Origin of the sequence: Paraburkholderia sp. BCC1884 (genome assembly GCF_900996225.1) — a bacterium.
Taxonomy (GTDB): domain Bacteria; phylum Pseudomonadota; class Gammaproteobacteria; order Burkholderiales; family Burkholderiaceae; genus Paraburkholderia.
In genome coordinates this window covers 228,088-285,758 of the sequence record NZ_CAAJGL010000145.1, presented here as the reverse complement: position 1 = coordinate 285,758, position 57,671 = coordinate 228,088, and the positions used below count along the sequence as shown (strand labels likewise).

46 protein-coding genes (2 of these 46 only partly in view) are annotated in these 57,671 nt (G+C 61.6%); 30 read left to right on the top strand and 16 right to left on the bottom strand.

Annotated features, from left to right (window positions below; all coding sequences use genetic code 11):
• The 3 genes from FQ705_RS32235 to FQ705_RS32225 form a co-directional block, all read right to left on the bottom strand.
• Positions 1 to 953, bottom strand: partial view of an MmgE/PrpD family protein gene (locus FQ705_RS32235; protein WP_186308096.1) — the 5' portion only. The gene continues 454 nt to the left of window position 1, outside the view; only the first 953 of its 1,407 coding nucleotides appear in the window; the start codon lies at positions 951 to 953; its stop codon lies off the left edge, out of view.
• Positions 954 to 1,067: 114 nt separating this feature from the next.
• A complete protein-coding gene (locus tag FQ705_RS32230) occupies positions 1,068 to 2,228 on the bottom strand; it encodes an acyl-CoA dehydrogenase family protein (protein ID WP_144148794.1) in 1,161 nt (386 codons plus the stop codon).
• Between the two features lie 29 nt (positions 2,229 to 2,257).
• Positions 2,258 to 3,472, bottom strand: a complete 1,215-nt coding sequence (locus FQ705_RS32225; protein WP_260854684.1) for a CaiB/BaiF CoA transferase family protein — start codon at positions 3,470 to 3,472, stop codon at positions 2,258 to 2,260.
• Positions 3,473 to 4,001: 529 nt separating this feature from the next.
• Here FQ705_RS32225 and FQ705_RS32220 point away from each other — a divergent pair.
• The 3 genes from FQ705_RS32220 to FQ705_RS32210 all read left to right on the top strand — a co-directional run bounded on the left by FQ705_RS32220 (position 4,002) and on the right by FQ705_RS32210 (position 6,692).
• Positions 4,002 to 4,784 carry a class II aldolase/adducin family protein gene (locus FQ705_RS32220; RefSeq protein ID WP_144148793.1) on the top strand — a complete coding sequence of 261 codons (783 nt, stop codon included), beginning with the start codon at positions 4,002 to 4,004 and terminating at the stop codon, positions 4,782 to 4,784.
• 126 nt (positions 4,785 to 4,910) lie between these two features.
• The gene (locus tag FQ705_RS32215; RefSeq protein WP_144148791.1) at positions 4,911 to 5,711 is read left to right on the top strand and encodes an enoyl-CoA hydratase/isomerase family protein; all 801 of its coding nucleotides are present in this window, start codon (positions 4,911 to 4,913) and stop codon (positions 5,709 to 5,711) included.
• Between the two features lie 54 nt (positions 5,712 to 5,765).
• Positions 5,766 to 6,692 (top strand): hydroxymethylglutaryl-CoA lyase, encoded by a 927-nt coding sequence (locus tag FQ705_RS32210; protein WP_144148789.1) that lies wholly within the window; start codon positions 5,766 to 5,768, stop codon positions 6,690 to 6,692.
• Positions 6,693 to 6,772: 80 nt separating this feature from the next.
• Here FQ705_RS32210 and FQ705_RS32205 read toward each other — a convergent pair whose 3' ends face one another.
• From FQ705_RS32205 to FQ705_RS32175, 7 genes are all read right to left on the bottom strand, one after another.
• A complete protein-coding gene (locus FQ705_RS32205; RefSeq protein WP_144148787.1) occupies positions 6,773 to 7,645 on the bottom strand; it encodes an amidohydrolase family protein in 873 nt (290 codons plus the stop codon).
• 102 nt (positions 7,646 to 7,747) lie between these two features.
• The gene (locus FQ705_RS32200; protein WP_144148785.1) at positions 7,748 to 9,184 is read right to left on the bottom strand and encodes an MFS transporter; all 1,437 of its coding nucleotides are present in this window, start codon (positions 9,182 to 9,184) and stop codon (positions 7,748 to 7,750) included.
• 146 nt (positions 9,185 to 9,330) lie between these two features.
• A complete protein-coding gene (ilvB, locus tag FQ705_RS32195; RefSeq protein WP_144148783.1) occupies positions 9,331 to 11,157 on the bottom strand; it encodes a biosynthetic-type acetolactate synthase large subunit in 1,827 nt (608 codons plus the stop codon).
• Between the two features lie 146 nt (positions 11,158 to 11,303).
• Positions 11,304 to 14,843 (bottom strand): indolepyruvate ferredoxin oxidoreductase family protein, encoded by a 3,540-nt coding sequence (locus FQ705_RS32190; RefSeq protein WP_260854683.1) that lies wholly within the window; start codon positions 14,841 to 14,843, stop codon positions 11,304 to 11,306.
• Positions 14,844 to 15,075: 232 nt separating this feature from the next.
• Positions 15,076 to 16,044 (bottom strand): LysR family transcriptional regulator, encoded by a 969-nt coding sequence (locus tag FQ705_RS32185; RefSeq protein ID WP_144148779.1) that lies wholly within the window; start codon positions 16,042 to 16,044, stop codon positions 15,076 to 15,078.
• Between the two features lie 292 nt (positions 16,045 to 16,336).
• The gene (locus FQ705_RS32180; protein WP_144148777.1) at positions 16,337 to 17,479 is read right to left on the bottom strand and encodes an enoyl-CoA hydratase/isomerase family protein; all 1,143 of its coding nucleotides are present in this window, start codon (positions 17,477 to 17,479) and stop codon (positions 16,337 to 16,339) included.
• Complete coding sequence (locus FQ705_RS32175) at positions 17,476 to 18,273, bottom strand: enoyl-CoA hydratase (protein WP_144148775.1); 798 nt, start codon at positions 18,271 to 18,273, stop codon at positions 17,476 to 17,478. Before FQ705_RS32175 ends, FQ705_RS32180 begins: the two co-directional genes overlap by 4 nt.
• Positions 18,274 to 19,446: 1,173 nt before the next feature.
• Between FQ705_RS32175 and FQ705_RS32170 the strand changes: the two genes are divergently transcribed.
• The 4 genes from FQ705_RS32170 (at position 19,447) to FQ705_RS32155 (ending at position 24,752) form a co-directional block, all read left to right on the top strand.
• On the top strand, positions 19,447 to 20,790 hold the full coding sequence (locus tag FQ705_RS32170) for an MFS transporter (protein ID WP_144148773.1): 1,344 nt from the start codon (positions 19,447 to 19,449) through the stop codon (positions 20,788 to 20,790).
• A 121-nt stretch (positions 20,791 to 20,911) separates the two neighbouring features.
• Complete coding sequence (locus tag FQ705_RS32165) at positions 20,912 to 22,033, top strand: alcohol dehydrogenase catalytic domain-containing protein (protein WP_144148771.1); 1,122 nt, start codon at positions 20,912 to 20,914, stop codon at positions 22,031 to 22,033.
• A gap of 1,269 nt (positions 22,034 to 23,302) precedes the next feature.
• Positions 23,303 to 23,605 (top strand): ArsR/SmtB family transcription factor, encoded by a 303-nt coding sequence (locus FQ705_RS32160; protein WP_144148769.1) that lies wholly within the window; start codon positions 23,303 to 23,305, stop codon positions 23,603 to 23,605.
• 85 nt (positions 23,606 to 23,690) lie between these two features.
• Positions 23,691 to 24,752 carry an alkene reductase gene (locus tag FQ705_RS32155; RefSeq protein WP_144148767.1) on the top strand — a complete coding sequence of 354 codons (1,062 nt, stop codon included), beginning with the start codon at positions 23,691 to 23,693 and terminating at the stop codon, positions 24,750 to 24,752.
• A gap of 82 nt (positions 24,753 to 24,834) precedes the next feature.
• Here the strand turns inward: FQ705_RS32155 and FQ705_RS32150 are convergent, their stop codons facing one another.
• A complete protein-coding gene (locus FQ705_RS32150; protein ID WP_144148765.1) occupies positions 24,835 to 25,362 on the bottom strand; it encodes a GNAT family N-acetyltransferase in 528 nt (175 codons plus the stop codon).
• 115 nt (positions 25,363 to 25,477) lie between these two features.
• On the opposite strand from FQ705_RS32150, the gene FQ705_RS32145 reads away from it, so the two are divergent.
• Positions 25,478 to 26,125 (top strand): VTT domain-containing protein, encoded by a 648-nt coding sequence (locus tag FQ705_RS32145; RefSeq protein ID WP_144148763.1) that lies wholly within the window; start codon positions 25,478 to 25,480, stop codon positions 26,123 to 26,125.
• Between the two features lie 22 nt (positions 26,126 to 26,147).
• On the opposite strand, the gene FQ705_RS32140 is transcribed toward FQ705_RS32145, so the two are convergent.
• A complete protein-coding gene (locus FQ705_RS32140; protein WP_144148761.1) occupies positions 26,148 to 26,609 on the bottom strand; it encodes a VOC family protein in 462 nt (153 codons plus the stop codon).
• Positions 26,610 to 26,820: 211 nt separating this feature from the next.
• Between FQ705_RS32140 and FQ705_RS32135 the strand changes: the two genes are divergently transcribed.
• From FQ705_RS32135 to FQ705_RS32125, 3 genes are read left to right on the top strand one after another with little or no spacing between them, the layout of a single operon-like run.
• Positions 26,821 to 27,273, top strand: a complete 453-nt coding sequence (locus tag FQ705_RS32135) for a MarR family winged helix-turn-helix transcriptional regulator (protein ID WP_144148759.1) — start codon at positions 26,821 to 26,823, stop codon at positions 27,271 to 27,273.
• A gap of 24 nt (positions 27,274 to 27,297) precedes the next feature.
• Entirely contained in the window at positions 27,298 to 27,861 is a 564-nt protein-coding gene (locus tag FQ705_RS32130; protein WP_144148757.1) for an isochorismatase family protein, read from the top strand.
• A 52-nt stretch (positions 27,862 to 27,913) separates the two neighbouring features.
• Positions 27,914 to 29,254, top strand: coding sequence for an MFS transporter (locus FQ705_RS32125; RefSeq protein ID WP_144148755.1), 1,341 nt, complete (start codon positions 27,914 to 27,916; stop codon positions 29,252 to 29,254).
• A gap of 38 nt (positions 29,255 to 29,292) precedes the next feature.
• Here the strand turns inward: FQ705_RS32125 and FQ705_RS32120 are convergent, their stop codons facing one another.
• Complete coding sequence (locus FQ705_RS32120; protein WP_144148753.1) at positions 29,293 to 30,816, bottom strand: CoA-acylating methylmalonate-semialdehyde dehydrogenase; 1,524 nt, start codon at positions 30,814 to 30,816, stop codon at positions 29,293 to 29,295.
• 450 nt (positions 30,817 to 31,266) lie between these two features.
• Here FQ705_RS32120 and FQ705_RS32115 point away from each other — a divergent pair, with 450 nt between their 5' ends.
• Together FQ705_RS32115 and FQ705_RS32110 are read left to right on the top strand one after the other, a co-directional pair.
• Positions 31,267 to 32,568: a collagen-like triple helix repeat-containing protein gene (locus tag FQ705_RS32115; protein WP_144148751.1), complete on the top strand. Its 1,302-nt coding sequence runs from the start codon at positions 31,267 to 31,269 to the stop codon at positions 32,566 to 32,568.
• A gap of 243 nt (positions 32,569 to 32,811) precedes the next feature.
• Entirely contained in the window at positions 32,812 to 34,221 is a 1,410-nt protein-coding gene (locus tag FQ705_RS32110; protein WP_144148749.1) for an MFS transporter, read from the top strand.
• Positions 34,222 to 34,224: 3 nt separating this feature from the next.
• Here FQ705_RS32110 and FQ705_RS32105 read toward each other — a convergent pair whose 3' ends face one another.
• Positions 34,225 to 35,283: a hypothetical protein gene (locus FQ705_RS32105; RefSeq protein ID WP_144148747.1), complete on the bottom strand. Its 1,059-nt coding sequence runs from the start codon at positions 35,281 to 35,283 to the stop codon at positions 34,225 to 34,227.
• Between the two features lie 211 nt (positions 35,284 to 35,494).
• Between FQ705_RS32105 and FQ705_RS32100 the strand changes: the two genes are divergently transcribed.
• The 3 genes from FQ705_RS32100 (at position 35,495) to FQ705_RS32090 (ending at position 38,321) form a co-directional block, all read left to right on the top strand.
• The gene (locus FQ705_RS32100) at positions 35,495 to 36,400 is read left to right on the top strand and encodes a LysR family transcriptional regulator (RefSeq protein ID WP_144148745.1); all 906 of its coding nucleotides are present in this window, start codon (positions 35,495 to 35,497) and stop codon (positions 36,398 to 36,400) included.
• A gap of 102 nt (positions 36,401 to 36,502) precedes the next feature.
• Positions 36,503 to 37,180, top strand: a complete 678-nt coding sequence (locus FQ705_RS32095; RefSeq protein ID WP_144148743.1) for an HAD family hydrolase — start codon at positions 36,503 to 36,505, stop codon at positions 37,178 to 37,180.
• 4 nt (positions 37,181 to 37,184) lie between these two features.
• On the top strand, positions 37,185 to 38,321 hold the full coding sequence (locus FQ705_RS32090; RefSeq protein WP_144148741.1) for a DSD1 family PLP-dependent enzyme: 1,137 nt from the start codon (positions 37,185 to 37,187) through the stop codon (positions 38,319 to 38,321).
• 52 nt (positions 38,322 to 38,373) lie between these two features.
• Here the strand turns inward: FQ705_RS32090 and hpaR are convergent, their stop codons facing one another.
• On the bottom strand, positions 38,374 to 38,787 hold the full coding sequence (gene hpaR / locus FQ705_RS32085; protein WP_144148739.1) for a homoprotocatechuate degradation operon regulator HpaR: 414 nt from the start codon (positions 38,785 to 38,787) through the stop codon (positions 38,374 to 38,376).
• Between the two features lie 181 nt (positions 38,788 to 38,968).
• Between hpaR and FQ705_RS32080 the strand changes: the two genes are divergently transcribed.
• The 7 genes from FQ705_RS32080 to hpaI are packed head-to-tail and all read left to right on the top strand — an operon-like array spanning position 38,969 to position 44,978.
• Positions 38,969 to 39,754, top strand: coding sequence for a fumarylacetoacetate hydrolase family protein (locus tag FQ705_RS32080; RefSeq protein WP_144148737.1), 786 nt, complete (start codon positions 38,969 to 38,971; stop codon positions 39,752 to 39,754).
• Entirely contained in the window at positions 39,751 to 40,509 is a 759-nt protein-coding gene (locus tag FQ705_RS32075) for a fumarylacetoacetate hydrolase family protein (RefSeq protein ID WP_144148735.1), read from the top strand. The genes FQ705_RS32080 and FQ705_RS32075 overlap by 4 nt, the downstream gene beginning before the upstream one ends.
• A 27-nt stretch (positions 40,510 to 40,536) precedes the next feature.
• Entirely contained in the window at positions 40,537 to 41,994 is a 1,458-nt protein-coding gene (hpaE, locus tag FQ705_RS32070; RefSeq protein ID WP_144148733.1) for a 5-carboxymethyl-2-hydroxymuconate semialdehyde dehydrogenase, read from the top strand.
• Positions 41,995 to 42,041: 47 nt separating this feature from the next.
• Positions 42,042 to 42,905 (top strand): 3,4-dihydroxyphenylacetate 2,3-dioxygenase, encoded by an 864-nt coding sequence (gene hpaD / locus FQ705_RS32065; protein WP_144148731.1) that lies wholly within the window; start codon positions 42,042 to 42,044, stop codon positions 42,903 to 42,905.
• Positions 42,906 to 42,921: 16 nt separating this feature from the next.
• Complete coding sequence (locus FQ705_RS32060) at positions 42,922 to 43,323, top strand: 5-carboxymethyl-2-hydroxymuconate Delta-isomerase (RefSeq protein WP_144148729.1); 402 nt, start codon at positions 42,922 to 42,924, stop codon at positions 43,321 to 43,323.
• 20 nt (positions 43,324 to 43,343) lie between these two features.
• On the top strand, positions 43,344 to 44,147 hold the full coding sequence (gene hpaH / locus FQ705_RS32055; protein WP_144148727.1) for a 2-oxo-hept-4-ene-1,7-dioate hydratase: 804 nt from the start codon (positions 43,344 to 43,346) through the stop codon (positions 44,145 to 44,147).
• A gap of 18 nt (positions 44,148 to 44,165) precedes the next feature.
• On the top strand, positions 44,166 to 44,978 hold the full coding sequence (hpaI, locus tag FQ705_RS32050; protein ID WP_144148725.1) for a 4-hydroxy-2-oxoheptanedioate aldolase: 813 nt from the start codon (positions 44,166 to 44,168) through the stop codon (positions 44,976 to 44,978).
• Between the two features lie 41 nt (positions 44,979 to 45,019).
• On the opposite strand, the gene FQ705_RS32045 is transcribed toward hpaI, so the two are convergent.
• Positions 45,020 to 47,353, bottom strand: a complete 2,334-nt coding sequence (locus FQ705_RS32045; protein WP_144148723.1) for a bifunctional diguanylate cyclase/phosphodiesterase — start codon at positions 47,351 to 47,353, stop codon at positions 45,020 to 45,022.
• Positions 47,354 to 47,987: 634 nt separating this feature from the next.
• On the opposite strand from FQ705_RS32045, the gene bcsD reads away from it, so the two are divergent.
• The 7 genes from bcsD to FQ705_RS32010 form a co-directional block, all read left to right on the top strand.
• Entirely contained in the window at positions 47,988 to 48,443 is a 456-nt protein-coding gene (gene bcsD / locus FQ705_RS32040) for a cellulose biosynthesis protein BcsD (protein WP_144148721.1), read from the top strand.
• Between the two features lie 192 nt (positions 48,444 to 48,635).
• On the top strand, positions 48,636 to 49,547 hold the full coding sequence (gene bcsP, locus FQ705_RS32035; RefSeq protein ID WP_144148719.1) for a cellulose biosynthesis protein BcsP: 912 nt from the start codon (positions 48,636 to 48,638) through the stop codon (positions 49,545 to 49,547).
• Positions 49,544 to 50,332 (top strand): cellulose biosynthesis protein BcsQ, encoded by a 789-nt coding sequence (gene bcsQ, locus FQ705_RS32030; RefSeq protein WP_144148717.1) that lies wholly within the window; start codon positions 49,544 to 49,546, stop codon positions 50,330 to 50,332. The genes bcsP and bcsQ overlap by 4 nt, the downstream gene beginning before the upstream one ends.
• Positions 50,329 to 52,533, top strand: coding sequence for a UDP-forming cellulose synthase catalytic subunit (gene bcsA, locus FQ705_RS32025; protein WP_144148715.1), 2,205 nt, complete (start codon positions 50,329 to 50,331; stop codon positions 52,531 to 52,533). The genes bcsQ and bcsA overlap by 4 nt, the downstream gene beginning before the upstream one ends.
• Positions 52,534 to 52,536: 3 nt before the next feature.
• Positions 52,537 to 55,125 carry a cellulose biosynthesis cyclic di-GMP-binding regulatory protein BcsB gene (gene bcsB, locus FQ705_RS32020; protein WP_144148713.1) on the top strand — a complete coding sequence of 863 codons (2,589 nt, stop codon included), beginning with the start codon at positions 52,537 to 52,539 and terminating at the stop codon, positions 55,123 to 55,125.
• 10 nt (positions 55,126 to 55,135) lie between these two features.
• Positions 55,136 to 56,335, top strand: a complete 1,200-nt coding sequence (bcsZ, locus tag FQ705_RS32015; protein ID WP_144148711.1) for a cellulose synthase complex periplasmic endoglucanase BcsZ — start codon at positions 55,136 to 55,138, stop codon at positions 56,333 to 56,335.
• Positions 56,326 to 57,671 carry the start of a cellulose synthase subunit BcsC-related outer membrane protein gene (locus FQ705_RS32010; protein WP_144148709.1) on the top strand. It continues 3,367 nt past the right edge of the window, so 1,346 of the gene's 4,713 nt are visible here — the first part of the coding sequence; the start codon lies at positions 56,326 to 56,328; its stop codon lies beyond the right edge, outside the window. The genes bcsZ and FQ705_RS32010 overlap by 10 nt, the downstream gene beginning before the upstream one ends.

Here is a 57,671-nt window from a genome sequence, read left to right as displayed (position 1 = left end):
ATCAACGGCTGAGTAGCGCCTCGCGCCATGCGCACCTCCGCGATCTCCAGATCTTTCAGACTGATGCCAGCGGCACGGGAAATGCGCAACGTACCTTCAATCATCTTGTGCAACATATAGCAGCACGGGTATCGCTTGCATTCGAAACCGGGTTCCTCAATCACGAATGGTTGGCCCAGCACGAACTCAGGCGCGGAGATCCGATCCGTCTCGCCACCCGTGAAGGCGCGCAGATAACCTCCTGTCTCGAATGCTTCCAGATCTCCTTCCACACCGGCCATCGCCATGCGCACCGCGCGCAAACCGTTCGACGCACCCAGGCCGACATGTAAAGGTTTGACCATGCTGCCGAAATTCTTGCGTAACCCGCTGGCCATGCTTGCCGCAATCGACAGTGCGTGCCCGGTCACGACAGCATCGAGTTCAAGCAGGCGTGCGAGCGCCGCCGCCGAACCAATGACGCCCAGGGTACCCGTCGCATGAAAGCCGAGTGCGTAGTGCCTGCCGCCCATCACCTGGCCCAGCCGAATCATGACCTCGGTGCCGATCGCGTGCGCTGCGATCAATTGTGATCCGCTGATCGCTCGCTGCGTGACGCCGCCCAGTATTGCAGCGATCAACGCGCTGTCCACGGGTGCGCTCGGATGGCAGATGGACAACATGCTGACGTCGTCGTAATCCAGCATGTGCGAGGCCATGCCGAACAACAATGCAGCATCGTTTGGCGCATGGCGGCGACCGCTCCACGGCGAAGTGACCCCCGCGCGGTCTGCCGATACCTCGTCGAGCGATTTCCCGAGGCTGCGCACGCCGGGATCCAAACCGCCAGCAAGGGTCACGCCGACCGTGTCCAGCAATGCGCGCAGCGTGAGCGTCCGCACCTTCGACGTCATGACATCACCGCTGTCGCGACGAATAAAGGCGACCACTTCCTCGGAAAAAGACTTAGCCATATGCACTCTCTCGAACATTCAATGCAGTATCCGGCCAGCACCACTCACGGCGTGCACGGACCGAATCAGTAGTTGGCGTGATTCAGCGCCAGGCCCTGGCGGTTTGCGAACGCATCAATAGGACCGGGGCATACCCAGTTGATGCTGCGCCACCTGAGCCAGAACGAGGTTGTTGGAAATCGGCGCGATACGAAATAGTCGTGCCTCTTTCCACTTACGCTCTACGTTGTATTCACAGGCCACGCCATTGCCGCCGAACGTGAGCATGGCGGCCTCGGCGGCTTCCCATGATGCTTCCGTGCACAGATACTTGGCCATGTTCGACTCCGGACCACACGGCTTTTGTGCATCGAATAGCGCGGCTGCCTTGTTTCGCATCAACTCCGCGGCCTGCAGGTTCATATGCGCGCGCGCGATCGGGAACTGCACGCCCTGGTTGGCCCCGATTGGACGGTCGAACACGACGCGCTCTCCGGCATAGCGTGAGGCATGCTCAACGAACCATTTTCCGTCGCCAAGCGATTCGCTGCTGACAAGCAAGCGTTCCGAATTCAGCGAATCGAGCAGATACGAGAAGCCCTTCCCTTCTTCGCCGATGCGATCGTCATCCGTCACTTCGAGATTGTCGATAAAGACCTGATTGGTGTGGTGGTTCAGCATCGTCTTGATCGGTGTCGAACTGAGCGAAGCGCCTGCTTTTTCGATGTCGACCAGAAACAGCGTGAGACCGTCGGTCTTGCGCTTGCACTCCTCGTAAGGCGTGGTGCGCGCAATCAACAGGTACATATGCGACTGTTTGTACCGGGAGGTCCAGACCTTCTGACCGTTGATCACATACCCGCCATTCACGCGCCGCGCGAATGTCTTGATCCGCAAAGTGTTCGAACCGGCATCAGGCTCCGTGACACCAAATGCCTGCAATCGCAGACTTCCATCCGCAATCCTCGGTAGATATTTGCGTTTTTGCGCTTCGCTGCCGTGATTCAGGAGCGCGGCCATCGTGTACATCTGTGCGTGACACGATGCGCCATTCGCTCCGGAGCGATTTACCTCTTCCAGGATGACGCAACCATCGATAAGCGGCAGACCTGAGCCGCCATATTCTTCCGGAATAAGTGCTGCCAACCAACCAGCTTCGGTCATCGCCGCCACGAATTCTTCGGGGTACTTTTCTTCTGCTTCACAGCGCTGCCAGTAGTCATTGGAATAATTGGCGCACAGTTCTCCGACAGCACGTCGGATTTCCTCACTTGTATCAGAGTAATCAAAATTCATGAATCAGTTCTCCTGGCAAAAATAGGCTTTTATCCGATGCAGCGCTTTTCTCTGAGTTGAGCGATTTGTTCCGCTGACATACCGAGACTGGTAAGCAGGTCGTGGGTATGTTGTCCGAGGGTTGGCGGCGCAACGTGATCGGCCTGACGCCGACCATCGAGCGTGAACGGCACGCCAATCACCCGATGGTCGTCGTCCGGTCGAAGCGGAAGTGGCTGCACGATGCCGGTCGCCGCCACCTGCTCGCTGTCCAGCATCTGTTTTACATCGTTCATCACGCTGCACGGAGCGCCCAGCGCCTGCAACCTGCGCTGTACTTCGATAGCGGGAAGTGCTGAGGTAGCCTCTTCAAGCACACGGTGCAATTCGTTGCGATTTGCAACGCGCTGCGAATTGGTCGAAAAGCGTTCGTCGGTACACAGATAATCAAGGCCCAGACCTCTGCACACCAGAGAAAATAGCCGGTCGTTGGCGGCAGCTATAAATACCCAACCGTCCTCGGTCGCAAACAATTCATACGGCGCCGCCATTGCCATCCCGGAACCGAGTTTCTTAGGCTGCTTTCCGGTTGCACGTTGACCCGCCGCGACTATCGTCATCCAGGCGACGCCGGTTTCCAGCAAGCTGGTTCCCACTTCGACACCGCGGCCAGTGCGCTCGATTTCTCGCAGCGCTGCGAGGATACCCATCGCGGCCCACATGCCGGAGCCCATGTCGATCAGGGAAACACTGACTCGCACGGGCGCGTCGCCTTCGTTGCCGGTCACGCTCATGATGCCGGTATAGGCCTGCATCAATGGGTCATAACCAGGGTAACCACGCATGGGTCCAGTTTGACCAAACGCACTAATGCCGCAATAGATGAGCTTCGGATTCAGTTCACGCAATTGTTGAAATCCAAGGCCGCGCGCTTCGAGGCTTCCCGGTTTCATCGAATGGATGAAGATATCAGCGGTGGTTGCCAGGCGGGCGACGATTTCCTGACCTTCGGGAGCATCGAGATCGATGCACATACTCTTCTTGTTGCGATTCAGCGCCAGGAAGGTCGATGATTGACCGTCCCACGCGGGTGGCAACCACGCGCGCGTGTCGTCCCCGGTCCCGGGCCGCTCGATCTTTATCACTTCCGCACCCATGTCGCCCAGAATCTGCGTGCAATACGGTCCGGCGACGTTCTGCGTGAGATCGATCACACGCAATCCGCGCAGAACCTGTGCCATGTCAGCGGGAGGGGTTGTCATCATCACTTCGGCTCCATTTCATTCCAATGAGTAGGTTCAATGGTCAAGAGTTCGGTTCGTTGCGAAAACGATCCGCAGCACGCGAGGCCTCTTCAAACATGGATGCCTGTGGCACGCGCAATGTACGTGGGTTCCGCTCCAGTCGAAACCAATGAGGGTTCCTGAATCGCTCTCACAGTCCATCGCATTTCGCTACGAACTGCGCGTTTTCACGCATCACGATTGATAGTCGATCACAACTGGACAGCGCTCTGAAATGTCTTGTATGCTTGTTCGGACATGTGATCCAGTTTGACACCGGTGCAGAAAAAAAACAACCGGGACGACGCCCGAGACCGTACCTTGAGTTGTATCTGCGACGACGCGTGCGGGCAACGGCACAACAAAGATTGGACGTGGCAGCGATGGACATCAGGGAAAACGCCTACAGAACAACGTGTCGTCAGTGTTCGAAAAATCGGACTGAATCGAGGTCCATATCGCGTGACGCCAGTATTTCTTTCAAAAAATTCTATGAGACAGTCGGCAAATCATGATTCTTCAAAACGCATCTGAACGTCAGGCTCCATCCCTACGCGAGCGCTACAGCGACGCGGAGTGGTCAACCCGGGTCGATCTGGCTGCGTGCTATCGCCTGATGGCCGCTTACGGCATGACAGACATCATTTACAACCATGTCACAGCACGCATTCCAGGCACCGAAGACTTACTGATCAACGCATACGGTCTGATGTACGAAGAGATTACCGCCAGTAGCCTCATCCGCATCGATATCGACGGAAACGTACTCGATGGAGGCGATAGTGGGCTTGGTATCAATCACGCCGGTTATGTCATCCACAGCGCAGTACACGCCGCGAGACAGGATGTTCAATGCGCGATTCACACGCATACCCGCGCCGGCATGGCGGTCTCTATGCTCGAGTGCGGCCTGCTGCCACTGACGCAAACCGCGATGCGCTTTTTTCACATCGGCTATCACGACTACGAAGGTCCGGCGCTGGAACTCGAGGAGCGGCCTCGACTGGTCAACAATCTCGGAACCAACGACGCATTGGTCCTTCGAAATCATGGTCTGCTCGCCGTCGGCGCCAGTATTGCGCAGGCCTTCAATACGATGCTGTGGCTCGAAAACGCCTGCAAAGCGCAAGTCGACGCCATGGCATGCAACACCCCGCTCCACCATGTTTCCGAAACGATCTGCGAAAAGGCGTTTCAACTGTACCAACCTCGCGTACGTCGTCCTTTCGGCGAAATGGAGTGGCCGGCCATGCTGCGTATGCTCGACCGTCGGGATCAGTCCTACAAGAACTGAGCTCTTCTCGCATTCATGCAGATGGTTATGACTGAAAGAGACCGTTGGTCGAGATCGGTCACGACACCAGCAATGAAGCCTCGTCGGCCTACATCTGAGTAGCCGGCATATTGGACGTGAGGTTATATGGACTTAGAGACATTACGCGTCGCAGTCGCGCCTGGAACCGAGCCTGAGGACGGCATCACGGTACTGAGCCTGAACCGCCCTTCGGTCATGAACGCGATGAATACCCAGATGTTCCTTGATTTGCGCGTTGCGCTCGATACGCTTGCTCACGCCAGCGATCTGAGAGTGCTCCTTATCACCGGCGAGGGCTCGCGAGCCTTTTGTGCCGGTGGCGATCTGAAAGAACGCAACGGCATGAGCGACGATACATGGCGCAGACAACACCAGTTGATCGAGGAAGCGTTTCTGGCAATGAAGGACTTTCCGCTGCCGGTTATCGCGGCTGTCGAAGGACATGCGCACGGCGGAGGTCTGGAACTCGCGATGATGGCCGACTTCATGGTGGTCTCGGAAAGCGCGGTCCTCTCTCTTGCCGAGGTGAAGCGCGGAATCATGCCAGGCGGTGGAGGCGTTCAGAATCTCGTGCGAGCAGCCGGGATGCGCAGAGCCAAGCAGCTTTTATTTACCGGCGACGCTTTTAGCGGCGCACAGGCGGTCGAATGGGGCGTCGCCAATGAGTTGACGCCGCAAGGCGAGGCATTGTCCGCGGCCGTGTCGATTGCCAGGCGAATCGTTGCCGCGGCCCCGATGTCTGTGCGTTACGTCAAGCTGAGCGCCAGTCGGGGGGGCGAAGTCGACTTTCATACCGGGTACGCGATGGACATCGCGGCGTACAACGCGCTGGTGTCGACCCAGGACCGACTCGAAGGCGTTGCAGCGTTCAATGAACGCCGGTCGCCACGCTGGCGCAACGGCTGACGGTTCACTTATGGCAATGATGTTGCACGGCGGTCTCTTATCAAGGAAGCTTAAATGTTGCCAACGCATGTCAAGGTCGTCGAAGTAGGTCCCCGCGATGGTTTGCAGAACGAGGCGGCTTTAGTCCCCGCCCACATCAAGATAGATCTGGTGAACCGTCTCAGCGCGGCCGGCTTTGCGAACATCGAGGTGACATCATTCGTGTCGCCCAAATGGGTACCCCAGATGGCGGATAACGCCGCTGTCCTTGCGGGTATCGACCGCCGGCCGGGCACCTCTTTCTCGGCACTGACACCCAATGTGAAGGGGCTTGAAAATGCCCTGAAGTGCTCGGTAGACGAGGTGGTGATCTTCGGCTCCGCGAGCGAGACATTCTCACAGCGCAACATTGCCTGCTCGATTGCTGAAAGCATCGAGCGGTTTCGTCCCCTGGTGCAATGCGCCAAGGAGGCCAACTTGCGGGTGCGGGGCGGCATCTCGATGGTGTTTGGCTGCCCGTTTGAGGGCGATGTACCTTTGCGCGCCGTGATCGACGTTGTCGAACGTATGGCAGCGCTTGGCTGCGATGAAATCGATCTGGCCGATACGATCGGCGTAGCGACTGCTGGCCACGTCGAAGAAACAATCCACGCCGTTTCAGAAGTGTTCCCGAAGGAACGCCTTGCGGGTCATTTCCATGACACTTACGGCCAGGCGTTAGCCAATGTCCTCGCCAGTCTGCAGGCCGGCATCTCCATCTTTCACAGCGCAGTAGCAGGCCTGGGAGGTTGTCCCTACGCCAAAGGCGCGACCGGAAACGTGGCAACCGAGGATCTTCTTTACCTGCTGCATGGCTTGGGCATTCGAACCGGTGTCGATCTCGAACAGGTGGTCGAGGCCGGCGAATTCATCTCGGCGCATCTGGGACGACGCCCCGTATCCCGCGTGAATAACGCGCTGACGGCGAAGCGCCTCGCTTCGGCGGAAAGGGCGACCTGCTGACGTCGGTACCGGGACGAAGACGGCCCAATATGTGCCGGACTCCCCCCGTTCAGCCACGCAGCAAGATGCCCCGACACTGATTACGCGCCGGGTTGTTGGCTGAAGTAAAGTTTTTCAGGGTTATCAACCAGGATCTTTTTTAGCGTTTCCTCATTGCCGCACCACTCAGCCAGGTCGTTGAGCAATTGACCATCATCTGGCGGCTCCGCCTGATAGCTGAGGTGAGGCCAATCGCTTCCCCACACTAACCGATCCGCGTTTGCATCGATCAAAGCGGATGCGCGTCGTCCATCGGCTGCTCTGAATGCGCTAGCAATCTTTACCCAGACCCGGCCGGTGTCGAGCAGGTCCAGGACTGCCCGGAACCCGGGTGTATCGATACCGATGCTGGTGTCGACGTGAGCCATATGGTCAAACACGACATCGACGGGCAATTTGCGCAGGCGTTGACTTAACTGGGGAACTGTCTCGGCGTCCAGGAAGAGTTGAATATGCCATCCAAACGGCTTGATCCGGGCGGCCAGATCTTCCATGTCGTCGAGGCTGGCTCCGCCGGCCACCACGCTTTGGAGCCGAACGCCGCGAACTCCCCGACGATGCAGGGATGCAAGCTCGTCGTCCGGGGTGGATGGATCGACGACGGCAACCGCACGGGCGCCTGGACCGAGCGCCTCGACCGCAGCAAGCGTGCAGCTATTGTCTTTCGCGTAAGAGCTCGGTTGAACGACTATAGTGCGTTGCAAGCCAAGTGCCGCCTGCGTCTTCCGGTACGCCTGCGGCAGTGACTCTAACGGGCTCAGCGACCGGGTCTCTCTGAGCGGAAACTGCTGTAGCGGCCCTATGATGTGCATGTGAGCATCACAGGCTCCTTCGGGTACGACAAAGCCAGGCGCGCTAACGGCTGATCGAAACCCCAGGTTATTGGTACGGATAGATCCTGGTGCAGCTGTCATGCTGAACTCCTTGCTCGACTGGTGCGTTCTGGTTCTTCAGGGAGACAGGCAGTCTGCCGTGGGAAAGATGATTTCGATAGATTCATTGGGCACGAAGCATCGCTAGCGAGAGATATCCTCGAGGGCCATTCCGTTGGTACGTGGCCCCATGAGGCCTATTACCAGTATCACGACACACATGGCGCTTGCGATAAACGCGAATACACCGGGCACACCAAACTCGCGCAGTGCCAGCGCAATGAGAAAAGCCGTCAGAATCGCGGAGAACCGGCTCCATGAATAGACGAAGCCGACTGCCTGCGCCCGGATGCCGGTCGGAAAAAGCTCCGCCTGATAAGCGTGAAAGCTGTACGACATGATGTTGTTCGCCAGTGTCAGACAGACACCAAGGCCAATCAGCATCGGGCCATTGGTCGTCTGGCCGAACATCAGGCCGCTGACCACGATCGCCGCTGCCATCACGACGATCATCGTTTTGCGCTCGAAACGGTCTGCGATAACAAAACCGATCAACGGTCCGATTGGCGCGGCGATGGCAATCAGACTCGAAAACGCAAGGCTCGTCGTTACCGTGACGCCCTGTTTGACCAGCAAGGTCGGCACCCAATTCGCAAAGCCGTAGAATCCGACGGTCTGGAAGAAATTGAATATCGAAAGCATCACAGTCCGCGATGCGTATGGCTGGACCCACATATCGCGAAAACGGCCCCGGCCGACGACTGCGGCGGGCGGCCCAGGAGGCGGAAGCGGATGTCCCAGGTCTTTCTCGACTCGAGCTTCCAGGTCGAGAGTAATGCGGTGCGCTTCCGCGAGACGGCCTTGCTGAGCGAGCCAGCGCGGACTTTCAGGGACCTTGCGCCGGATCCACCACACGAACAAGGCGCCATGCGCACCGATCAACACCACCCAGCGCCAGCCATCCAGTCCAAAGAAAGAGTGAGGAACCAGCAGATAGGAGAGGAATGCCGCGACCGGCACCGACGCGAACCCGATCGCCTGTTCACATGCAAAGGCGCGTCCTCTCACATGTTTCGGTGCAAGCTCTGAAATATAGGTGCCGATCGTCACCAACTCGACGCCGATACCCAGTCCCACAATGAAACGCCAAAAATTCAAGCCAACAGCGGTCGTCTGGAACGCCATGACCACGTTGGCGGCGGTATACCAAAGTAACGAATAGGTGAAGATCGCACGTCGACCGAAGCGATCGGCCAGAAAGCCGCACGCAATCGTGCCGATAAACAGGCCCGAAAAAAGCGCGGCTATAAAGCTCGCAATTCCGGTAGCTCCGAAAAGCCCTTTGGTCGTCGCGGTCAGCATTCCGCTTCTGATCAGGCCGGGCGCAATGTACCCCGTATAGAGCAGGTCATAGAGCTCGAAAAAGAAGCCGAAGCTCAGCAGTATTATCAGGATCCATATAGTGCGCGTCGCTGGCAATCTATCCAGTCTCGCCGAGATTGCGCCGGCGTCGAGTAACACGTCTGACGCGACGTTTTCTCCGGGATGCTCGCGACCGTCTATCGCCGGGATCGAAGCCATTGAACTGTCTCCTCCGCCATCGGCTTGAGTCGTGGCGTTTTATCGTTGAATTACAGAGAGATCGCTGTTTCCGGCCTCTCCACACAACTACGGGCGTCGTAAAACTTTATCCCACACTTGTTCGTACACCCATACTTGTTAACCCCTTATTTCGTGAGGTCGAAAAGCCGTTGGCTATCGTCGAACCATTCCGTTTCCGAGAGCATGATTTGATGATGACCATGGTCGGCGGGAATCATTGGAAAGCAGTTAGATTGCGGCGCAACTGTCACGTCGATAAGAACCGGCCGAGGACTTTTCAAATGTGTTTCGAGCGCCGCGTCAAGTTCGTCCGCGGAATTGACGCGGATCCCGTCCCATCCAAAAGCCCGTGCAAGGGCGACAAAATCGGGCAGCGCTTCGTTATAGCTATGGCTGTAGCGCGAGTTGTAACCGAGCTGCTGCCACTGCCGCACCATCCCCATATAGCCGTTGTTCGCAATGACGAGCTTGACCGCCGTGCCGTGCTGCACAGCCGTGGACAATTCCTGAATATTCATCAGAACAGACGCATCTCCTGAAATGCACACAACGAGGCTATCCGGGTTGCCTATCTGCGCGCCGATGGCCGCTGGAAGGCCGTATCCCATGGTTCCCGCTCCACCGGAAGTTAAAAACCGTCGGGGTTCTTCCAACCCGATGTATTGCGCGGCCCACATCTGATGTTGTCCTACGTCGGTCGTGACAATCGCGTCATACCGGCGCAAATGTTCATTCAGACGCGTCATGAGGAGTTGCGGCAGAAGCACGTCCGAGCGGTGCTCGAAAGCCAGACAATCCTGGTGCCGCCACCCGGCAATCCGCGCCCACCAGGGTGTCAGTCGATCCTTCACTACCGGACCGCCTGCACGCAACTCCTCCAGCAACTGTTCGATCACGATGCGGCAATCTCCAACGATGGGAACATCCGCTTTCACGACCTTGTTGATCGATGTCGGATCTATATCGATGTGGATCTTTCTGGAATCAGGGCTGAAGGAGTCGACCCGCCCCGTCACCCGATCGTCAAATCTCGCCCCGACGCAGACGATCAGGTCAGCACTGTGCATTGCCAGATTTGCTTCCACTGTTCCGTGCATCCCGAGCATGCCGAGGAAATGCGAATCCGAGGCTGGAAAGGCGCCAAGCCCCATGAGTGTCAGCGTGCAAGGGGCATCCAGAAGCCGGACGAGCTCAGTGAAAACCTCGGATGCCTCCGGCCCCGATGCGATCAAACCGCCGCCCCCGTATAACACCGGCCGCCTCGCCTGCCTGATCAGCGCGGCCGCTTCGGCCACTGTTCGTTTAGGCACGCGGGACCGCTGGTTGAGCGCATGCAGGTCGTGCCGCGGGGAACTCGCAGCGTCGCTGCGGCAATTGACCGGAGCCGCCTGAATGTCCTTTGGAAAATCAATGAGCACGGGACCCGCGCGGCCGCCCATTGCTATCGATACCGCCTTACGCACGACGCTCGCGACGTCGTCGAAGGTCGTGATCTGATGGCTCCATTTGGTGACGGGCCGGGAAATCCCAAGCGCGTCACACTCCTGGAAAGCGTCTGTCCCGATCGACCGCGTGGCGACCTGACCGCTGATGCAAAGGACGGGAATGGAGTCGCATGTTGCATCGAGCAGTCCGGAAATCGTGTTGGCCACGCCCGGACCGGAAGTGACGACGACAACGCCCAGCCGCCCGGTCGAGCGGGCGTAGCCTTCCGCAGCGTGCACCGCTGCCTGTTCATGCCGTACAAGTATGTGGCGTAGGCGTTGGTCGGCGTGCAACGCATCGTAAAGAGGAAGAACGGCGCCGCCAGGGTAGCCAAATACCGTGTCAACGCCCGCATCAACCAGGGCTTCGATGAGAGCAGCGGCGCCGCTGCGGCTGACATGACCACTGTCTGTGCTGATCGCAGCATCCGCGAGAGCAACTGCCGGGCGCAGGAGAGTTTGTTCCATAGGGCAATAAGCGTTGACCCACACCGGGTCGAGTAAACGAGCATCTTGAATCGACAGACTTGCCTAGCCGTCGTAACGTCTTCAGCTCAGCCCGGACGCCCGAAAGGAAGGTCGAAAGAGATAGCGCACCGGGCCGACAATTCGTCTTATTCCGCCGGTGCCAAGTCCGGCGCGTGCAGCGTCGCCCCGTGTTTCCTCAACGAAGCCAGCTTCACGTGACCGAACCCGCGGATCTTCTCCGGAACCGATGCAGTGGCAACAACCCCTGCCAGCGAATCCTGACTGAGCGTCGGCAATGCCGCTTCGATGGCGTGCCGGTATTCGTCTATCAGATCACGTTCCATACGACGCTCCGCGGTATAGCCGAACGGGTCGGCGGCCGTACCGCGCAGGAATCTGCATGCCGCGACCAGACGGAGCGCGTGCCACATCCACGGCCCATACTCCCGTTTGACGAGTTGCCCGTTTGCGTCCTTCCGGGACAACAGCGGCGCAGCAAGATTGAACCGGAGCGACACTTTCCCTTCGAACTGCTGCTCGAGGTTCGCTTTGAAGCGGCCGTCCGTAAACAGCCGCGCTACCTCGTACTCATCCTTGTAGGCCATCAACTTGTAGTAATACCGGCTCACCGCCGACGTGAGTTTTGTCCCCTTCCCGAGCTGCGACTCGGCTTGCCGCACCTGGTTGACGAGATCGAGGTATCTGTCGGCATACTTCCGGTTCTGATACCGCTCGAGATCGTCGGCAAACTCCTTGATCTGGGAATCGAGCGATGAAGTCAGTTTCATCAGGATCGGCTGAACCGGAGTCGCTAGCCGTTCAACCGAACGCAGATCGATGCCGGCTTTCCTACCCCAGCGGAAACTGCGGATATTCGAGGCGACCGCAACGCCGTTCAACTCGATCGCACGTTCAATCGCGCGATTCGAGACCGGCAGATATCCCTTCTGACAGGCATAGCCCAGCATAAACAGATTGGTCGCGATCGAGTCGCCCATCAGAGCGGTAGCAATGGCGGTGGCATCGAAAAAATCCGCGCGGCGTCCTACCGCGGACTCGATCTGGGCGCGGACCTCCTTCGCGGGGTATTGCCAGTCCGGCTGCTGCGCGAAATGTCCGGCCGGTTGCTCGTGCGTATTCACCAGCGCGTAGGTTCGACCAGGATGCATGCGAACCAGCGCATCCGCGGCGCCCGAAGTCAACATGTCGCAGCCGAGGATCAGGTCGGCTTCGCCGGTAGGAATGCGTGCGGCCGCGATACCGTGCGTTCGACGACTGATGCGTACGTGGGACGTCACAGAACCGTTTTTCTGGGACATTCCTGTCATGTCGAGAACAGAGACTTTCTTTCCTTCAAGGTGCGCCGCCATACCGAGCAGCGCCCCTATCGTGATCACGCCGGTGCCGCCAATACCGTTGATGAGGATATTGAAAGGAAGCTCGCACGATGCCACTGCGGCAGGTGGCAATTCTCCGATTTCGCTGTTGCCGGCGAGCGCCGCCGTCGGCGAAGTTTTACTGCGCAGCTTGCCGCCCTTAACCGTGACAAAGCTCGGACAAAAGCCTTTGACGCACGAATAGTCCTTATTGCACGATGACTGATCGATGGTTCGTTTGCGCCCGCGTGACGTTTCCAACGGCATCACCGAGGTGCAATTCGATTGCGTTCCACAATCGCCGCAGCCCTCGCAAACTGACTCGTTGATGAACAGCCGCTTGTCCGGATCGACAAACTCCTTCTTCTTGCGACGACGACGCTTTTCCGCAGCACAGGTCTGGTCATAAATAAGCGCAGTGACGCCAGGCACGTCGCGCAGTTCCCTTTGCACCGGGTCGAGCTCCGACCGGTCGCGCAGTTCGACGCCGTCCGGCAATGCCCGTTTCCCCCCTGGATAGCGGCTCAGATCTTCAGTGACGACCACGATTCTCCCGACGCCCTCCGCTTGCAACTGGCGCGCCATTCGATCCACCGAAATCGAGCCATCCACGGGCTGGCCGCCTGTCATCGCGACGGCGTCGTTATACAGAATCTTGTAGGTGATGTTGACGTTGGCCGCGACCGCTGAACGGATCGCCATCGAGCCGGAATGAAAATAGGTTCCATCGCCGAGGTTGGCGAAAACGTGCTTGCGCATCGAAAACGGGGCTTGCCCGACCCATGGTGCGCCTTCGCCCCCCATGTGGGTCGTTGTACGGTTGTGTTCGGGATAAATCGCCGTCGCCATCACATGACAACCGATCCCGGCCAGCGCAAGCGAGCCATCGGGAACCTTGGTCGACGAGTTATGCGGACAGCCGGAGCAATAGTAGGCTGGACGGGACGGCGCGATGAACGACGCATTGAGCGCTGCTTCCCGTTCGTCGATCATGGCCATGCGTTCAACGATGGTCGGACTCGAGTAAAAGCCGGAAACCCAGTCCGCAATGACACGCGCGATCTGTGCAACCGAAAAGTCCGCTTTCGCTGGAAGCCGCCATTGACCACGCGCCGAGCACCACTCGCCTGCGTTATCGAATTTGCCGACAATGCGCGGACGCTGGTCATCGGGAAGAGCGTAGAGTTGCTCTTTCAATTGATACTCGACGATCTGCCGCTTTTCTTCGATAACCAGAATTTCCTTGAGCCCATCGGCGAACTTCTGCATTCCCTCGGGTTCCAGCGGCCAGGGCATCGCGACCTTCATGACGCGCAGTCCAATTTCGTCGGCCACATGTTCGTCGATACCCAACTCTTCGAGCGCCTCAAGCACATCGGTGTAAGACTTCCCCGAAGCAACAATTCCGATGTGCGCTTTGGCAGAGTCGATCGTGACGCGATTCAGGTGGTTCGCCCGAGCATAGGCAAGCGCAGCATAGATTTTAAAATCCTGCATCAGCGCTTCCTGCTTGCGTGCCTGCACACCTAGCGTGTCGGACGAAAGTCGCGTATTCAGACCGCCTTCGGGAAGTGCCAGATCGGTTGGATATTTGATCTCGACCTTGAAAGGATCGGCATCGATCGACGCGCTGGACTCCACGGTGTCCGCAAGTGCCTTGAACCCAACCGCACAACCTGCGTACCGGGACATCGCCCATCCATGCAATCCGAGTGTCAGATACTCCTCGACATTGGCCGGATAGAGCACGGGGATCATCGCAGCGGCAAAAGCATGCTCCGACTGATGAGGTAATGTCGATGAATAGGCGCCGTGATCGTCACCTGCCACCAGCAACACTCCGCCATGCTGCGCTGTGCCCGCATGATTCATGTGCTTGAAGACGTCGCCGCAGCGATCGACACCGGGCCCTTTGCCATACCACAGGGCAAAGACGCCGTCGTATCTGGAGTCGCCGACAAGCGAAACCTGCTGGGAGCCCCAAACCGAAGTGGCAGCCAGTTCTTCGTTCACGCCCGGTTGGAACCGCACATGGCTCTTTTCCAGCAACTTGGCGGCAGCCCAGAGCGCCTCATCGTAGCCGCCAAGCGGAGAACCGCGGTAGCCCGAAACGTAACCGGCTGTGTTCAGCCCGGCGGCCTGATCGCGTAGTCTTTGAAGAATCGGTAACCGAACCAGCGCCTGAATGCCGCTCAGGTAGACCCTCCCCTCCGTTTTCGTGTACTTGTCGTCGAGGTTGACATCAAGCAACGTATTGTCCTTGGTCGTCTCGGGTGTAGCGACCTTGTTCCGGGTAGTTTCCACCTGCATTGAAGTCTCCGTACTGCCTTGTGGGTAGTGTTGCGCCTGACTGGCTCCGCACGATTGACTCAAGGTTGGAGTCGACGAGATCGGAGCCTGGCGCATCGAGACGTGTTCGACGTCCCATGCAGCAGAGTCTAAACATCCGCAGCTATTGCCGGAAATACCGTGTACGGATAGGGGTCATAGCGAATCGGTATAGCCCCGACATCCATTCACGACTTTTCGACGGCGAGCACGCTCACGCGGCGCTGGGCAACGACTGCACAACGGGTTCGAAACCGACCGGCTTTGCGTTGGACCATTGCCCACTCATGCAAAGATCCGCGGTGATCGTCTGGATCAGAGCCTGTATTGCTACGACGGCATCCGGAACCGGGATATTTTTCGGCGAGCACAGCATCAATCTCCTCGAGAGGAGGCAATCGTCGATCGGAAAGCCCTGTAGGAGACCGCTGGTCAGTTCTGCGAAAAAGGCCGAGCCCGGGCCGATCGTGACGCCGATGTCCGCGAGCAACGCCGAACGCAAGATGGCGATAGAGTTGATTTCGACGATGTCCGGAATTTCAATGGACGCCTCGCGCGCGGCGGCATCGATGATCGGTCTCACCCCGTTCTGCCGGTCGGGAAGAATGAGACGCGAACTTAGAGCGGTATGCAGATTCAGGCGCTTCAACGACATCTCAGCGATAGCGCCCGGAGAAGCAATAAAAATCAGCTGTTCGTCGACGAGCGGTATTGCATTTAGCAACCGGTACTGTCGCTCATCGAACAGTATCGCCAGATTAAGCCGCCCGGACCTGACGGGTTCGAGCAGATTTCCTGTCGTTTCTTCTGTGAGCTGCAACGTAATTGCTGGATATCGCAGTCGGGCTATTTTCAGCAACGGCAGCGCCAGCACGCCGGAAACACTTTGAGGAATCCCGAGTGCGACTGTTCCGGCAGGACTGTTTGCTGCGTGACCGACGCTCGCTCGCGCGTCCTGAGCCTGCTTGAGGATCGCCTGTGCATGATCGTAAAAGCGCTTTCCGACGTCAGTAAGGCTGACGCCTTGGGGAGATCGCGTCAGCAAGGAAACGCCAAGATCGCCCTCAAGTGCCCTGATCTGGTTGCTTAGCGCGGGCTGCGCGATATGAAGCACCACTGAGGCCCTGGAAATGGAGCCATGATCGGCGATGCTGACGAAGTAGCGAAGCTGTCGCAGTTCCATATCCTCGCAACGTGCGCTGATGCGCACTTCGCTGCCCCTCCCGGTTCCAACGTTGGGCACGCCTCCTCGTGGAGAGCGGCCGGAAAGACGCGAGTGACGCACGCCTGGCGCGTTGTCGCGTAAATCGCCGATGATCGACAGCTTTGCTTCAATCCCAGCTAAAGGTTACCCGGCCAAGTTGGGAATATGCTTCGAAATTTCCGGCGTTTGCCACTTTCTCCGGAATGACGTCCGTCCGGCCCGCAAAAAAACGGAATAATCTTCCGGTGTTTGCCACAGGCCGTTTTTCAACTCAGGCCGTCACCAGCTCTGCGCCCAGATCGGCCAACGGATGAGCATCCCGTCGCCACGGGCAGGTGAGGAATTGCTGGACGCGTTCGCGTCGAACCTCATGCAGCGTCGCCGGAGCCCAGCGCGGGCGATTGTCCTTGTCGATCAGCAGCGCGCGAACACCCTCGCGGAAATCGCCGTCCTCAATCGCGCGATGGACGATCGACAACTCGGTCCGGAAACTTTCCGCGAGACTTTTGTGCCGTCCACGCAGCAGCGCCTCGCGGGTCACATAGAGCATGGTCGGCGAGTTAGCCCGCAACGTCTCGATGGTCGTCTGCAACCACTGCCGCACCTCACGGGACGGCCCGCTCTCAAGGGCTTTCAGTAAGCTGCCGATGATCCGCTCCAGCGGCGAATTGCGGTCGAAATGGCGCGAAACGAGTGGTGCGTACGACTCGATCGGGGCGTGCGGCACGATATTGCCTGGCGGCTCGAAAACGGTTCTCAGCGCTTCGATAAGATCCCCGTCGGTTGGCATCCGGTTCAGGCGCTCCTCAAACGTCGTCAACCAGCTTGAGGGAACGCAAACATCTGCCAGCCGCAAGCGCAGCGCGTCGGGCCCGGAAAGGCTGACTCCAGTCAACCCCACATAGAGCGCAAACTCCATGGACATTGCATTCAGGAAACGCGTGGCGCCCACGTCCGGGAGAAATCCGATCTTCGTTTCCGGCATGCTCATCCTCGTGCGCCCGGTCACGACACGGAGGTCCGCTGCCTGGGCGAGCCCCATCCCGCCGCCCATGGTGATGCCTTCCATCAACGCGACAACCGGCTTCGGAAAGACGTGAAGCGCGTAGTCCAGTCGATATTCGTCGACGAAGAAATCTTCCCACTTGCCGTCGCCAGCCGAAGCGGACTGATACAGTTCGCGGACGTCGCCGCCTGCGCAAAAACCCTTTTCACCGTTGCCGCGAAGAACCAGAGCAACGATATTTTCATCCTGACGGCACAGCTCGACCAGACGCGCCAGTTCCCGGACCATCGAATGACTTAGGGAATTGAGCGCTTTGGGACGGTTAAGCGAAATGATTGCGACGCGGTTCACGACATGCAGAAGAACCTGTGGCTCCTGATACGCCGATGTGCTCGATCCCGTGTTCATGCTTCTGTCTCCTTCGAATCCGACACCGTCCAGTTCGCCTTTCGTTTTTCCAGAAACGCGTTCACCCCTTCGCGCTGATCCGGATGATCGAACAGATCGACGAAACGCTCACGCTCGACAGCGAGCGCCGCCGCGCGTGGCGTTCCATTGCGCGCCTGATGGATCAATCTCTTGCTGAACGCGACACCCTGCGGGCTGAGGCTCACCACACGTTCGGCCATTTTCAGAGCGTGCGCCAAAGCGCCGCCCTTTTCGACGACGTCTTCAACGAGCCCGATACGCAAAGCGGTAGCGGCGTCGACCCGCTCGCCGGTAAGTACCATCCGTTTGGCCCATCCTTCGCCAACCAGCCACGGCAGTGTCTGGGTGCCGCAGCCGCAGGGCAACAGGCCGACAGCTGTTTCGGGAAGTGCGAGGACTGCGTGCTCTTCCGCGATGCGTATGTCACTTGCCAACGCGCACTCAAGACCTCCGCCCATTGCGTAACCGTTAATCGCAGCGATCACGACCATGCGCGCGTTCTGAAGCGCTTCGAATGCGCCGCCGAAGCGGGTTGCAGCAGTACGCGCGACCTCGCGGTTCCCGTCGGCGAACGCGTTCAGATCGGCACCGGCACTAAAGAACTTCGGACCGTCGCCCGTAATCACAAGTGCGCGAACGTTCGGCTCCGCATCAAGCCGCTCAACAGTCTGCTGCAGGGATAGCAGACCGTCAGGAGTAAACGCATTGGCCGGTGGTCGTTTCAAAGTAAGGACGACGACGGCGTTATCGTGCTGGTAATCAAGATCAAACATGGCTATCTCCGAGATCAAACATGGCTATCTCCGTTGTGTTCGTCTCGCCGTAATGAGGCAAGTGTGTCACCTTCGTTCCTGCCCCACGTTCTGGTCACACATAGCGGGCGATGACCATCCGCTGAATCTCGCTGGTTCTCTCAAAGACCTCAGCAATTCACGCATGATGGCAGTCAAGCGCAACGGCATAGTTTTCGATTTAGCCGTAGCGTCACGCCGCCGCCGAACGCAGAGATGGGGCCGCACCTCGCCGAGCCATGAGCGCTCCTGCGAGCGGCAGGATGCGCAACCCGCGCCAATTCCTTCCACAGCGAGCGCATTGTCCCCTTAGTAAAGGTGGGGCCGCCTCGCCACGATCGCGCACTCATCCCAACCAAACTCAGCACCCTGATTTGCCTTAGCATTTGCCGAGGTAGTTTTTTGTCGAAAGCTCACCGGTCGCTATTGGGCGCAGGACGCTCGCTGCAAAATCACGGGTAGCGTCCCGGTCGCCCGCTGGTCGGCGGACAAAATGGCCCATTAATATCGTCGTAGCAGAAGACAGCTACCGGCCATCAAACGGTAGCGAGCCAAAATGATCTGGTGTCCCAAAAGGATTTCGCCGTCAAAGTGTACCGGCACCCCCGGAGCCTCTGAAATGACTGTCAAGCTCAAGCATGGTGAGCGCTTTTACCAGTATGACAACTGCTTCGTTCAAGATGGTCACCCTTTGGCACGGGTTCGACTACGGCCAGCAAGCCGCCCCCTGACAAACGGCGATTGCCGTGCGGGCCTGGACCGGTGCACCGTCGACTCCAGGATGCCTGCGCAGGCGCTGCACAGAAGAACCCTCTGCTTCGGCGTCTTGATAAACCGCACACCGTCTCGCGGGTCGCAGGCGGACGTTTAGGAGATCATGCAGTACCGCCCGTCTCGGCCGAATTCCGCTTTCCCTTCAGATCTAGCTAGGGCGCGAGCTCAACGCGCGGCCTGCTGCCACTTCACTGTGTTTCCGGTCCAAACGTGATCGCCGAATCGGCAAATAGATCCGCAGGCGAACGTCGCCTCGCGCCCAGGCGAATCCGTATTGCGCTGAGCTTCCGGTACATGTAAGCTTGTTCGAACAAGATCGGATAGACACTCGGTCGTCCGCCGACGCGGAATCGTCGCCTGATAAATATAGAGAGACAAACGATGATCATTCGGATGCCTGCAGAATTCTCGAGTCATGAGAAATCCATCTATAACAGGATAGCCGCAAGACTATTGCCCTTCTTGTTTATTCTGTATGTGATCGCATTTATAGACAGGGTGAACGTCTCGTTTGCCAAATTTAGCATGGGCGCCGATATTGGCATGAGCGACCAGGCCTACGGATTGGGCGCTGGAATTTGCTTCCTCGGCATCTGCATATTCGAAATTCCTAGCAACATCATGCTGCAGCGGGTCGGGGCACGTTTCTGGCTGGCTCGAATCATGGTCGTATGGGGACTCTGTTGCATCGCCATGTCGTGGGTACGATCACCCACGTCGTTTTACGTTCTTCGATTCGCATTAGGCGCGGCCGAAGCAGGCCTCTTTCCTGGCGTCATGTACTATTTGGCAGTCTGGTTCCCAACGAAACTCCGGGCGCAAGCGACGACTCTTTTCGCTTTGGGTTTGCCGGTTTCCGGAATCGTCGGAGCGCCGATTTGCGGATGGATCATGGCCCACATGGGCGGCGTCGGGATATTCAGAGACTGGCAATGGCTATTCATATTGACGGGAATTCCTGCCGTCGCGCTGGGGTTCGCAACCTATCTTTTTCTCGTAGATACACCCGACGAAGCCGCCTGGTTGACTCCGCAAGATAAAGAGGTAATTTTTCGCGTGAAGCAAAGAGAGCCGGCCATGCCAAGCCATGACCTGAAGCATGGTCGGCTGCGCGCTGCCCTTTTTAACAAGACGCTCTGGTCTCTTTCGTTGGTCAATTTCGCGGTCGTGATAGCAATCTACTCGGTAGCGTTCTGGTTTCCTCAGATGGTCAATAGTCTCGGCATCCAGGATAAATTCGTGATTGGATTGATTGTTAGCATTCCATCGATCGCCGGAGGAGCCGGTCTGATAATAATCGGACAGAGTTCCGATCGACGCTCCGAACGACGCTGGCATATGGTTGCGTGCTTGCTGATGGCATCGATAGGATTAGCGTTGGCCGGATGGTCTGCGACTAATCTCGCGTTGCTCGTGTTCAGCGTGAGCCTCGCGATGTTCGGGTTGATGACTTCGGCCATCATGCTATCGCTAATGCCTGGCTTACTGGTGACCGGAGTTGTCGCCGCTGCGGGGTTCGCATTGGTCAGTTCTGTCGGCAACGCCGCAGGCATCGTCGGACCTCCGTTCGTCGGGTGGGTCATGCAGGTCACAGGGCATATTGAGTATTCCTTCCTTGTATTTGGAGGCATGACCCTGCTTGGCGCGGTGACAATTGCGATGATGCCGGGCCTCGGCCGACAGGCTGTCCAAGCGCTGCCGTCGGTCGCCAAGAATATCGAATGACCGTTGTTGGCGGGTATGGTTGAGACTTCCGACGAATTCGGCAAGTCGACAAAACTACGCAAAGCCCCCTACCAGCGCATTATTTTCGCGCTCAACAGCTAACTGCTCGACAAGGAACGCCGTGGAATTTGCAGCTGCCATATTACGCAAAGTGGGTTCGCCCCTTTCGATCGATCAGGTTCGGCTAGATGCATTAGGCGACAGAGATGTGTTGGTGCGCATAGCTGCCGCGGGAATTTGTCACACCGATTGGGAGGCGGCACACGGGAAATATGGCGGGGCACCGCTCCCATCCATTCTTGGACACGAGGGTGCCGGCATTGTGGAAGATGTTGGGCGCAACGTGCAGACTGTTCGCCCCGGCGATCGCGTGGTCTGTTCACCTATTGCTTTGTGCGGAACATGTTATTACTGCCGCCGACAACAGCCGATGCTGTGTGAGCCGGCCTGGGCGACTCATCGCTCCGGTATCCTGCCTGGAGGGCAGTCCAGGATCACCATCGATGGAAATCTGGTTAGTCATTTCCTTGGCGTTTCATGTTTCGCCGAATACGCTGCGCTGCCCGAAACGGGAGTGGTCGTCGTCCCAGATGAAATCCCGTTTGATCGCGCCTGTTTGCTTGGGTGCTCAGTGCATACAGGTGTAGGTGCCGCACTGCATGTCGCTAATATCGAAGTGGGTGATAGCGTCTGCGTCATCGGATGCGGCCCCATCGGTTTGAATGCTATTCAGGGCGCTCGTCTAGCGGGCGCCGATTGCATTATCGCCACGGATACAAATGCTGATCGAAGAGAACTGGCAAAGACCTTTGGCGCTACGGTAGTGGTCGATCCAGCCACGGAAGACCTCGTACAAGTAGCACGTGCATTTTCCGGCGACCGCGGAGTCGATTGCTGCCTGGAGGCAGCCGGTCACGAATCTACCCTCCAGAGCGCTTTGGATGTTACCCGACGTGGCGGCAAGATAACTATCCTAAGCAAAATGGCGGCAGACAAACACATCAGCTTACGCTTCGGTTCCCTAATGGGTGACCGCCTGATTCAGAGATCGACACTTGGGGGCGCGCGCAGTCAAGACGATATCCCTTTCTTTGCGAAAGCCTATCTCGACGGCCGCCTCCTGCTCGACGAATTCATCTCGGAACGAATTGGCCTTGTGGACATCAACTCCGGCCTGGAGCGCGTTGGACGCGGCTCTACAGTTCGGACGGTCGTTGTCAACGATAAAGGCATGGGCAATTGAGCGCGCGACCACGCCGGCGATTCTGGAGGGCGTCGATCGCCGCGCTAGCCGAATGAGCGAATGATTTCCGCGAGGCAAACTCATTCCCGTTGCTCCGTCGTCAACCCCCAAGAGATCAATCAAGGTGCGACAAGAGCGTCGCCAGGGAGGTCTTGATCCTAGGGCGGAATTATTGGTGTTCGCCTGGTTGTCCAGCAACGACCCGCGCAGTGAGTCGATCGACACTTCGGATTGGACGACCTGCAGCACATGCCAGGATGCCGTCAAGTTGGCATCATGCTGTATTTCAGCACCTGAGACTGCCCGACGGGAATCAACCACGCAATTCGCTATCATCCTCAGTTTTGATAACTGCTCATATCAAAACCGCGCTTAATGGCGACAATCATCGGTTTTCGTCAAATGTCCGCAAACGAGGGGACGGATCTCTACCGCCCATCGACCCCACCTTCCCTGTGGCGCAATCACAGTAGGGGCAAAAAAAGTTAAGCCGGACGGCCAATCCCATCCACTCAGCGATACCGTGCCACGCTGCGTCTCGCCGGCTCATCTGGCGCAACGCTTACCAGCCGGTGACGTGAATGGCGCCGCAATCTCGCAGCGTTCGAGAACGTCACATATGCGCCCGGCGGATCAATTATCTAAAAGCTATGTCGCCTCGACCGTCGCGACGCAACCCAAGACAGACACTGTCTGTAGCAGGCGTTCATGCCGTCGACGCGTGCTATTGCAATGGCAGTCGCTGAAAGATCCCGCGATCGATCGTGGCACCAACGGCGATAGCTGTCGCTCACGTCGTCGGGCAGGTACCCCAACGACCAACTCGGAGAAAACGATCCGACAGATCTGAGTTCATCGACGGCGAAAATTGAAGGCAAAGTGAAATAATCACGAACTAGCCCGCCCACTCTGCCAAGTACAGACTTATATATCGCATTCCGAACTTAATTTTTCGTTGAAAAGGGCCTCTTCACGACGATTTTCCAATGACGTCCGCTCCGACTGAGCCGCCGCTTTCGTCCGTCAGTAGCCGGTTTGCGCACAGCATTTCATCTTGTGGAACTGGAAGTGCGATCTTTTTTGTGCGAAACCAAGCCACTGTCGGAAGTGCAGACTTATTTGTGCGCCAACACCTATCGCCCCACTACCAGTAATGCCTTCACATATATCGCAAAACAACGATATATAATTCGCCCTGTAGCGATGCAGATGCACGGACGTGTATCTGCGCCCCACCTGCAAGCGTGGACGATATTTGACTGAACCCTCATGACCCCCGACATCGACGCGATCCATAAGGCGCTCGCCAACCCGATCCGCCGGGAGATTCTCGGCTGGCTGCGGGAGCCGTGCGTCCATTTCGCCGACCAGGAGTTGGCGCTCGATCACGGCGTGTGCGCCGGCAAGATCGACGCGCGCTGCGGCCTGTCGCAGTCCACCGTGTCGGCGCATCTCGCCGCCTTGCAGCGCGCGGGCCTGGTCACGTCGAAACGGGTCGGTCAGTGGGTCTTTTTCAAACGCAACGAGCCCGTCATTCAGGCGTTCCTCGAACACATGAATACGAAGCTCTGAGCACTTTCGTCGCCAGCGCCGCTCCTCTTTCATCACGCAGTTTTTTCAGGTCCGGGCCTGTGCCCGCCGCCAAAGGTGAACTCATATGCCGACTCTTTTCGATCCGCTGCAAATTGGCGACATCACGCTGTCGAACCGCATCATCATGGCGCCGCTCACGCGTCAACGCGCCGAAGAAATCCGCGTGCCGAACGCGCTGATGGCACGCTACTACGCCGAACGCGCCACGGCTGGCCTGATCATCAGCGAAGCCACCTCGGTGACGCCGCAGGGCGTGGGTTATGCCGATACGCCGGGCATCTGGTCGCAGGAACAGGTCGAAGGCTGGAAGCTCGTCACGAGCGCCGTGCATGCGGCCGGTGGCAAGATCTTCCTGCAACTGTGGCACGTCGGCCGCATCTCGGACCCGCTGTTCCTGAACGGCGAATTGCCGGTCGCACCGAGCGCGATCCCGGCGCAAGGCAATGTGAGCCTGGTGCGTCCCGAGCGTGCATTCGTGACGCCGCGCGCACTCGAACTCGATGAAATCGCCGGCGTGGTCGAAGCGTTCCGCAAGGGCGCGGAACACGCCAAGGCCGCCGGTTTCGACGGCGTGGAAGTGCACGGCGCCAACGGCTATCTGCTCGACCAGTTCCTGCAGGACAGCACCAACAAGCGTACCGATGCCTATGGCGGCCCGATCGAAAATCGCGCCCGTCTGATGCTCGAAGTGACCGACGCCTGTATCGACGTGTGGGGCGCAAGCCGCGTCGGCGTGCATCTCGCGCCGCGCCGCGACGCGCACACCATGGGCGACTCGGACCCGGCGGTGACCTTCGGTTATGTGGCTCGCGAACTCGGCAAGCGCAAGATCGCGTTTATCGCCGCACGTGAAGCACTTGGCGACGATCGTCTCGGCCCGCAACTGAAAAAGGCCTTCGGCGGCCCGTACATCGCAAACGAGAAGTTCACCCTCGAGACCGCGCAGCAAGTGCTCGACGCAGGTGAAGCGGATGCGGTGGCCTGGGGTCAACTGTTCATCGCCAATCCGGATCTGGTGCGCCGCTTTGCCACCAACGCGCCGCTGAACAAGCCGAATCCGGCAACTTACTACGCGCGCGGCGAGACGGGCTATGTGGATTATCCGTCGCTGGAAGCCGTGGAATAAGCGGCGTCGTTGCTGCTGAAACACGCGCGGCGGGTATGACCGGAGTAACGAATCTCCGCTCACACCCGCCGCGTTTTTTTCGTTACGCGAGATCACGCCGCATGAAGACACGCTTCGATTCGTCGAGTCCACGCGCGAGATGCGCATCGCGTCGCGCGATCAGGGCCGCGTCGAGTTCCGCTTCTTCGATATCGTGAAAGCCGAGCCGCCGGTAGTACGGCGCGTTCCATGGCACCTCGCGAAACGTCGACAAGACGAGTTGCTTCAGATGGTGTGCGCCCGCATGCTGCGCGACCTGCTCGATCAATGCCGCGCCGATCCGCCGCCCGGCATGCGAAGTCAGCACATCGAGTTCCTGAATGTAGATACGCACAGGCTGCATTTCGAACATCACGAAGCCCACGCAGACTTCATCGCGATCCTCAGCAACGATGATTTCACGCGCCGCGATCTTGCGATTGACGAGGTCGAACTCCATCGGCGGCGCGTCGGCGATGCCGGTCATATCGACGCCCACGAAACGTTGCCCCGCTTCGAATTCGATCGTGCGGATCAACCCGGCATCGTGCAGCGCGGCAAAGCGGAAAGTGATGGATTCAGTATTTTGCATGGAAGTCATTCGCCAGCAGGCGACCCGATATTGACATCCTCGGCGCCAATTAAACAAGCCCCCGCACCACCACGGGATTACACTGGCGAACATCCCGAATTCGCTATCTCCCGATATGGATCTGATGCATGTCCTGCAGGTCGCCCTGCACTTCGACCAACACCTGAGCGGTCTGATCGTGCAATACGGCACCGCTGTATACGCACTGCTGTTTCTCGTCGTATTCGTCGAAATCGGCTTCCTGCCGCTATTCTTTTTGCCGGGCGACCCGCTGATTTTCATTTGCGGCGGCCTTGCCGCAACCGGCGCGCTGAACGTCTGGCTCGTGATTCCCGTCCTGTTCGCGGCAACCGTGGCAGGCAGCATCGTCGACTATGCGATCGGGCGCGCGATCGGCGAGAAGGTCTACACCGCGGACTATCGCTGGCTCGACAAGAACGCGCTACGCAAAGCGCATGCCTTCTATGAGGCGCGCGGCGGCCTGACCTTTCTGCTGTCGCCGTTCATCGCCGTGGTGAGAACCTTCGCGCCGTTCGTCGCGGGCGTGTCACGCATGACGTTCGCCCGTTTCGTCTCGTTCGTCAGTGCAGGTGCGGCGCTGTGGATCGTTTCGCTGGTCGGCGCCGGCTATGTGTTCGGCAATGTGCCGCTGGTACGCGACCACATGAGTTCGATCGTCCTGCTGGGCGTGTCGCTCGGCGTCGGCTCGCTGCTTGTCAGCGCCGTCTGGCGTTTCGTCAACCGGCGTTTGCGTACGCGCTGAGACTCAGCCGAAGCTCGCGCTCCTACACCCATCCCTCGATCTTCAGCCCACTCGCCTGCTCGGCCTCCTCACGCGACACGGGGCGCACAGTCTGGCCAAAACTCCAGATGTGCCCCTCGGGATCGCGGGCGGCGTAAACCCGGTCGCCGTAAAACTGATCCTCGAGCTCGCGCGTAATCGCCGCGCCTGCGGCACGCGCCTGAGCGCAATGTTCGTCGATATTGCCGAGCAGATGCACATGCACCGACTGCGTGTTCTTGCCGCCCAACGAAGCCGGACTGGCCGAGTCCGACGAATATTCACGGCAGATCATGATGTAGCTGTCGCCGAATCTCATCTCGGAGTGGGCCAACTGCCCCTCTTTATCCGTGATCACCATCTGACGCTCGAAGCCGAACGCCTTTTCAAGCCAGTCGAGCGCGGCAAACGGATCCCTGTAATACACCGCCGAGCCGAACGAAGGACGATGAAGCAGTTCGCTCATGATTGTCCCCTTTGACCTTTTCAGTTGCTCCTCTGAAATGCTAGTGAAAGAAGCACGGAAAGCAAGGAGCAGAATGGCCGCTGCGCCCTCAGGATCGCCGCCATGAAATTTCTTCCGGCCGTATCTCTCGCGACAGCCACCGTCTCACCTGACTTGACCTGCCGCAGATACGAAGGTAACCTTCGTAGGTAACCTTCACATTCGTTATGGCATGAGCAAACGCGATCTCCCGCCCGACCCCGACGCCCTGCATGCCACGGCGGAAGACCTGCGCGTGCTGCTAGGCAAACTGCGCCGGCGCCTGCGCGAAGAGGCGCATCTTGGCGATTTCACGCCCTCGCAGGTGCAGGTGCTCGGCTTGCTGGAGCGCGAGGGCCCGGCCACGGTCACCGAACTGGCGCGCGCCCACGGCATGCGACCGCAATCCATGGGCGAAACGCTTTCGGTTCTGAAAGCCGCCGGTCTGGTGAGCGGCGCGCCGGACCCGAACGACGGCCGGCAGACCGTGCTCTCCCTCACGCCCGCTTTCCGCAAAAAGATCAAGGCAAGTCGCGCGGCGCGCGAAGACTGGCTGTTTCGCACGATCCAGACGCGCTTCACGGCGGCCGAGCAGCAACAACTCGCCACCGGCGTCGATTTACTCAAACGCCTCATCGACTCCTAACTCCAGGCCCTCAAGGAACCCATCATGGCACTCAGCACACTCGACCCAAAGACCGCATTGGTCGTCATCGATTTGCAGAACGGCATCGTCGCGCTGCCCACCGCCCATCCCACTGGCGAAGTCGTCAAGCGCTCGGCCGTGCTGGCCGACGCGTTCCGTCGCCACAACCTGCCGGTCGTGCTCGTCAACGTGGCGGGCGGCGCACCGGGCCGTGCGGAACAGTCGCGCCCCAGCGGCGATTTCCCGGCATCCTTCGTCGAACTCGTGCCGGAACTGAAGCAGCAAGCGTCGGATCATCGGGTCACCAAGCGCACCTGGGGCGCCTTCACCAATACGGACCTCGAAGCGTATCTGCGTGAGCAAGGCGTCACGCAGGTCGTGCTGGTCGGCGTGGCCACCAGCATCGGCGTCGAATCCACCGCGCGATTCGCGAACGAATTGGGCCTGAACGTCACGCTGGTCGTCGATGCGATGACCGACATGCATCTGGACGCGCACACCAACAGCGTCACACGCATCTTCCCGCGCCTGGGCGAAACCGGCACGACGCAGGAAGTGCTCGATCTGCTCGACCGCTCGCAGGCATGATGTCGTCCAGCAGCTTGCGCGCGGCCCTACCCCACGCCACGGAAAACTCGCAGTGAGCGGCACCTTCCGTTCGCTGCGCAATTTCAACTACCGGATCTGGGCGAGCGGCGCGATCGTGTCCAACGTCGGTACGTGGATGCAACGCACGGCTCAGGACTGGCTCGTGCTCACGGAGCTCACGCATCACAATGCGACCGCCGTGGGCATCGTCATGTCGCTGCAGTTCGGCCCGCAAATGCTGCTGTTGCCGCTTACGGGTTATGCGGCCGATCACTTCGACCGCCGCAAGCTGCTGTTCGCCACGCAAGCGGCGATGGGTTCACTCGCGCTCGGCCTCGGCATCCTGACCGTGACCGGACTCGTGCAGCTCTGGCAGGTCTATGTGTTTGCGGGGCTGCTCGGCTGCGTCACTGCATTCGATTCGCCGGCACGGCAGACTTTCGTCTCCGACCTCGTCGGCGAGGAGGATCTGGCGAATGCGGTCGGGCTGAACTCCACCTCGTTCAACGCGGCACGCATGATCGGGCCCGCCGTAGCGGGTTTGCTGATTGCATCGGTCGGCACTGGCTGGGTATTCCTGATCAATGCGCTCTCGTTCGTCGCGGTGCTCGGTTCATTACGTGCACTGCGTACCAGCGAATTGCATCTGAAACCACGCGCCGTGCGTTCACGCGGTAGCTTCCTGGAAGGCTTCAAATATGTGTGGACGCGCCCGGACCTGAAGGCGGCGCTGTTGATGCTGTTCCTGATCGGCACGTTCGGCCTCAACTTCCCGATCTTCATCTCGACGATGTCGGTCACCGCGTTTCATGCGGGCGCAAGCGAGTACGGCATATTGAGCTCGACCATGGCGATCGGCTCGGTCACTGGCGCCTTGCTCGCGGCACGCCGGGCCAAACCGCGCATGGCTTTGCTACTCGGCGCGGCGGCCGTGTTCGGCGTGGGCTGCACGTTGGCCTCGTTGATGCCGAACTACGTACTGTTCGGCCTCGTGCTGATCGTCATCGGCATGTCGACGCAAACCTTCACGACGTCCACCAACAGTCTCGTGCAACTCACCACCGAACCCGCCATGCGTGGTCGCGTGATCGCCATTCTGCTCGCCATTGCCCTGGGCGGCACGCCCCTTGGCGCACCGGTGGTGGGCTGGGTCGCGGATCGCTTCGGCCCGCGCTGGGCGCTCGGGGTCGGCGCGGCCTCGGGTTTCGCGGCAGCGCTCGTCGGCTTGCTGTATCTGGTGAAGTACCGGCAGTTGCGGGTGTATGTGGAGGCGGGTCGGGTGCGTTACAGCATCGACGATCCGCGCCAGGCGCCGCCGTATGTCAGTCCGGCTGTCGCCGTGCAGAATGCGGTGTTGAACGAAGCGGAAGAGGACTCCTCCGCAGGCGTTTGAGTGCGGCAGCAGCGCCGCACTCAAAACGCAGAACCGACCTATCTGGCAACCGGCATCGTGAATTCAGCGCCCTTCGCGATGCTATCCGGCCAGCGCTGCATGATGCTCTTGTAGCGCGTGTAGAAGCGCACGCCCTCTTCGCCGTAAGCGTGGTGGTCGCCAAATAGCGAACGCTTCCAGCCGCCGAACGAGTGCCACGCCATCGGCACCGGAATCGGCACGTTGATGCCGACCATGCCCACCTGAATCTGCCGGCCGAACGCGCGCGCCACGCCGCCGTCCGACGTGAAAAGCGACACGCCGTTGCCGAACTCGTGCGCGTTGATCAACTCCACCGCGCTCGCGAAATCAGGCACGCGCACCACCGCCAGCACCGGGCCAAAAATCTCTTCCTGGTAGATTTTCATGTCCGTACCGACATGATCGAACAGCGTGCCGCCGATAAAGAAACCCGCTTCGTTCACCACCGGATGCACGCGACCATCGACGATCAGCTTTGCGCCTTGTGCCTCGCCCGATGCGATGTAACCCGTCACCTTGGCCTTATGTTCGGCGCTCACCAACGGTCCCATTTCAGCGTCGAGGTGTTCGCCGTTCCTGATGACGAGCGACTGGACGCGCGGCACCAGTTTCTCGATCAGCCGATCGGCCACGTTGCCCACCGCCACCGCCACCGAAATCGCCATGCAACGCTCGCCGGCCGAACCGTAGGCCGCGCCGATCAGCGCGTCGACGGCCTGATCCAGATCGGCGTCGGGCATCACCACCAGATGGTTCTTCGCGCCGCCGAGCGCCTGCACGCGCTTGCCGCGTTTGGCGGCTTCCGTGTGAATGTATTCGGCGATCGGCGTGGAGCCGACGAACGACAACGCCGCCACGTCGGGATGTTCGATCAGCGCGTCGACCGCCACCTTGTCGCCGTTCACGACGTTGAACACGCCGTCGGGCAGCCCCGCTTCCTTGAGCAGTTCGGCAAGACGCAGCGACGCCGACGGATCACGCTCCGACGGCTTGAGCACGAACGTGTTGCCGCAAGCCAGCGCGACCGGGAACATCCACATCGGCACCATCACCGGGAAGTTGAACGGCGTGATACCCGCGACCACGCCCAGTGCCTGACGCAGATTCCAGTTGTCGATCCCGCCGCCGATCTGATCGGTGAAATCGGTCTTCAGCAAATTCGGAATGCCGCACGCGAACTCCACCACTTCGATGCCGCGCACCACTTCCCCTTGCGCATCGGTGAAAACCTTGCCGTGTTCACGCGTGATCAGCATCGCGAGTTCGTCGTGGTGCTGGTTGAGCAGTTCCTTGAACTTGAACAGAATGCGGGCGCGCTTGATCGGCGCGGTTTCGCTCCACGCGGGAAAGGCGGCCTTCGCGGCCTTGACTGCCGCATCCACTTCCTCGACCGAGGCGAGCGCGACCGAGCCCGTGATCTCGCCGGTGGCGGGATTGAACACGTCCTTGAAGCGGCCACTGGTCGGCGCAACTGCCGCGCCGCCGATGTAGTGGCCTAACTGTTGCACCGACAGGCTGCCTTGTTCATTCACTGCATTCATGTTCTGACCTCGGGTTCGGGATAGAGCGCGGCGCGACGTCGCCAGATGGCGGACAACAGGATCGGACTGCGCCGGGACCCGCCAACTGTATCGACGGCGGCAATCAGACTCCCGATACAGCGGGATAAAACCGCGCCGCACTGTACTGTTTTTTGCGTGGCAACTGTCATGGGTGTCGATTTGAAAGTTTCAACTTCCCCGCGGCCGGCGGCAGGCCCTCAGAATGCCCTTCTTCCAGTCGATTCATTCACACGTATGAACGAATAAAATCGGCTAAAGCGCATTGATTGGCGCGCTTTCTAAAACCAACGTCAGCGTTCCGGCTCGAATTTCATCAACCCTGAAAGCGCGGGAAAACCCGCCTCAATTTCTTTTCTCATGTGCCGTTGACGCACTCAGGTGCTGAAAAAATCAGCACCTTTATAACGACACATGAGAGCCGAGGGCAGCATGACGATTCAAACGACCCATGGTACGTTGCGTACCAGCTTGATCGCGGCCGCCGTGGCCGCGATCCTTTCTCTTGGCGGGTGCGGCGGCTCAGGCGCGCTCAGTTCCGGCACGGGCGGCGGCGGCGGTGGTGGCAGTGGCAACGGCGCGCTGGCGTCGGGCGACGGCGCCACCGGCACAACCGGCGGTGGCGGCACGGGCAGCGTGAGCGGCGGCACGTCGGGCGCCACAACTACAACACCGAACGCGCTGAGCCAGACCGTCGCCAATTCCGGCAACGTCGTCACCGATGTGGGCAACACCGTCACGGGTGCGGGCACGCTGGTTGGCTCGCAGACCTTGCCGGGTGTGAGCCCGGCCACGACGCAGGCCGCCGCGGGCATCGTCCAGAACGTGGGCGCCGCGGTGTCCACGCTGGGAACCGGCGTGTCGCTCGGACTGGGGCAACTCGGAACGGGCAGCAACGGCGTCGGCATCACGGCCGCCAGCGCGGGGGGCGCCGTGCGTGATGTAGGCGCTGCCGTCACCGATACCGGCGTCCTCGTCGGCAGTCTCGGTAATGGCGCGCTTGCGCCGTTGGGCGTGTTCACCATGCCAGTCGGCGGCGCCGTCGTGACACTCGGCGGCACCGTGACGAATGGCGGCACCCTTCTGACCACCGCGCTGAGCACGGGGCCGGTTCAGCAGGTCACGAGCCAGGCGAGCGCGTCGATCCAGCCGATCGAATCCGTGCTGGTGCAGACCACACAGGCGGTCGGCACCACCACAGGTATCGGCGCGCCGGTCAATGGCGTGCTGGGCACGCTCGGCGGCGGTCTCGAGAAGACCGGCAGCCTGGTTGCCACCAGCGGCGGCGGCAACGCCGTGAGCGGGGGACTCGGCAGCGTCGTGTCCGACACCGGCAAGACCGTGGTATCGGCCGGCGGCTTGTTGACGGGCGGTGGCGGCATCGCGGCGCCGCTGGCGAGCGTCAGTTCGGCCACGGGCGCGCTCGGAGCCGGCAACCCGGTGACGGCGCTGACTTCGAGTGTGACGGGCTCGCTCAGCGGCGCCACCGGCGGCAACAACGCCCTGAGCTCGCCAATCAATGGACTCGTCGCCAGCGTCACCGGCACGCTGGGCAGCGTGACGACGGCGGCCGGCTCCAGCACGTCGGGCAAGCCCTCGGCGACCTCGGGCGGCTCGACCAGCGGCGCAGCCGGCATGTCGGGGACGTCCGGCGGCACCGGCGCAGTCGGCGGTTTGCTGGCGCCGGTGACGGGCGCCGTCGGCGGACTGCTGGGCGGCATCGCGAAGAAATAACGCGAGTCGTGCGAAGCAGCAGCGCGGTCTGCACTGCCGCGCTGCTTTTTTTCTCCCCCGCGCGCCCGTCGGGATCGGCGTTCTCGCCGACCAGATCGCCGCGTCAGCGCCGCCGTTCCAGCGTCGCCTCCAGACTTCGAGCCAATCGTCCCAGGAAAGTCCTGGCTTGCATAGTTGCGCAATCAGGACGCCAATGGTCCAGCGGTAGACGCTGATCGAAAGAACTTCGGCTCAGGAGACGACATGGAAACGAACCCGTCATCGGCAGGCGGGCAGGACCATCGCTCGCAGGCTCGCAAAGCCACTGCCAGCGGCTGGATCGGCTCAGCGCTCGAGTACTACGATTTTTTCATCTACGCGCAAGCCGCCGCCCTCATCTTCCCGCAGCTGTTTTTCCCATCGGGCAATCCAAAGATCGCGATCGTCGCGTCGCTCGCTACGTATGGCGTCGGCTACGTCGCGCGACCCATCGGCGCAGTCGTGCTCGGCCATTGGGGCGACACCCATGGCCGGAAAAACGTCCTGCTGGTGTGCATGTTCCTGATGGGTTTCTCGACGATGGCAGTCGGCCTGTTGCCCACGTATCAGCATGTCGGCCTGCTCGCGCCCGCTCTGCTCGTCGCCTTGCGGCTGATTCAGGGCTTTGCGGTGGCCGGTGAAATCTCGGGCGCCAGCTCGATGATTCTCGAGCACGCGCCGTTCGGCCGACGCGGCTACTACGCGAGCTTCACCCTGCAAGGCGTGCAGGCGGGCCAGATTCTTGCCGCGGCGGTGTTCCTGCCACTCGCGTACTACATGGAGGAAAGCGCCTTCAATGCCTGGGGCTGGCGCATTCCGTTTTTGCTCAGTTCGGTGGTGTTGATAGCGGGCTACATCATTCGCCGCGAAGTGCATGAAACGCCGGCTTTCGCCAAGGAAGACGCCATCGGCGGCGTGCCGAAGTCGCCGATTGCGGAGGCCTTCCGCTATAACTGGCCGGATATGGTGCGGGTGGTCCTCTGTTCGCTGATGAACGTGATTCCCGTGGTCGCGACGATTTTCGGCGCGGCCTATGCAGTCCAGCCGTCGTACGGCATCGGCTTTTCCAAAAGCGTTTACCTATGGATTCCGGTGATCGGCAATATCGTCGCGGTGCTGGTGATTCCGTACGTGGGTAATCTGTCCGATCGCATCGGACGGCGCCTGCCGATCATCGTCGGCGCGCTCGGGGCGGGCTTGCTCTCGTTCGGTTACCTCTACGCGATCAGCATTCGCAATGTGCCGCTCGCGATCGTGATGTCGATCCTGATGTGGGGCATCATCTATCAAGGCTATAACGCCATTTTCCCGAGCTTCTACCCCGAACTGTTCCCGACTCGCTCACGTGTCTCGGCGATGGCGATCGGCCAGAACATCGGCACCACCATCACGGCACTCATGCCCGCGCTGTTCGCCTACGTCGCGCCGCCCGGATCGCACGACGTGCCGCTCCTCATCGGCGCGATTACGTTTGGCGTCACGATCATTGCGGCGGCGACGGCATGGACTGCGCGCGAGAACTTCCGCGTCAGGCTGAGCGATCTGGGCGAGCGCGACGCCGTGCCGATCGATAAACAGAGCTACGAGTTGCTGAGGGCGGAGACCATCGCCGAAGGAAAGAAGGCGCTTGCCTGACGCTCAGCGCCACTGCTCGGTCAGTTCATTGGCGAGCACCATCTTTTCGCGGACCCGTTCGACAAATGCGGCGTCCGCGCTCGGGTGAGTCTTGAGGAATTTGAGCGCCGCCGAGTGCACGGCGCGCATCGAGCGGCCGTCGATGCCGTTCATGCGCGCCGCGCTCCGACGCGTTTCCTCGACCAGATCGCGGGCGCTGCTGAAATCGGGTGACACGCTGTTCGCAGTCTCGAACTGTCCGCGCACGCCAGCCGCATAGTCGCGCGACTGGCCCAACTGATCGACGTCGATCAGCAGGTCGATACCCTCGGCCATGCGCCATGCACAGAGAATCCACAACGCAAGGAAGGCCCGATAGGCGTTGTTGCCCTCGGCCGTGCGCGCGTAGTGCTCGCACGCCATCGCGTAGGCGTCTTCCGACGTCACCGGCACCGGCGGCAAACTCACGCCGCAGAGCTCAACGGCCTGCCTGACCAAAGGGTCCGCCTGATTCAAACCCAGCACGCGAAACGGCGCGGCGACGAAAAACGGGTTGCTCCATTGCTGGCTCAGTAGCCATCCCGAAGCGAATTGAGAAGCGGGATTGCGCAACAGACCCACGTGCGTGGCCTGAGGGAAGGCTTGCCTCAGCCACGGCAGCCGTCCCGACGAGCGGCAAAATTTGAGGACCGGCACGCGCCCTTGCCCGGTGGTGCGTTCGCACAGATTGCGCAAATACGCCTGCAACGCGGGAAATTCCGCATCCGGCGTGCTGGCGAAACGGTCGATGCTGAAACGTCTTCCATATCCGCTGACCCCGCGCGCGCTGTCTTGCAGGAACGGCCGGTATTCGTCGAAATATGGCTTGGCGAGCGGTGGATGGCCCGAGGTCAGCGTGGGACGCGACGCCGACACGTCGGCCAGACTCAGGTCGGCGAGCACGTTGCTAAGCGGCTCGTAGAAGCCGGTGACCGAGTCGAGCGCGCGCAGACGCGACCAGATCCACGTGCCCGCGCTACGCCAGCCGGCATGCAGAAAAATGGCCTGTTTCGACGTGACGGGGGTCTCCTGGGGCAACGGCATGACACTTTTCTTCCATGGATAAAGCTAACGATTCGATGCAAGGCCGCTACTGCCCGCACCGCCTGGCTTGAACGCGTACTCTAGCGGCCCCAACTGTCTACTGTGTTACGGCCATGCCATTCTACCTTTCACCGACCGCGCCACATCGTAGTGGAAGCTCGTGGCCAAACACTTTAAGCTGCCACGCTTCGAGCCCTCACATCCTGCCGACATGAACGACTCAGCCGATATCCGCTTCCTGCTGACCATTCGCGAAAGCGGCAGCCTGATTGCCGCTGCGCGCAAGCTCGGACTCTCGCCCTCGGCGATCACCCAGCGCCTGCAGCAACTCGAAAAAAAGTTGGGGGCGCAACTTGTGAACCGCACGGCGCGCCGCCTGCAATTTACCGAAGAAGGCACGCTCCTGTGCGAACGCGGGGCGGAACTGGTCCAGCAGTTCGATGCCTTGTTCGAAGACCTGCAACTGCGTCGGGCCGGGCTCGTCGGCACGCTCACGATCAATGCGCCGCTCGGTTTCGGGCGCCGCCATCTTGCGCCTGCCGTCGCCGACTTCCAGCAGGACAACCCGGAGGTGGACATCGCGCTCACGCTATCCGACCAGCCTTTGACCGAGACGACGAACCGCTTCGATATCATCGTGCATATCGGCGAATTGCCGCTGTCCAATCGGGTCGGCTACGCGATCGCGCCGAATGCGCGCTTTGTCTGCGCGGCGCCTTCGCTCGTCAAACGTCTGGGCGCACCGGACTCACCGGAGCAACTGAGCCGGCTGCCCTGCATCGTGCTGCGTGAAAACAATGAAGACGTCTCGCTCTGGCAGTTCAGCAAAGGCCGCGCGCGTAGCAACGTACGCGTGTCCGCGCATCTGAGTTGTAACGACGGCGATGTGATCCGCCAGTGGGCCTGCGAAGGCCGTGGTGTGATCCTGCGCTCCGAATGGGATGTCGCCGACGACATCGCCAAAGGGCGCCTCGTGCGCCTGCTGCCCGGCTGGAAGGCACCCGACGCCAACGTGACGGCGCTCACGCATCAGCGCGCCGGTTTGCCGGCACGTACACGCCATTTCATGCAATATCTGCAGGCGAGGTTCAGACCCTTGCCGCCGTGGCGGCGCTGAACCGCATGGTTCAATCTCACTGAATCCATGAGTCAATTCGATTAAATCAACGGAAGTGGATCAAACTCTATAATCGACGCAACCCACACCGCCGGTTCGATCATGACTCCCGCCTCCGTCCCAGCCGTCTATCCCAAGGCGGTCCTTTTCGACCTCCTGACCGCCCTGCTCGATTCGTGGACCGCCTGGAATCACGCGGCCGGTTCCGAACCGGCGGGTCGTGCATGGCGCGCCGCCTATCTGCGCCTGACCTACGGCTGCGGCCGGTACATTGCGTACGAACAACTGGTGCGCGAGGCCGCTGCCGAGGTCGGCTTACCGGAATCCGCCGCGCTCGCACTCGAAACGAACTGGCCGACGCTGAAGCCGTGGCAAGGCGCCATCGAAGCCTTGCAGACGCTCGCGCCACACTGCAAGCTGGCCGTCGTCACCAATTGCTCCATTCAACTCGGCACCCGGGCGGCCCGGATTCTGCCGATTCAATGGGACGCCATCGTGACCGCCGAAGCCGCCGGCGTGTATAAGCCCGACCCGCGGCCTTACCGCCTCGCACTCGAAGAACTCGGCGTCGGCGCGCACGAAGCCGCCTTTGTGGCAGGCTCCAGTTACGACATGTTCGGCACCGCCGCCGTTGGCCTGCGCACTTACTGGCACAACCGCATCGGCCTGCCGCGCGTGGCCGGCGCGCAAGCGCCCGAGATCGAAGCGCCGACGCTCGACGCACTGATCCCGTGGCTCAGCCGCTTCGGCACGAACCCATCGCACGACCCTTCCCGGTGACAGCATGAAACTCGACCAGATAGACACGCCCGCCGCTTTGATCGATATCGCGAGAATGCAGCGAAACATCGCGCGGATGCAGGGGCATATGAACACCCTCGGCGTCGCCTTCCGTCCGCATGTGAAAACGACCAAATGCATCGACGTGGTCCGCGCACAGATCGCCGCTGGCGCACGCGGCATCACGGTTTCCACATTGAAGGAGGCCGAGGCGTTTTTCGCCGCCGGCGTGATCGATATTCTTTACGCGGTCAGCATCGCACCCTCGAAGCTGCCACGAGCGCTCGCCTTGCGCCGCCAGGGCTGCGATCTGAAACTGGTGGTGGACAATCCGACCGCCGCGGCCGCCATCGCGGCTTTCAGCGACCAGCACAACACGAGCTTCGAGGTCTGGATCGAAGTCGACACGGACGGACACCGCTCGGGCATCACGCCGGAACAGGACACACTGCTCGAGGTCGGGCGAATTCTCCACGAGAACGGCGTGACGGTTGGCGGCGTGATGACCCACGCGGGCTCCAGCTACGAACTCGATACGCCGGACGCACTTGCCGCGCTGGCGGAACAGGAACGCGCCGGCTGCGTGCGCGCGGCCGAGCGGTTGCGCGAAGGGGGCATTGCGTGTCCGGCGGTCAGCGTCGGCTCGACGCCCACCGCCCTGGCAGCCACACAACTGGACGGCGTCACCGAGGTCCGCGCCGGGGTCTACGTCCTGTTCGATCTGGTGATGCACAACGTCGGCGTATGCGCGCTCGACGATATCGCGCTGAGCGTGCTCGCCACGGTGATCGGTCATCAGGCGGATAAAGGCTGGGCGATTCTCGACGCGGGCTGGATGGCCATGAGCCGCGACCGTGGCACCTCGAAACAGGCGCACGATTTCGGCTACGGCCAGCCGTGCCTGTTGAACGGCACGCCGTTGCCGGGCTACCAGATCAGCGGCGCCAATCAGGAGCACGGCATTCTCAGCGCCACCGAAGCAAGCGGCGCTGACGACGACATCACGCAGCGCTTTCCGATCGGCATGAAACTGCGCATTCTGCCGAATCACGCGTGCGCAACGGGCGCGCAGTTTCCCGAATATCACGCGGTGGCGCCGGATGGCGCGAGCGTGGAATGGCGACGCTTTCAGGGCTGGTGAGATGTGCGGCGGCATTCGCGTGATAGCCGCCTGAATATCTCGCCGCGCCGATTCACTCCGCTTCCTCTTCCTCTTCGAGACCCGCGAGCAGATCGTCCACCGCGCGATATACGCGTTCGACGATCTCCGGGCCGACCCTGCGCTCCAGTTCGCGATAGTGAGCTTCGAGCTCCTTCGAAATCACGCGTACCAGAGCCACGCTCGTGTCCGTCAGCGACACCAGCACGCGGCGCTGATCCTCCGCGAAACGCTCTTTCGTTACCAGTTCCATGCTCTCCATACGCGCGAGCACGCCGGCCATGCTCGGGCTCGAAATCGTGCAGAGATCGGAGATGTGACGCGGCTCCATCGGGCCGTGCTCATTGAGCGCGCGAATCACGCGCCACTGTTGTTCCGTCAATCCATGCGCGGTAATCAATGGACGAAAACGCTCCATCATTTTTTCTCTGGCGCGCAGCAACAACATTGGCAGGTTGCGGTGCAATACTCGGGTCGAAGCGGAAGCGGACATGTTCAGGGAAGAATAAAAACCAATCGTCGAAGCTTAAGGGAAAACCCGCGATGAGCCGACATGGCTATTGACCGTGGATCATATCAAGCGCAATAATACTAACATGTTAGTGTTTTTGCCGAGAGATAGCCAGTTTATGTTTTCACTTGCCGATCATCTGCTGCATCCCGAAGGCGACGCCCTGCCGCGCGATGTAGACGCAGCCACCGTGGCGTCGCTCCTTTCGAACAGGATGGCCTGCCGCGCGCCGGTGCAAGGTGCCGTCTACGGCACCTTGCTGAACGACCGCGCGACGCTGGCGTCGCTTGGCGACGCGCTGCATGCCGCGCCATACAAAGCGCCGCCGAAAGCACCGATCCTTTATCTGAAGCCGCGCAACACGTTGGCCGGACATCGTGCGCGCGTCGTCGTGCCCGACAACGAGTCGGGCGTCGAAGTCGGCGCATCGCTTGGAATCGTGATCGGCCGCACTGCAACACGCGTGACGGCGGAGCGTGCCCTGGAGTATGTCGCGGGTTACACGCTCGTCGCCGATCTGAGCGTCCCGCACGCGAGCGTCTATCGGCCCTCGGTGCGCTTTCGTGCGCGCGACGGTTTTTGCGTGATTGGGCCGGCTGTCGTTGCAGCGCATCATGTTGGCGCGCCGGACGATCTCGCGATCGAGGTCTGGCTGAACGGCACTCGCTGCTTCACGGCGAATACCGCTGCGTCGGTTCGCAACGTCGCCCAACTGCTTGCGGACGTCACCGATTTCATGACGCTCAGCGCCGGCGATGTCATCACGCTCGGCGTGCCGCATGGTTCGCCGCTCGCCCACGTCGGCGATACGGCCACGTTGAAGATCGGCGCCATGCCGCCGCTTACGGTGTCGTTCGTCGCGGCGAACGATGGCGCAGCAACACAACCGGGAGTTCCGTCATGATGCGCGGCCGCGTTGCCTATGCAGGCGCGATTCACGAAGCCTATCCGCATGCCGGCGGCGTGCGCCTCGCGGATGGCCGCGTGCGTCGCGAGGACGAAGTGGTCTGGCTCGCGCCGATCGAAACCGGCACGATTTTCGCGCTCGGCCTGAACTACGCCGAACACGCGAAGGAATTGCAGTTCAGCAAGCAGGAAGAGCCCCTCGTCTTCCTCAAAGGACCGGGCACCGTGATCGGACATCGCGGCGTCACGCGCCGCCCCGCCGACGTCGCGTTCATGCACTACGAGTGCGAACTGGCAGTCGTGATCGGGCAAACCGCGCAGCACGTCTCGCGCGAAAATGCCATGCGTCATGTGGCCGGCTACATGATCGCCAACGACTACGCGATCCGCGACTACCTGGAGAATTACTACCGCCCCAACCTGCGCGTGAAGAATCGCGATGGCGGCACGGTGCTGGGCCCCTGGTTCGTCGATGCAGCCGATGTCGACGACGTCACGCGACTGGCGTTGCGCACCTTCGTGAACGGCACGTTGCAACAGCACGGCAACACGCGCGATCTCGTCACGGACATTCCGGCGCTGATCGAATATCTGAGCGGGTTCATGACGCTCGCGCCCGGCGACGTGATCCTCACCGGCACGCCAGAAGGCATCGTCAACGTGAATGCGGGCGACGAAGTCGTCTGCGAAATCGACGGCCTCGGCCGTCTCGTGAACACGATTGCATCCGACGCGGACTTCGGCCGCGCGTGATCGACGGCTAGACATAGGAACAAGGCAATGCGAATCGAACATCTGATCAACGGCAAATCCAGCGCGGCGCAAGACTACTTCGAAACGGTCAACCCCGCTACGCAAGAAGTGCTCGCCGAAGTCGCGCGCGGCGGCGCGCAGGAAGTGGATGCCGCCGTGAGCGCGGCGAAAGAGGCGTTTCCCGCGTGGGCCGCCAAACCCGCCGTCGAGCGCGCGAAGCTGATCCGCAAGCTCGGCGAACTGATCGCGAAGAACGTGCCGGAGATCTCGGAGGCCGAGACCAACGACACTGGCCAGACGATCTCGCAGACCCGCAAGCAACTCGTGCCGCGCGCTGCCGACAACTTCAGCTATTTCGCCGAAATGTGCACGCGCGTGGACGGCCACACGTATCCCACCGATACACATCTGAACTACACGCTGTTTCATCCAGTCGGCGTCTGCGCGCTGATCTCACCGTGGAACGTGCCGTTCATGACGGCCACCTGGAAGGTCGCGCCCTGCCTTGCGTTCGGCAACACCGCCGTACTGAAGATGAGCGAACTCTCACCGCTCACCGCCTCGATGCTCGGCCAGCTCGCACTCGAAGCCGGCATTCCGGCGGGCGTGCTGAACGTGGTGCATGGCTTCGGCAAGGAAACCGGCGAGCCGCTGGTGGCGCATCGCGATGTGCATGCGGTGTCGTTCACGGGGTCGACGGCGACCGGCAATCGCATCGTGCAGAGCGCCGGCTTGAAAAAGTTTTCGATGGAGCTCGGCGGCAAATCGCCCTTCGTGATTTTCGACGACGCCGATTTCGAGCGCGCGCTCGACGCAGCAGTGTTCATGATTTTCTCCAACAATGGCGAACGCTGTACGGCGGGTTCGCGCATCCTCGTGCAGCGCTCGATCTACGCGCGCTTTGCTGAGCGTTTCATTGAACGCGCCAGGCGCCTGAGCGTGGGTGATCCGCTCGCCGACAGCACGATCGTCGGTCCGATGATAAGCCAGGGGCATCTGGCAAAAGTGCGCAGCTACATCGAACTGGGCCCGAAAGAAGGCGCCACGCTCGCCTGCGGCGGCCTCGATATGCCTGACTTGCCCGACGCGATGCGCAAAGGCAACTTCGTGATGCCGACGGTGTTCGTCGATGTCGACAACCGCATGCGTATCGCTCAGGAAGAAATCTTCGGCCCGGTCGCCTGCCTGATTCCGTTCGACGACGAAGCCGACGCGATCAAGCTCGCCAACGACATCTCGTATGGACTGTCGAGCTACATCTGGACCGAGAACACCGGACGGGCGCTGCGCGTGGCGGCCGCCGTCGAAGCCGGCATGTGCTTCGTCAATAGCCAGAACGTGCGCGATCTGCGTCAGCCGTTCGGCGGCACCAAAGCGTCAGGCGTCGGTCGCGAAGGCGGCACCTGGAGTTACGAAGTGTTTCTCGAACCGAAGAACGTATGCGTCTCGCTCGGCTCGCATCACATTCCGCATTGGGGCGCCTGATTGCCGTTGTGCACCGGTTGTAGATCCAACAGACATAGGAGACCGCGATGGGCAAGCTCGCATTGGCAGCAAAAGTGACTCACGTCCCGTCGTTATATTTATCCGAACTCGACGGTCCGCATAAAGGCTGTCGTCAGCCCGCGATCGACGGACATCATGAAATCGGTCGGCGTTGCCGTGAACTGGGCGTGGATACGATCGTCGTGTTCGACGTGCATTGGCTCGTCAACAGCGAATACCACATCAACTGTGCGGCGCATTTCGAAGGCGTCTACACGAGCAACGAACTGCCGCATTTCATCAAGAACATGCCGTACGCGTATCCGGGCAATGTCGGGCTCGGCAATCTGATCGCGGAAGTCGCCAATGAAATGGGCGTCAAGAGCCGCGCTCACAGCGAGACCACGCTCGAACTCGAATACGGCACGCTGGTGCCGATGCGCTATATGAACGGCGACCAGCATTTCAAAACGGTGTCGGTGGCGGGCTGGTGCATGTGGCACGACCTGGGAAGCAGCGCACGCTTCGGGCTCGCGGTGCGCAAGGCGATCGAGGAGCGCTACGACGGCACGGTCGCGATTCTGGCCAGCGGGTCGCTGAGCCACCACTTCGCCAACAACGGCACAGCCGAGCAGTTCATGCACAAGGTATGGAATCCGTTTCTCGAGCAGATGGACCGCAAGGTCGTGGACCTGTGGGAAGCCGGCGACTGGAAAACCTTCTGCGAGATGCTGCCGCTCTACAACGAGAAATGTTGGGGCGAAGGCGGCATGCACGACACCGCGATGCTGCTCGGTGCGCTCGGCTGGGACCGCTACGACGGCAAGGTGGAAGTCGTCACACCGTATTTCGGCAGTTCGGGCACCGGCCAGATCAATGCGATCTTCCCGGTCACGCCGCTAGCCGCATGAACGCGAGGAAACCGACATGCCGCATCTGACACTCGAATACAGCGCCAATCTCGCCGACGATACCCGCATCGGCCAACTCTGCCAGACGCTCGCCCACTGCCTCGACGCGCAACGCGACGGCGAAACGCGCGTCTATCCGCCTGGCGGCATCCGCGTGCGCGCCCTGCGCTGCCAGCAGTATTGCATCGCCGATGGCCGGCCCGACGCCGCGTTTCTGCACGCGAATCTGAAGATCGGCGCGGGCCGTTCCGACGCCGTCAAACAGGCCACGGGCGAAGCGCTCTTTGCACTCATCAAGCAGCACTTCGCCACCGAGTTCGAACAGCAGGGACTCGCGTTGTCGCTTGAAATCGGTGAGTTCAGCGAAGCCGGGACGTGGAAGCACAACAACCTGCACGCGCGGCTCAAGGCTCAGTAGCCGCTCACAGAGAAACCATCATGCTAGACGAACAGACTATCCGCGAGCTTGCCGCGCAACTCGATCACGCCGAGAAGACGCGCACGCAATTGCGCCACTTTTCCAGCCAGTATCCGCAGATGACGGTCGAAGACGGTTACGCGATCCAGCGCGAGTGGGTCAAGCTCAAACTCGCCGAAGGGCATGTCATCAAGGGCCGCAAGATCGGCCTCACCTCGCGCGCCATGCAGCGCTCGTCGCAGATCGACGAACCCGATTACGCGCCCTTGCTCGACAGCATGTTCATCGAAAGCGGTCAGGACATTCGAGCGGATCGCTTCATTGCGCCGCGCGTGGAAGTGGAACTGGCGTTCGTGCTGAGCAAACCCTTGAAAGGCCCGGGCGTGACGCTCTTCGACGTGCTCGACGCCACCGCCTACGTGACGCCCGCGGTCGAGATCATCGACGCGCGCATCGAACAGTTCGACCGCGAAACCAGGGCACCGCGCAAGGTCTACGACACCATCTCGGACTTCGCCGCGAATGCGGGCATCGTGCTGGGTGGACGTCCGGTGCGTCCACTCGACGTCGACCTGCGCTGGGTCGGCGCATTGCTCTACAAGAACGGCGCAGTGGAAGAAAGCGGCCTCGCGGCAGCCGTTCTGAATCATCCGGCGACGGGCGTCGCCTGGCTCGCCAACAAGATCGCCCCTTACGACGAGATGCTGAACGCGAACGACGTGATCCTGAGCGGCTCGTTCACGAGCCCGATCCCTGCACGCGCGGGCGACACGTTTCACGTCGACTATGGGCCGCTGGGCGGCATCGGTCTGAACTTCATCTGAACCGGAACTACTACGCTCATGTTTCTTCCGAAAAACCCCTTTAAGCGCGCACTGGCAGAAGGCAAACCGCAATTCGGCTTATGGGCCGCATTGGCCGATGCCTACGTCACCGAACTGCTGGCCACGGCCGGCTTCGACTGGCTGCTGATCGACAACGAGCACGCACCCAACGACGTGCGCAGCACGCTTGCGCAATTGCAGGCGGTAGCCGCGTATGCATCGCATCCGGTAGTGCGGCCGGTACGCAGCGACAGCGCCCTGATCAAGCAGTTGCTGGACATCGGCGCTCAAACCCTGCTGCTGCCGATGATCGATACCGTACAACAGGCAACCGACGCGGTCGCCGCCACGCGCTATCCGCCACAGGGCATTCGCGGCGTGGGCAGCGCGTTGGCGCGCGCCTCGCGCTGGAATCGCATACCCGATTACCTGCACACCGCCGCCGACGAATTGTGCGTGCTCGTGCAGGTGGAAACCGTGCAAGGCATGGAGAACGTGTCGGCTATTGCGGAAGTGGACGGTATCGACGGCGTGTTTTTCGGCCCGTCGGATTTAAGCGCCTCGATGGGCTTACTGGGCAAACCGGGCGATGCGCGCGTGCGTGAGGCGATTCGCGCCGGCATCGACACGGTGCGTCGCGCGGGCAAGGCCGCAGGCGTGCTGGCGCCGGACCGCGCGATTGCCATGGACTACCTCGCGGCGGGCGCCACCTTCGTGGCGGTCGGTACCGACACGACCTTGCTGAGCCGCGCGGCGGCGGAACTGGCGGCGTCGTATAACGAGACGCCGAACAGCGTCACGCCGAGCCAGCCAGGCAAAGGCGGGTATTGACCGACCGGCGCGACCCGATCACGCCCACGGCGGGGAAAGCTTCACTCCCCCGCCGGCCACGGCAAGCCCACCGCCGACCAATCCAGCTCCACACCGATCACCGAACGCCCGGCGGCAAACTGCACCGCCAGCGTCACGGCGATACACGGCCGGCCGCTCGCCAGCGACAGATACGGATTGCACGCGACCGCCACACCGGGCAACAACACCGCGTTGCGGAAATACGGCCGGTGATCCCAGCGCGCATCACGTGGGTCCGCCACCGGATGCAGCGACGCCCCATCCTTGCTCCACGCCGGCCCCGGCACCTCGGACCCCACCTGGCGCCCGGAGCCGTCGAGGATGAAGCAACTGATACAGCGCTCGAAGCCGGCCAGCGGCGCAAACGCTTCGTCCATCCCCACACCCGCCAGCAGCGCATCCGCCGCCAGCCGCAAGGCCACGCGATACGGCTCCACTTCGGACTCGAACAAGGCGTACTGATGCGCCCGTCCCGAAGCGATCACGTCGAATGCCTCGTCGATGCGACGATGCACCGACTCCGGCGGGGCAATCTCGGCGGCCGGCCGCCCGAGCAGATAGCCTTGCGCGAAATCCACGTTCGATTCCACCGCCAGAATCAGTTCCTCGGTGGTCTCGACGCCTTCGACCACCACCAGCATCCCCGCCTGATGCAGCAGCGAAACGAGCTTAGGCAGAATCGGCTGATTGGTGCCGTGGCTCGTCGCGCGGATCAGTTCGCCGTCGAGTTTGACGAGGTCCGGGCGAATCCTGAGCAAGCGGTCGAGATTCGACTGGCCCGCACCGAAATCGTCGACGGCGATCAGAAAGCCGTGCTGGCGATACAGCGCGGCCGCCCGTGACATATCGTCGACGCTGCCGCCGTGCGACTCGAGAATCTCCAGAATCACGCGCTCGGGTTCGAGCCCGACCGTACGCACGATCTTCGCGAGCTGGTCCGCGTAGCCCTCGGCGATGAAGGTGGCCGGCAGGATGTTGAGGAACAGCCAGGCGTCGTCGGGCAGCGCGCGGCTCGCGTTGCCCAGGTGCACGGCGTGACTCGCGCGGTCGAGCGCGCCTTCGTCGCTGGAGGGCCTGGGCGCGAACAGCACCACCGGCGGCACCAGCGTGCCGTCGTCCTGCTCGCCGCGCAGCAAGGCCTCGAATCCCACCTGCTTCTGATGCGACAAACTGTAGAGCGGCTGAAAATGCGAGGTCAGGAAATACTCTTCCCAGCGATGCCGCCGTTTTACGACCTCGCCGTCGGCGCACACGTCGTCGGCCAACAGTTGCAGCGACTCGCTCGTCAGCGCGCGCTCGGCGCACACGCGATTTCTGCCCGAATGCTTGGCGCGCAGCAAGGCTTCGTCGGCGCGATCGAGCAGCACCATGATGTTTTCGCCGCGCCGGTGTTCGGCCACGCCGAAGCTCGCGGTCAGATGACCGTCCGGCCGCTCGAGCACGGCGATCGCCTCGCGCAGCCGCTCGGCCAGTTCCAGTGCGCCGGCCAGACCGCTGTCGAGCAGCACGGCGAATTCCTCGCCGCCGATGCGACTCACGCTGTCGGTCGCGGCGGTTTCGTCCATCAGCACTTGCGCCACCTCGTACAACGCGTGGTCGCCGACCGCGTGGCCGAAACGGTCGTTCAGCGATTTGAAATTGTCGATGTCGAGAAAGATCGCGCTGACCGGCGCCTCGGCCGACAGTGTCGCCAAACGGCGCTCGGCCTGCTTGACGAAGGCGCGGCGATTTTGCAGGCCGGTTAGCGGATCGGTCGCCGCGAGCTGCGCGAGCTGGCTCTCGAGCAGAAAGTGATGGCGGCGGAAACGGTAGAAGCCGAAATGAAACACCGCCGAGGTCGGCATGCCGATCGCGACGACCCACATCCAGACGACGATGTCGGCGTCATGCCCGAGCGGCACGTCGAACAGCAGCGCCAACGCCGCCGCGTAGAAAAACACACTGCCGGTGAAGAAGTGCGCGGGCGTGAGCCATAACGGCGCGGCGCAGATCGGCACTACCACCAGCGCGGGCACGATCCACAGGAGCGGCTGGCTGACGCCCACGATATTCAGCGCGAGGCCCGCCACGAGCACTAGCGAGTAGGCCACCCCGATCGCGCCGAACAGCCAGGTCGATCTGGCGCGCGGAATCGCTAGCACCAGCAGGCCGAGGATCAACGCGCATGACAGCCGGTAGGCAAGCGGCACGGTTGCGCCGCCGACCAGATTGCGCGCCCCCACGAAGCACAGGAACGCGACGACGGTGAAGGCCATCGTTACCGTGGAAAGAGGACGCTGGTGCTCGAGAGAGCGCTTGTGAAAGCGGTCGCTCAAACCGGAGTCGGAGAGGTGTTGCGTTGAGGTGGAAAGCATATTGATAGTTATCAGGCTGGTTCCGGTCACTCTGCCCATGGTTATCGGCAAAGATCAGACCAATATTTATGCCTGTATTACAAATACTTCCCGAGGTTGCGCCGTCCACCCTGTTTGCCCTGCCCTGAGCAGCCATCACGCGACCCCACCGGACAAGAGGCTGTTGCATGTTCGTAAGTTTGGCGTGACGCAAAACGGCAGGCGTTCCCACTCGCAAGATTTGGAAAGTTTTGACGCGAGCCATATTGCATAACCCAACGTCCTCGTCAGACGTTGCATTTAGCACGAAAATAAAAAGCTAAAACAGCGGTGCAATTTACCGTTAATACAGACAGGTCGGGCGTCTTTACAGCAAGGCCCCAAGCTGGAAGGCGGCCGGGCGATTCATGCAGCAAAAATTACGTGAAACCGATGCATCCATCGCAATCGATTGCGCGTATAAGCAGACGAATGGAAAGTGGCCAAAAGTTAGTGTCTTAAGTAGACTCCTCCGAAGTGTGTGGGACAGACTAGACAGGACCGGTAAAAGTAACTTAAGACGCGCGCAAACGCGATTTCCCGAAACACTTTTCTCTGTTACCAGGCCGTTGGCGCCTTTTTAACAAGTCGAAGCAACGGCTTTCTCCCGGAAAATATGGTTCCCATTCTCGACTACCTGCTGGATCGTCAAATCTCATCACAGTGGCGCGGCATGCTGAGCGCTCTCGCGACTGAATTTGAAGCACAGATCGGCCGCGATGAACTGCGTCAGTTGATGCATCGCGTCGGCGCACGATTCGCCGCCGCGCATCCGCTGCCGGCCTGTGGGTCGACCGCCGAACTCGAGCAGACTTTGAACGGCGTCTGGCAGGAGATGGATTGGGGCTGCGTGGCACTCGCCGACGAAGCCGAGTCGCTGCGCATCGTTCACTACTGCGCACCGTTGCTGGCGTTTGGCGATACGGCACTGGCGTGGACCCCGGCGTTTCTCGAAGGCGTCTATCAGTCGTGGTTGAGCGCGTTGGGCGCGCAGGGCTTGTCGGTGGCGCTGACGAGCGGCTACGGCGAGGACACCGCGATCGAGTTCCGTCTGGGCCGTCACGCGGGTTGAAGACAGGTCTCAGCCAGCAAGCGGAGCAAGCGGCAGGTCGCCGTCAGTCCAGATAGCGGTTAGCAGCACACAATCGGGCAACGCGCCAGACCGGTGCGCGTGCAGTAGCAGGACGGCAGCACCAGCGTTTCGGCGCCGCGAGCAAGTTGATGGATCGGGGCAAGGCAAGTCATGACAAAGGCGGCGGGCACTATGAGCTCATCGAGCGACATCGAAAAACTATTCGATCATTTTGGCGGCGACGCCAGCGCGTACCAGGAAATCGGCCGCGAGAATGAGGCGCGTTCGGCGCGTACGCGTTGGCCGTTGCTGGTCACGCTGGATCTGACCCAACCGGCCATTCCCGCGATCGGACAGCGGCGCGAAGCGCGAGCTCCGGCGCCGATGAGCGAGGCGCTCACCGAGCGCCCGGATACGACGCCGAAAGACGCTGCTTCGGTCACGCGTGCGAAGGCACCGCTGTTTACGCGCTCGCATCGGCGTGACATTCCGCCGGTGGTCGTGGCTAGCGTGTCGACCGAACCAAAAGGCGCCTCGCGTTTTGGCGCACTCGAAGCGAACGACGACCAGGCTGCGCAAGCTACACCCGCTGCGCCCGCCGTACGGGTCGATCCGAAACCGGCGGTGGTTGCCCAGCAAGTCGTGCCGGACGTGCTGGTCGCGCCGGTCACTTCGGCTGCTCCCGCCGCGCAATCCGCGCCGCCCGTCACACCAAGCTGGGCACAAGCTCCAGCACCTGCTCGCGCCTATTCGAGCGCGCCGGCAGCGCCTGCGGCTCCGGCCTTTTCAACACCGCTGACACAGACCAGGCACGCGACACCGACAGCGCCCCCGGCAGCCGCCACGCCCGTGGCCTACACGGCGCCCGCACTCGCGCCGGCGCCTTCGTCGGTCTCGGCAAGCCCGTCGATTCTCGGCAAACTGTTCGCGGCGCAAGCCGCCCCGGCGCCGGCCCCAAGGCCCGCCGCCCACGGTGAATCCGCTCCGTTGCAATCGGTCTTCGACCGTCTGCGCGGCACGTCCGCTCAAACGGCCACGGCGCCTGGCGCCGCTGCGCCCGCCACTCCTAACTCGTGGCTGACCAACGGCCCGCGCCGCTCATGAAAGTCATCGCCGTGGTGTCCGCCAAAGGCGGGGTCGGCAAAACGACCCTCGCCGCCAATCTCGCTTCCGTGCTCGCCGCCAGCGGGCGCCGCGTGATCGCGCTCGACCTCGACCCGCAGAACGCCTTGCGTTTGCACTTCGGTGTGCCGCTCGACAGCATCGACGGTCTATCGCGCGCCACGCTGACGGGCGACCCGTGGCAGACCGTGATGTTCGACGGCGTGGACGGCGTGACCGTGTTGCCGTACGGCGCCGTGCTGGAAGACGACCGCCGCCGCTTCGAGGCGTACATCGACCAGGAGCCGCTGTGGCTCGCGCATGCGCTGCAAAGCTTGCGGCTCGACGCGTCGGACATCGTCATCATCGACACGCCGCCGGGTTCGTCCGCCTATGTGCGCTCGGCCTTGTGCGCGGCCACCTTCGCGCTGAACGTGGTGCTCGCCGACGCGGCCTCCTACGCCGCGATCCCGCAGATGGAGCGGATGATCGACACCTACGCCGCGCCGCGCGCCGAATTCGGCGGCGTGGGCTACGTCATCAACCAGATCGACCAGTCGCGCCAGTTGACCAAAGACGTCCTCAAGGTCCTGCGCCAGATGCTCGGCGAGCGGCTGTTCCCAGGCGTGATCCATCTGGATGAAGGCGTCAGCGAAGCGCTCGCCTGCGACACTACCCTGATTCACTACGATCCACTCAGCCAGGCCGCCGCCGATTTCCGCTCGTGCGGCAGCTGGCTGATGTCGGCGATCGATGCGATCGCCCTCTCGCCGAGGAACGTCGCATGAGCACGACTCCATCGAACGGCCTCGAAGGCGCCGAGCCGTCGCGGCTCGAACGTTTCGTCGACGCGCGCTTCTGGAACAGCCGCGTGGTCACCGTGCTGATCACGCTGTTTGCGCTGATCATGCTGTACTTCGTGTTCACGGTGCCGCTCGCGTTCTACGAACAGTTGACCTTCGCGACCTGCTGCTTCGTGACCGCGCTGCTGTTCCGCCGGCTGCCCGGCCGTTACGCGACGATGGTGATGATCATGCTGTCGGTGGTCACCTCGGGCCGCTATATGTTCTGGCGGCTCACCGCGACCACTTACTGGGAACATCCGCTCGACGCCGCCTGGGGTCTGCTGCTGGTGTCGGCCGAAGTCTATTCGACCATCGTGCTGCTGCTCGGCTACTTCCAGACCGCCTGGCCGCTCAAGCGCACGCCGATGCCGCTGCCCGCCTCGCGCGACGAATGGCCGACCGTCGACGTGTTCATTCCGACGTATAACGAGCCGCTTTCGGTGGTGAAGCCGACCATCTACGCGGCGCTCGCGCTCGACTATCCGGCCGAGAAGATCTCGATTCACGTGCTCGACGACGGACGCCGTCCCGAGTTCAAGGCCTTCTGCGAAGAAGTGGGCGTCAACTGGACGATCCGCACGCACAATCGCCACGCGAAAGCCGGCAACATCAACGAAGCGCTGAAGATCACCAGCGGCGAATACCTCGCGATCTTCGACTGCGATCACATTCCGACCCGCTCGTTCCTGCAGATCGGCCTCGGCTGGTTCCTGCGCGACAAGCTGCTGTCGATGCTGCAAACGCCCCACCACTTCTTCTCCGCCGACCCGTTCGAGCGCAACCTCGGCACCTTCCGCAAAGTGCCGAACGAGGGCGAGCTGTTCTACGGTCTCGTGCAGGACGGCAACGATCTGTGGAACGCCACCTTCTTCTGCGGTTCGTGTGCGCTGCTGCGCCGGACCATGGTGGAAGAGATCGGCGGCATCGCGGTCGAAACCGTCACGGAAGACGCGCACACCGCGCTGAAGCTGCACCGCCTCGGCTACACCACCGCGTATCTGGCGATTGCGCAAGCTGCCGGGCTCGCCACCGAATCGCTGTCCGGCCACATAGGTCAGCGGATTCGCTGGGCGCGCGGCATGACGCAGATTTTCCGCATCGACAATCCGCTCACCGGCAAGGGCCTGAAAATCGGCCAGCGTCTGTGCTATCTGAACGCGATGATGCACTTCTTCTACGGCATCCCGCGTCTGGTGTTCCTGACCGCGCCGCTGTCGTATCTGTTCTTCGGCGCGCATGTGATCGAAGCCGCCGCCGGCACGATCGCGATCTACGCGCTGCCGCACATGATGCACGCGAGCATCACCAATTCGCGCATGCAGCGCTCGTTTCGCCATTCGTTCTGGGCCGAAGTGTATGAGTCGGTGCTGGCCTCGTACATCACCGCGCCGACCCTGCTCGCGCTGATCAACCCGAAGCTCGGCAAGTTCAACGTGACGGCCAAGGGTGGCCAGATCGAGAAGAACTACTTCGACTGGGCGATTTCGCGCCCGTATCTGTTTCTGCTGTTGCTGAACCTGATCGGCTTCTGCGTGGGCGTCGTGCACATCTATTTCAACTGGCATGTGCGTAGCGTGGTGGAGACCACCATCCTGAATCTGGGTTGGACCACGTACAACATGCTGATTCTCGGTGCAAGCGTGGCCGCCGCAAGCGAGCGCCGGCAGATTCGCGCGGTGCACCGCGTGGCGATGCAGATGCCCGTGATGCTCAAATTCTCGACCGGCCGCACGCTGGCTTGCGAGACCATCGATTACTCCGAAGGCGGCGTCGGCGTCGCCCTGCCCGCCGCGATCCAGGTGCCGATGCACGAACGCGTGACCGTCTCGCTGTTTCGCGGCGACGAGGAATACGCGTTCCCCGCCACGGTGGGTTTCACCGCCCCCGGCCGCGTGGGTCTACGCTTCTCGACGATGACACGCGAGCAGGAATACGAGTTCGTCAAAACCACTTTTGCCCGCGCCGACGCCTGGACCGGCTGGGCCGAGGGCCGCCAGCAGGACACGCCGTTGCGTGGCCTGTCGCATGTGCTCACGGTCGGCGCGCGCGGTATCGCGGGTCTGTTCGAGCATCTTTATGCCGATTTGCGAAGCTCGATGAAAAGCCGTCCTGTGGACGTCAAGAAGCTAAAAACCAAAGACTGATCAATGGGCAACAGGATGGCGAAGAAACACAGCGAACGCTCGCATCACGACGAGCGCACTGGGACCGGTTCGGCGTACATGCGTGTCCTGGCACGCCCCGGCTCGCAACGTCTGATGCGCGGCCTCGCCTGCTGGCTTGCCTTGCAAACCGCGTTGGCGGCGCCGCTGGCGTCGGCCGCCGAGGTGATGGCAGCGGCGTCCGGCGGCAACAGCGAGACACGCATGGCCGCGGGGACGACGGGCACCGCCACGCCGGCCACTGCCGCTGCGCCAACGCCCGCTCCGGCCGCGACCGGTGTGGGCAGCGTGCCTGCGCCCACCGCCGCCGTACCGTACGACCCGAACACGCTGGCTCAGGCTCAGTTGGCGACGCCGACGCCCGCGCTGGCCGCGTCGTCGGTGAAGGCGTTGGGCATCAAGACGCCGACCACCGCCGAACCGGGCACGCTGGTGCCGGGCGGACGCCGTCAGACGCTTACCTTCGCCGACCTCGGCGCGCTCGATCCGCTGCAATTGCGCGGCACCGACGGCCAGAACGGCGTCGCGTTCTCCGTGCGCAACGACGAAGTGGTGACCGGCGCGGTCCTGCATCTGATCTATAGCTACTCGCCCGCGCTGCTGGCGAACATCTCGCAGTTGAAGGTGCTGGTGAACGGCGAAGTCGCCGCCACCTTGCCCGTACCGCACGAACAGGCCGGCATGCTGGTAGCGCGCGACGTCTCGATCGATCCGCGCTTCATCACCGAATTCAACCACCTGAACGTGCAGCTGATCGGCCATTACACGACCAGTTGCGAAGACCCGGCCAACTCGACGCTGTGGGCCACCGTCAGCAATGCGAGCTCGCTCGATCTGAGTTATGCGTCGCTCGCCAGCAAGCCGGAACTGGCCGCGCTGCCGCAGCCGTTCTTCGACCGCCGCGACGTGCGCCGGCTCGAACTGCCGTTCGTGTTCCCGCAAAAACCCAGCAACGCCACGCTCGAAGCAGGCGGCATCGTCGCCTCGTGGTTCGGCGCGCTCGCCGGTTATCGCGGCGCGGTGTTTCCGGCGCAAGTGGATAACGCGCCGCTATCGGGCAACGCCGTGGTGTTCGCCACCGCCGATCAACGCCCGGCCGGCGTGACGATTCCCGCGATCTCCGGCCCGACCCTCGCCGTGGTCGATCGCGAAGCGCCGGCACGCGGCAAGCTGCTGCTCGTGCTCGGCCGCAACGACGCTGAACTGAAGACCGCAGCGAAAGCGCTCGGCATCGGCCAGAACACGCTGAGCGGTCCGAGCGCGACCATCACGCAGTTGAACGAACTCGCCCCGCGCGCGGCGTACGATGCACCGAACTGGCTGCCGACGAACCGTCCGGTGCGCTTCGGTGAACTCGCCGATCCGCGCGACCTGAGCGTGTCCGGTTACGACGCCGACGCCGTGCGCGTGAATCTGCGCGTGCCGCCCGATCTGTTCATGTGGCACACCAAGGGCGCACCGATCGATCTGCGCTACCGCTATACGGTGCGTCCGCTGCGCGATCGTTCGTCGCTCAACGTGAGCATGAACAGCGGCTTCGTCCAGGCGCTGCCGATTCCGGCCGAGTCGGCTTCGGTGTTCGAACTGAGCCATTACTTCGCCCGCGTGTTGCCGGACAAAACTGCCGAAGCGCGCCGCACGATCTACATTCCGCCGCTGCTGCTCACGCCGCGTTCGCAAGTGCGTCTGCATTTCTACTACGACATCCCGAATACCGGCGAATGTCATGGCCGTCTGCTCGACAACGTGGTCGGTTCGATCGACCCGAACTCGACCATCGACCTCTCGTCGTTCCCGCATTACATGGCCTTGCCGGATCTCGCGGCGTTCGCCAACAGCGGCTTCCCGTTCACGCGCATGGCGGACCTCTCCGAGACCGCCGCAATCCTGCCGAACGACGCCGATTCGGGCGACTACAGCCTGTATCTGCTGACCATGGGCCGCATGGGCGCCTCGACCGGCTATCCGGTCACGGGCGTGACGGTCGGCACCGCCGACAACGCCGACCAGTACGCCAACAAGGATCTGTTGATCTTCGGCGCGCCGGGCAAGCAGCCATTGCTGCAACGCTGGGCCAAGTCGATGCCGTTCTCGAGCGACGGCGACTCGCGCACCTTCCAGGTGTCCGACATCGTCTTCAAGCTGGAAGACTGGTGGCATGGCGAACGTGGCGTGGAGCGCTCGCCGGCGCGCGCCGATCTGACGCTGGTGAGTACGAATGGCGACGCCTTGCTGACCGGCTTCGAATCGCCCCTGCAGAAAAACCGCAGCGCGGTTGCACTCGTCAGCGCGGGCGGCCAGTCCGACTCCGACCTGGCCGCAGCCCTGCTCGATGCCGACGTGCTGCCGGAAATTCAAGGCGCGATGGCCGTGATCCACGGCCGCACCGTGACCATCACGTCGAACGGCGAGGCTTACTATGTCGGCCATTTGTCGCCGCAGGAGTATCTGCGCTGGGCGCTCTCGTCACATCCGCTGTTGTTGATGCTGGGCGGCGTGCTCGCCGCGCTGATCATCGCGGGCCTGTTCTACCGGACGCTGCGCTCGATCGCCGCGCGCCGCCTGAAGGACTAATAGGACTGTTATGCGGGTTCGAATCAACAAGAAAACTTGCATGGCGTTGACGCTCGGGCTCGCGGCCTCGGCGAGCTACGCCAATCTCGTCAAGGTGGCGCAGACCACGGCCGCGCCGGGTGCCTCCGCCGCATCGGGAGCATGCGGCAACTGGAACGGCTATCGGACTTTCGTCGAACGATTCGTGCAGGCCGACGGCCGCGTGATCGATTTTTCCACGCCGACGCAGCAGACCACCTCCGAGGGCCAGTCGTACGCGCTCTTCTTCGCGCTGGTCGCGAACGACCGCGCCACCTTCGACCGTCTGCTCGCGTGGACGCGCACCAACCTCGCGGGCAACCAGTTCGACGCGCAGGACATGCGACTGCCCTCGTGGCAATGGGGCCGCAAACCCGACGGCTCGTTCGGCGTGCTCGACCCGAACTCGGCCTCCGACTCCGACCTGTGGATCGCCTACGATCTGCTGCAAGCCGGCCGCCTGTGGAAAGACCCGACCTATACGCAACTCGGTCAGGCCCTGGCCGCGCAGATCGCGCGTCAGGAGATGACCACCTTGCCGGGCGTCGGACCGATGCTGCTGCCCGGCCCGCAAGGCTTTAAAACCGGCGGCGTGACCCGATTGAATCCGAGCTATCTGCCGTTGCCGGTGCTGCGCGCGCTCGCCCAGGAAGCGCCGGGCGGTCCGTGGGGCAAGCTCGCGGAAAGCGCCTACAAGCTCGTCAAGACCACCGCGCCGCTCGGCTTCGCGCCGGACTGGGCGGCCTGGCAGAACGGCCAGTTCGTGATCGATCCGAAGAACGGCGACACCGGCAGCTATGACGCGATCCGCGTCTATCTGTGGGCCGGGCTCACGTCGCCCGCCGACCCGCTCGCCAAACCCTGGCTGGCCTCGCTCGGCGGCATGCGAACCCGGATCGCGCAAACTGGTGTGCCGCCCGAGAAGGTTTCGTCGACTACCGGCACCCCGAGCGGCGAAGGCCCGCTCAGCTACTGGGGCGCGCTCGCGCCGTACTTCAAGGCGCTCGGCGACGAGCGCGGTCTCGGCCTCGCGCGCACGCATCTGGCCGCGCTCGACGCCAACGTGCCCGGCCGCGAGCCGGTTTATTACGATCGTGTGCTGGGATTGTTCGGCACGGGTTTCATCGACGGCCGCTATCGCTTCGACGAAGCCGGCCGTCTCGTGCCAAGCTGGAGAAATGCATGCGATTGAGCGCCCTCGCGTTGTCACTGCGCCTCGCGCTGAGTTTCACGGCCGTCTGCTATGTGGCGGCGGTGTCGCCGGACGCACTCGCGCAAGCGTCGAAAGATCCGTTGAACGTGCTGATCGATCAGGGCAAGTACTGGCAATCGCATCAGCGCGGCGACCTTGCCGAGCAGGCCTGGTTGAAGGTGCTGCGCATCGATCCGAAACAGCCCGACGCGCTGTTCGGCATGGGTATGGTGCTCGCCGATCGCAAGGACGGCGCCGGCGCACAACAATATCTGGCGCGCCTGAAAGCCGCTGCGCCAACCTATCCGAACATGGATGAACTGGGCCGCCGTCTCGGCGAATCCAGTCTGCGCGATCAAACGGTGAACGACGCGCGGCGTCTCGCGCAAAGCGGTCAGAGCGCGAGCGCCGTGCAGGAATATCAGCGCGCGCTGAACGGCAAGCCGGCCACGCCGGAATTGCAACTCGAATACTACCAGGCGCTCTCCGCCACGCCGCAAGGCTGGGATCAGGCACGCCGCGGTCTCGAACAACTGGCGCGCGACAACCCCGACGAACCGCGCTATGCCCTCGCCTACGCGCAGCATCTGACCTATCGCGACGTAACGCGCCGCGACGGCATCGCGCGATTGCAAAAGCTCGCGGGCGACAACGCGGTCGGTGCGGCAGCGAAAAAGAGCTGGCGGCAGGCGCTCTTGTGGCTGGACGCGCGTCCCTCGGACGCCGCGCTCTACGAAGCCTATCTGCAAACCGCAACCGACGACGCCGCTGTCAAGGCGCGCTTCGATTCGATGGTGCAGCAGGACAAGACGGCGCGCGACCGCTCGCAGGAAAACGCCGCGACGGACGCGCGCGGCCGCACCATCGCCGACGGTTTCGCCGCGCTCGATCGCAACGACCCGGCCACCGCGCGCACGAAGTTTTCTGCAGTGCTGGCCAATAGCCCGAACGACACCGATGCGCTCGGCGGCATGGGCATCGCCGCGCTCAAGCAGGAGCGTTTCGCCGAAGCCCGCAACTATCTGGAACGTGCTTCACGCAGCGGCAATCCCGCGCGCTGGAAAACCGCGCTCGACAGCGCGACGTACTGGACCTACACGAGCGACGCCATCGGTGCACGCAGCAACGGCGAATTCGCGAAGGCGAAGTCGCTGTTCGAACGCGCGATCGCGCTGAATCCCTCCGACGTCACCGCGCAAGTGCTGCTCGGCGAAATGCTGCTCTCGAACAACGATCCGGTCGGCGCGGAACAGGCATACCGGATGGCGTTGCGTCGTCAGGCCGACAATCCCGATGCGGTGCGCGGGCTGGTCGGCGCGCTCGCCGCGCAAGGCCG

Excerpts from the sequence above, each read along its gene's own strand:
- FQ705_RS32230 (WP_144148794.1), bottom strand. The coding sequence starts at position 2,228 with ATGAATTTTGATTACTCTGATACAAGTGAGGAAATCCGACGTGCTGTC.
- FQ705_RS32225 (WP_260854684.1), bottom strand. The coding sequence starts at position 3,472 with ATGATGACAACCCCTCCCGCTGACATGGCACAGGTTCTGCGCGGATTG.
- FQ705_RS32220 (WP_144148793.1), top strand. The coding sequence starts at position 4,002 with ATGATTCTTCAAAACGCATCTGAACGTCAGGCTCCATCCCTACGCGAG.
- FQ705_RS32215 (WP_144148791.1), top strand. The coding sequence starts at position 4,911 with ATGGACTTAGAGACATTACGCGTCGCAGTCGCGCCTGGAACCGAGCCT.
- FQ705_RS32210 (WP_144148789.1), top strand. The coding sequence starts at position 5,766 with ATGTTGCCAACGCATGTCAAGGTCGTCGAAGTAGGTCCCCGCGATGGT.
- FQ705_RS32205 (WP_144148787.1), bottom strand. The coding sequence starts at position 7,645 with ATGACAGCTGCACCAGGATCTATCCGTACCAATAACCTGGGGTTTCGA.
- FQ705_RS32200 (WP_144148785.1), bottom strand. The coding sequence starts at position 9,184 with ATGGCTTCGATCCCGGCGATAGACGGTCGCGAGCATCCCGGAGAAAAC.
- ilvB (WP_144148783.1), bottom strand. The coding sequence starts at position 11,157 with ATGGAACAAACTCTCCTGCGCCCGGCAGTTGCTCTCGCGGATGCTGCG.
- FQ705_RS32190 (WP_260854683.1), bottom strand. The coding sequence starts at position 14,843 with ATGCAGGTGGAAACTACCCGGAACAAGGTCGCTACACCCGAGACGACC.
- FQ705_RS32185 (WP_144148779.1), bottom strand. The coding sequence starts at position 16,044 with ATGGAACTGCGACAGCTTCGCTACTTCGTCAGCATCGCCGATCATGGC.
- FQ705_RS32180 (WP_144148777.1), bottom strand. The coding sequence starts at position 17,479 with ATGAACACGGGATCGAGCACATCGGCGTATCAGGAGCCACAGGTTCTT.
- FQ705_RS32175 (WP_144148775.1), bottom strand. The coding sequence starts at position 18,273 with ATGTTTGATCTTGATTACCAGCACGATAACGCCGTCGTCGTCCTTACT.
- FQ705_RS32170 (WP_144148773.1), top strand. The coding sequence starts at position 19,447 with ATGATCATTCGGATGCCTGCAGAATTCTCGAGTCATGAGAAATCCATC.
- FQ705_RS32160 (WP_144148769.1), top strand. The coding sequence starts at position 23,303 with ATGACCCCCGACATCGACGCGATCCATAAGGCGCTCGCCAACCCGATC.
- FQ705_RS32155 (WP_144148767.1), top strand. The coding sequence starts at position 23,691 with ATGCCGACTCTTTTCGATCCGCTGCAAATTGGCGACATCACGCTGTCG.
- FQ705_RS32150 (WP_144148765.1), bottom strand. The coding sequence starts at position 25,362 with ATGCAAAATACTGAATCCATCACTTTCCGCTTTGCCGCGCTGCACGAT.
- FQ705_RS32145 (WP_144148763.1), top strand. The coding sequence starts at position 25,478 with ATGGATCTGATGCATGTCCTGCAGGTCGCCCTGCACTTCGACCAACAC.
- FQ705_RS32140 (WP_144148761.1), bottom strand. The coding sequence starts at position 26,609 with ATGAGCGAACTGCTTCATCGTCCTTCGTTCGGCTCGGCGGTGTATTAC.
- FQ705_RS32135 (WP_144148759.1), top strand. The coding sequence starts at position 26,821 with ATGAGCAAACGCGATCTCCCGCCCGACCCCGACGCCCTGCATGCCACG.
- FQ705_RS32130 (WP_144148757.1), top strand. The coding sequence starts at position 27,298 with ATGGCACTCAGCACACTCGACCCAAAGACCGCATTGGTCGTCATCGAT.
- FQ705_RS32120 (WP_144148753.1), bottom strand. The coding sequence starts at position 30,816 with ATGAATGCAGTGAATGAACAAGGCAGCCTGTCGGTGCAACAGTTAGGC.
- FQ705_RS32115 (WP_144148751.1), top strand. The coding sequence starts at position 31,267 with ATGACGATTCAAACGACCCATGGTACGTTGCGTACCAGCTTGATCGCG.
- FQ705_RS32110 (WP_144148749.1), top strand. The coding sequence starts at position 32,812 with ATGGAAACGAACCCGTCATCGGCAGGCGGGCAGGACCATCGCTCGCAG.
- FQ705_RS32105 (WP_144148747.1), bottom strand. The coding sequence starts at position 35,283 with ATGCCGTTGCCCCAGGAGACCCCCGTCACGTCGAAACAGGCCATTTTT.
- FQ705_RS32100 (WP_144148745.1), top strand. The coding sequence starts at position 35,495 with ATGAACGACTCAGCCGATATCCGCTTCCTGCTGACCATTCGCGAAAGC.
- FQ705_RS32095 (WP_144148743.1), top strand. The coding sequence starts at position 36,503 with ATGACTCCCGCCTCCGTCCCAGCCGTCTATCCCAAGGCGGTCCTTTTC.
- FQ705_RS32090 (WP_144148741.1), top strand. The coding sequence starts at position 37,185 with ATGAAACTCGACCAGATAGACACGCCCGCCGCTTTGATCGATATCGCG.
- hpaR (WP_144148739.1), bottom strand. The coding sequence starts at position 38,787 with ATGTTGTTGCTGCGCGCCAGAGAAAAAATGATGGAGCGTTTTCGTCCA.
- FQ705_RS32080 (WP_144148737.1), top strand. The coding sequence starts at position 38,969 with ATGTTTTCACTTGCCGATCATCTGCTGCATCCCGAAGGCGACGCCCTG.
- FQ705_RS32075 (WP_144148735.1), top strand. The coding sequence starts at position 39,751 with ATGATGCGCGGCCGCGTTGCCTATGCAGGCGCGATTCACGAAGCCTAT.
- hpaE (WP_144148733.1), top strand. The coding sequence starts at position 40,537 with ATGCGAATCGAACATCTGATCAACGGCAAATCCAGCGCGGCGCAAGAC.
- hpaD (WP_144148731.1), top strand. The coding sequence starts at position 42,042 with ATGGGCAAGCTCGCATTGGCAGCAAAAGTGACTCACGTCCCGTCGTTA.
- FQ705_RS32060 (WP_144148729.1), top strand. The coding sequence starts at position 42,922 with ATGCCGCATCTGACACTCGAATACAGCGCCAATCTCGCCGACGATACC.
- hpaH (WP_144148727.1), top strand. The coding sequence starts at position 43,344 with ATGCTAGACGAACAGACTATCCGCGAGCTTGCCGCGCAACTCGATCAC.
- hpaI (WP_144148725.1), top strand. The coding sequence starts at position 44,166 with ATGTTTCTTCCGAAAAACCCCTTTAAGCGCGCACTGGCAGAAGGCAAA.
- FQ705_RS32045 (WP_144148723.1), bottom strand. The coding sequence starts at position 47,353 with ATGCTTTCCACCTCAACGCAACACCTCTCCGACTCCGGTTTGAGCGAC.
- bcsD (WP_144148721.1), top strand. The coding sequence starts at position 47,988 with ATGGTTCCCATTCTCGACTACCTGCTGGATCGTCAAATCTCATCACAG.
- bcsP (WP_144148719.1), top strand. The coding sequence starts at position 48,636 with ATGAGCTCATCGAGCGACATCGAAAAACTATTCGATCATTTTGGCGGC.
- bcsQ (WP_144148717.1), top strand. The coding sequence starts at position 49,544 with ATGAAAGTCATCGCCGTGGTGTCCGCCAAAGGCGGGGTCGGCAAAACG.
- bcsA (WP_144148715.1), top strand. The coding sequence starts at position 50,329 with ATGAGCACGACTCCATCGAACGGCCTCGAAGGCGCCGAGCCGTCGCGG.
- bcsB (WP_144148713.1), top strand. The coding sequence starts at position 52,537 with ATGGGCAACAGGATGGCGAAGAAACACAGCGAACGCTCGCATCACGAC.
- bcsZ (WP_144148711.1), top strand. The coding sequence starts at position 55,136 with ATGCGGGTTCGAATCAACAAGAAAACTTGCATGGCGTTGACGCTCGGG.